Source organism: Amycolatopsis sp. NPDC104819, from assembly GCF_055583145.1.
The window spans coordinates 1-56,069 of sequence record NZ_JBVJON010000020.1 but is presented as its reverse complement, the minus strand read 5'-3'; the positions used below and the strand labels follow the sequence as shown (position 1 = coordinate 56,069).

Genomic DNA, 56,069 nt, shown 5'->3' with positions numbered 1-56,069 from the left:
GCCAGCTGGCCTCGACGATGTTCCCGTGCACGCCGACGGTGGTCCACTCGCGTTCGCCGTCGGTGCTCTCGACCAGCACGCGCGTCACCGCGTCGGTGCCGGGGTGACCCTGGAGGATGCGCACCTTGTAGTCGGCGAGCTCCACACTGTCCAACCAGGACAGGTGCGGGGAAAGCGCCTTCCGCAATGCGGCGTCGAGCGCGTGCACCGGGCCGATTCCCTCGGCGGTCGCGATGACGCGCTGGCCGCCGACGTGCACCTTGACCGTCGCCTCGGCCATGACCTCGCCGTCCGGGCGGTGGTCGAGCACCACCCGGTAGGACTCGAGCTCGAACGGCGCCTCGGCCGGAACGTCGGCCTCGGCGCGCAGCAGGAGTTCGAGGGAGGCGTCGGCGGCCTCGAAGGACCACCCCTCCGATTCGAGGCGCTTGACCTTCGTGATGGCGCTCGTCAGCGCCTCGGGCCGGCCGGCAAGGTCGACCCCGAGCTCACGTCCCTTGAGCTCGAGGCTGGCCCTGCCGGCCATCTCGGTGACCAGTACCCGCATGTCGTTGCCGACGGAAGACGGATCGATGTGGTTGTACAGCAACGGATCCACCTTGATCGCGCTCGCGTGCAGTCCCGCCTTGTGAGCGAAAGCCGACGCCCCTACGTAGGCCTGGTGGGTGTAGGGGGCGAGGTTGGCGATTTCGGCAAGGGCATGGGAGACCCGGGTGAGCTCGGCGGTCCCTCCGGTCGGGAGGACCTCCATCCCGAGCTTGGTCACCAGGTTTCCCGTCACGGCGAAGAGGTCGGCGTTGCCGGCCCGCTCCCCGTAACCGTTGGCGGTGCACTGGACGTGCGTCACGCCGGCCTGCACTGCGGCGACGGAGTTCGCCACGGCGCAGGAAGTGTCGTCCTGACAGTGGATCCCGAGCCGGAATCCGGTCTTTTCCTTGATGTCCCGCACAGTCTCGGCGAGGCCGAGCGGCAGCTGCCCGCCGTTGGTGTCGCAGAGGACGAGGACGTCGGCGCCCGCGTGTGCGGCGGCGTCGAGGACCTTGAGCGAGGTTTCGGGGGAATGCGCGTAGCCGTCGAAGAAGTGCTCGGCGTCGAGGAAGACGCGACGGCCTTCCTTGACGAGGAAGGCGACCGTGTCGCGGACCATCGCACAGGCCTCGTCGACGTCGACGCGGAGAGCGCGTTCGATGTGGCGCAGATCGGACTTCGCGACGAGGGTGATGACGGGAGCTTCGCTGTCGAGCAGCGCCCGCACCTGCGGATCGACGTCGGCCGTGGTGCCGGCCTTGCGGGTCGCGCCGAACGCGACGAGCGCCGCGTGGTTCAGCTTCAGCTCGCCCTTCGCGGCGCGGGCGAAGAACTCCGTGTCCTTGGGCAGCGCCCCCGGCCAGCCGCCCTCGATGAACCCGACGCCCAGCTCGTCCAGCAGCCGCGCGACGGCCAGCTTGTCCTGGACGGAGTAGGAGATGCCCTCACGCTGCGCACCGTCGCGCAGGGTCGTGTCGTAGAGGTGGAAGGCATCGCCGAGCGGGGTATCGGCGGGCTCCTGGCGGGTCACGGTCTTCTCCTAGCGAGTTCGGGCGTTTCGGGGCAACAAAAAAACCTCCCGCAGGGGTGCGAGAGGTTGCGCGCCGGGGGCTCTTGTGGAGCTATCGTCCGGCGCGCTCGATGATAATGATCGCGAAGCTGGTCACGGTCGCATCATGCCACAGGGTTTTGGCGAAAGTCCACAACCTGGGTCAAGCTCCCACCATCCGGGAAAGCCCCCCGGCTGCGTCGCGCCACAGACGTAATGAATGACTCATTCACTACGTCCGACGAGATGAATGAGTCATTCACAACACTGGCGGCGGACGCTCTGCCGCTCCGGCTGCTCCCACACCAGGCGAGGCGAATCAGCCGCCCACACCCCACCGACCCGTCCTGAAGGGGGTTCCTGCGGCCCGGCTTCGGTAAGGCCCCTGCTTTCCCACTTGCGCTGGACCTCCGGCGACCAGACCCCGCCCCACCGACCAGACCCCACCGCACCCTGGGGGCTGACCCCGGTCCAGTCTATCGGCGGTCCCCGACGGAACCGGCCGGAAAGCCGTCGGGCGGCCCGCTTGTCCACATCACGAAGGCACTGTGGACAAGCCACACCGGCCGAGCCGTGCCAGGACAACAAGACAAGAAAGACGCGCGAACGACTCATCCGGCACGTCGGAGGTCCCGACCGAGTCCTTCGCGACCGCTCGCCGGGTCGCATGCGTCCCGAAGGCCGGCACGAAAAAGGCCCCGCGCCGGAGCGCGGGGCCGTTCCGAAGCGAGAATCAGCCGGCAGTACGCACGTTCGACGAAACCAACGCCGCCAGCCGGTCCCCGATCGCCGTTGTCGCTCCCGGCGAAGCCTGGTCCCGCGTCGCCAGGTCGAACGCCACCGAAGCCTCGATCCGCCGCGCCGCTTCCTTCTGGCCGAGGTGGTCCAGCAGGAGCGCCACCGACAGCACCGCCGCCGTCGGGTCGGCGAGACCCTGGCCCGCGATGTCCGGCGCCGAACCGTGCACCGGCTCGAACATGCTCGGGTTGCGGCGGGTCATGTCCAGGTTGCCGCTCGCCGCCAGGCCGATGCCGCCGGTCACCGCCGCCGCGAGGTCGGTGAGGATGTCGCCGAACAGGTTGTCCGTCACGATCACGTCGAACCGGGACGGGTCGGTCACCAGGTGGATGGTCGCCGCGTCCACATGGGAGTACGCGACCGTCACCTCCGGGTGCTCCAGCGAGACCTCTTCGACGATCCGCGACCACAGCGAGCCGGCGAACGACAGCACGTTGGTCTTGTGCACCAGCGTCAGGTGCTTGCGCGGGCGGGCCTCGGCCCGGGCGAACGCGTCGGCGACCACGCGCCGGACGCCGTACGCGGTGTTGGTGCTGACCTCCGTCGCGATCTCGTGCTCGGTGTCCTTGCGGATCAGGCCACCAGTGCCCGCGTACGGGCCTTCGGTGCCTTCGCGCACCACGACCATGTCGACGTCGCCCGCGTCGGCCAGCGGCCCCCGGACACCCGGGTACAGCCGCGCCGGGCGCAGGTTGACGTGGTGGTCCATCTCGAAGCGCAGGCGCAGCAGCAGGCCGCGCTCCAGGATTCCGCTCGGCACCGTCGGGTCGCCGACCGCGCCCAGCAGGATCGCGTCGTGCTGGCGGAGTTCGCCGAGCACCGACTCCGGGAGCAGCTCACCGGTCGCGTGCCACCGCGCGGCGCCGAGGTCGTAGTTCGTGATCTCCGCCGTCGGTACTACCTCGCCGAGCACCTTCAGCGCCTCGGAGACCACCTCGGGCCCGATCCCGTCACCTGGGATCACCGCGAGCCGCATCCACACACCTCCGTCGACGAGGCCACCGGATGCACCGATGGCCCACCGCAACAAAACGCCAGCAGCCGGAAGGTTACCGGCCGTAGACAAACCGCCGTAGCCGCACCACCCTTATGCCGCATCCTCCCGCAGGGTGAGACACCCGTTCGGGTGAACAACGAGGCGGGCGCCCCCGGCGGAAAACCACCGGGGACGCCCTGTTCCTGCATCAATCGATCTTGCCGGGGACTAGCGGCGACCAGCCCCGATCGGCTGACGGGCGGTGGCCGCGGCCGCGTCCACCTTGACCACGTTCGCCCGGTTCCCCGCGGCGTTGTGGTGCTCGATGGCGAGCAGCCCGAGCGCCTTGTCCGCCGCGGCCGACTCCGCGTTGCGGGTGACGACCAGCGCCGTGCCCGGCTTCGCGACGTAGCCCAGCGCGGCGTCACCGCCGCCCTGCACCGCATAACCCGGCGCGAGCGCGTCGAACGAAAGCGGCGTGCCGACGTAGTCGATCAGCCCGTTCGTCGTGCCCGGAGCGACGTAGAAGCCGCTGACGCCCACCGTGTAGGAGATGCGGTGGCTGTCGGCGTTCGCGTCGATGCCCAAGGCGGACAGCGAAACCGGCAGCGTCAGCACGTTCGTGTCGAACACGTTCGTGTCGACGTCGCCGAGCTGCCCGTTGACGGCCTGGACGTCGACCTGCGGGAAGCCCGGGGTCAGCGCGACCGTGACGGCCAGCAGGACGTCGGTCGCCGTCGCCTTGGTCACGTAGGTCTCGAAGTCCGGCTGCCCGTCCCCGGTGGTGTCGATGTCGACGAACGGCGAGGTGTTGCTGCCGATGTTCGCCCAGTCGCCCCAGGTGGACAGGCCGAACGCGAGGACCGCGTTCTCCGGCTCGCCCTGCGCCTTCGCCAGCGGCGCGGTGGAAGCCGCGCCGACGTACCGGAGGTCGCCGCCCTTGGCCGTCTTGTTCACCGTGCAGTCGGTGACGACGTCCGCGTCGCACTCGGGCAGCTGCGGGGACTCCGCCTGCAGCTCGAGCACGCTGATCAGCGAGCGGTAGCGCTGCGCGCCGCTGCCCTGGTCGACACCCTTGCCGGTCAGGTTCAGCACGGCCTGGGTGGCGTCCGGGCCGAACTTCACCGACTGCGGCGTCGAAATCGTCGACACCGGCTTGGGCGCGGCGTACACCGAAACCCGCAGCGGCACCTTGGCCCCGCTCTTCGGGGTGAAGGCGACGCGGCCGGAAGCGTCGGCGACGAACTGCCGCGCCAGGCCGGCCTGGGTGGCCTGCATGGTCGGGTCCATGACCTTGCGCAGGGCCTTCGGGTCGGCGATCTTCAGCGTCACCTTGACCTTGGCGGTGCCGCGCGGCGAGAGCTTCACCGACGGCGTGTCCACTGTGTACTCGACACCCGGCAGCGCGTTGACCGCCTGGTACGCCACGGTGTACTCGGCGGGCGTGACACCCTTGTTGACCAGCTTGATCGTCTTCGACAGTGTCACCGGCCCGGCCGCCTCGACGGTCCCGAAGCTGACGCTCACCGCGCCCGGGTCGTCCTGGACGTAGGCGAGCACCTGGTTGTCCAGCGCCGCCTTGGCGTCGATCCGGCCGCTGCCGACGCGCTGCGGCGCGAAGGTGTGGCCTGCGCCGTCGGAGACGTCGTGGCCGGCGGTGTCGATGACCGAGGCCTTGACCTCCTCGACCGACCAGTCCGGGTGGGACTGGCGGACCAGCGCGGTGATGCCCGCGGTGTGCGGGGCGGCCATCGACGTGCCGCTCAGGACTGTCCGGCCGTTGCCGCTGCCGCGGAACGCCGAGGTGATCGTGTCACCCGGCGCGGCGACGTCCGGCTTGAGCGCCGGGCCGCGGGTGCCGCGCGAGGTGAACGAGCTCGGGGTGTCCACGATGGTCTTGTCGTAGGTCTGGATCGAGGCGCGCCCGGCGCCGTAGAGCCGGAGCTGCAGCGTGCCCGCGGTCAGCGCCGCGCGCAGCGTCTTGGTCGCGGACCCGGTGAACTGGAACATCGGGATCGCCGCGTTGCCCGCGATGCCCGCGCTGAAGTGCTCCAAAGTGGACGACAGCAGCGCGCCCTTCGCCCCGGCCGCCTGGGCGTTGTTCGCCCGGGCCGCCGAACCGCAGGCGCGGGTCGAGTCGTTGTCGTCCCACTCCAGCCAGACGAACTTGCCGGCGGCCTTGGCCTTGTCCGCCGCGGAGTACGGCGCGCAGCCGGCGTTGTTCGCCGCCGACAGCGTGACGACCGGAGCGGTCAGGTCCAGCGTGTCGTAGCCGGTGTAGTTCTGGCTGTACTGGCCGGTCTTCTGACCCGCGGCGGTCGCCGGGGCCTTCGCCTCGGCGGCGTCACGCAGGACGCCCGCGTCACGGGTGCTGGCCACGGTCAGCGCCTCGGGCGTGTTGCCCGGCGAGCCGGCGATGTCGTTGATGTCGCCGCCGTTGCCCGCGGAGATCACCGGCAGCACGTTGTTCGCGGCGAGCTTGCGCACGAACAGCGAGTCCGGGTCGTCCGGGGCGCCGAAGTCGGAGCCCAGCGAGAGGTTGACGATGTCGAGGTGGTCGGTGAAGTCGCCGTCACCGTCCGGGTCGAGGGCCCAGTCCAGGGCCTGCGAGGTGACGTTCGTCGAGCCCGCGCAGCCGAACACCTTGATGGCGTAGAGGAGCGACTTCGGCGCCGTGCCCGGGCCGATCTTCATCGCGTCGACCTTCTTGGCGTCCAGCTTCTGGTAGTCGCCCTTGAAGGTCTTGCCGTCGGCGGTGACGCCGAAGCCGCCGATGGTGCCGGCGACGTGCGTGCCGTGCTCACCGCAGGCGAGCGGGTTCGGGTCCGGCTTCGGGGTGGTCTTGCCCGGCGTCGCGGCGTCGTAGTCGTTGCCGACGAGGTCGGTGCCGCCGACCACCTTCGCGCTCGGGAAGAGCGGCGTCGGCTTGGTGCTGTCGACGCCCTTGTACGCGGCCTGCGTGCCGGGGCCGCCGAAGTCGGCGTGGGTGTAATCGATGCCGTCGTCGATGACGCCGACGCGGACGTTGTCGCCGAACTTGCCGGTCTGCTGCCAGGCCGCGAGCGTGTTCGTCAGCTGCTCGGCGCTGGCGTTGGTGCGGGTCTTCGGCACGACCGTGCGCACCGAAACGACGTCCGCGCGCTTCGCGACTTCACGCAGCTTCGCGGCGTCGGCGGTGACGACCACACCGGGGACGGCGTTGGCGGTCTGGGTGACGACCTGCGGCTGGGCGTCGGCCGAGCGCAGCTGGCCGAGCACCGAGTTCACCGCCGCCGTCGTGTCGTTCTTGGCGGCGCGGGCGGCCCGCTTCGCCTGTTCCTTGCCCTGCGGCTGCGCGGCGGTGAACGCGTCGACGGCGGGCTTCTTCGCCAGCTCGACGAACGCGGTCACGCGGCCCTGTGCGGCGCCCAGGCGCGGGGAAAGCTTGCTCTGCAGTTTCGCGTCGTCGATCTTCGCCGGTGCGACGCCGTCCGCGAGCGGCGCGTCTGCGGCGCTCGCGACCGGCGCGCCCAGCGCGGCGGCCAGCACGACGGCGAAGAACGCCGTCGTGACCCGAGCGGGTAAGCGGGATCTGCTCATGGGTCGTCCCCTTACTCGAGGTCTGGACCCGAACCTGCCTGCCGCTCCTGGCACCCCCGACGGTGAAGCACGGCAACCGCGCCGTGCCCTCGACGGCGCGTGGTTCGACCTCGCGGGGAGAACCTAATGCCCCAAATCACCTACTTACGTAGGCAAAGGACTCCGTTATGTGAATGTGATTGCCCGGTGAAGGCCCCTTCGGGGTGAAGGGGCCTTCACCGTTTCGGGTCAGTTGAAGTCGACGGCGCGGATCGTGTGCGCGCCCACCGAGGCGCCGATCGGCTCCAGCAGGTGCGCGTCGATGTGGCGGTCGACGCGCAGCAGCATGACCGCGTCGGAGCCGTCGGTGGTCTGGCTGATCTGCGCGGCCTCGATGTTGATGCCGGCCTCGCCGAGCAGCGTGCCGACGCGGCCCATCACACCCGGGCGGTCCGGGTACTCGACCAGCAGCACGGTGCCCTCGGCGCGCAGGTCGAACCCGCGGCCGTTGACCTCGACGAGCTTCTCGACCTCGTCCAGGCCGGTGCACGAACCGGAGACCGTCAGCACCTGGCCGTCGGCGTGCACCGCGCGGACGGTGACCAGGCTGCGGAACTTGGGACTCTCCGACTCGGTGGTCAGCTGCACCTGGACACCGAGCTTCTCGGCGAGCTGGGGCGCGTTCACGAACGTGACCTGGTCCTCGACCACGCCGGTGAAGACCCCGCGCAGCGCCGCGAGCTGCAGCACGCCGGTGTCCTCGGCCGAGATCTCGCCCTTGACCACGACGTCGACCGTGCTCGGCGCCTTCGGGTTCAGCGCGGTGAGCAGCATGCCGAGCTTCTGCACCAGCGACAGGTACGGCCGGACGTGCTCGCCGACGGCGCCGCCGCCGGAGACGTTCACCGCGTCCGGCACGAAGTCGCCGCGCAGGGCCAGCAGCACCGACCTCGCGACGTCGGTGCCCGCGCGGTCCTGCGCCTCGGCGGTGGACGCGCCCAGGTGCGGCGTCACGACGACGTTCTCCAGCTCGAACAGCGGGCTGGCGGTGGTCGGCTCGGTGACGAAGACGTCAACACCGGCGCCGCCGACGTGACCGGCGCGCAGCGCGTCGGCCAGGTCCTGCTCGACGATCAGCCCGCCGCGGGCGGCATTCACGATGATGACGCCCGGCTTGGTCTTCTTCAGCGCCTCGGCGTCGATGAGGCCCTTGGTCTCCGGCGTCTTCGGCAGGTGGATGGAGATGGCGTCGGCGCGGGTCAGCAGCTCGTCGAGGGTGACGAGCTCGATGCCCAGCTGCGCGGCGCGCGCGGCCGAGACGTAGGGGTCGTAGGCGATCAGCTTCGTGTCGAACGCGGCGAGGCGCTGCGCGAACAGCTGGCCGATCTTGCCCAGGCCGACCACGCCGACGGTCTTGCCCTGCAGCTCGACCCCCGAGAAGGAGCTGCGCTTCCACTCGCCACCGCGGAGGCTCTGGTCGGCGGCCGGGACCCGGCGCGCGACCGCCAGCAGCAGCGCGACAGCGTGCTCGGCGGCGGAGACGATGTTCGACGTCGGGGCGTTCACGACGAGGACACCGCGCTCGGTGGCGGCGGGGACCTCGACGTTGTCCAGGCCGACCCCGGCGCGGGCGACGACCTTGAGCTGCGTGGTGGCGCCGAGGACCTCGGCGTCGACCTTGGTGGCGGACCGGACCAGCAGCGCGTCGGCGCTCTTCACCGCCTCCAGCAGCGCGGATCGGTCCGTGCCGTCGACGTGCCGGACCTCCACCTCGTCACCGAACACACTCAGCACGGAGGGGGCGAGCTTTTCCGCGATGAGGACGACGGGCTTGCTGGGCTTGCTCACGATGCGGCTCCCACTATCTGGTCACTTCCAGGACGCTGTGTGTCGACAGACGGAATCAGCACGTCGTTGTGCCCCGGTCGAGGCGGAGTTTAACCCGCTGGACCGCCCCCTGGCTTCCCATGGTGTTAACTCGCTCGTAATCCCTCGAAAACAAGAGCCAGCAGGCGCTGCATGCCTTCCTCGCCGGGCAGGTGCGCGCCCGCCCAGGAAGCCGCGTGGAGCAACAGAAGCAGCTCGTTCGTCGTGACGTCCTCGCGCAGCTCGCCCGCCCGCTTCGCACGTTCCACTAGATGGGAACCGGCCTCGCGCATTGTGTGGCACGAAGCGTACAAGCGTGACGTTTCGTCGTTCAGCGCGTCGGCGGTCAGTTCGACCAGGCCGCGGAAGGTCCCGGTGGTGTCCCCCAGGCCGGCCAGCCAGGTCTGGAGCGCACGCAACGGCTCGGGGTGGGTGAGCAGCTCGCGCGCCCGCTCGGCCTGGCCGTCGAACCGGGCCCGCAGCAGCGTTTCGAGCAGGGCCTCGCGGGTCGGGAAGTGGCGGTAGAGCGTGCCGATGCCGACCCCGGCGCGGCGCGCGATGTCTTCCAGGGACGCCTCGACGCCGTGTTCGGCGAAGGCGCGCTGGGCCTCTTCCAGGAGGCGCTCGTAGTTGCGGCGGGCGTCCGCGCGCATCGGCTTGACTTCGGTCATCGCCCTTCCGACCCTACCGGGTAGCCAATCGGAGGCTGCCTCCGTATATTAAGCGGAGGCAGCCTCACATTACTGGAGGGACGAGGATGACCCTGGTCGAAGACACCCGCGCCCGGCTCGGCGCGATCGGCGCCTGGCTTCCGAACGCACCCCTGAACACCCCCGCGGACGTCGAGCGCGCGGCCACCCGGCGGCTGGCCGGGCTCGGCTACCGCTCGGTCTGGAGCGGCGAAGGACCGGGCGGGCGCGAAGTGTTCGCGGCGTTCGGCGACCTGCTCGCGTCGGTGCCGGACGTCGTGCTCGGCACCGGCATCGCCAACGTCTGGGCACGGCCCGGGGTGACCGCCGAAAAGGGCGGCGCCACCCTCGCCCAGGCCCACCCCGGCCGGTTCGTGCTCGGGGTCGGCGTCGGGCACGCGTTCCAGGCGGCGAAGCGCGGCGAGGAGTACCGGCCGATCGACCGGATGCGCGCCTACCTGTCCGAAATGGACACCGCCGCGGACGAAAACCCGTCCACGGTGGCGTTTCCGCGCGTGCTGGCCGCCGTCGGGCCGAAGATGCTGGAGCTGTCGCGCGACCACGCCGACGGCGCGCACCCGTTCGCCCAGCCCGTCGGGCACACGCCGTACGCCCGGGAGGTCCTCGGGCCGGACAAGCTGCTGATCCCCCAGCAGACGGTGCTGCTCGGCACCCGCGAGGACGCGCGGGAGAGCGTGCGGCGGCGGGTGGCGCAGTCGCGCGAGTACGCCGTCACGGCCTACCTCGCGGGCTGGAAACGGCTCGGTTACACCGAATCCGACATCGGCGGGCCGAGCGACCGGTTCGTCGACGACCTCGTGCTCTGGGGTGACGGCGGAACCATCGCGAAGCGCCTGGACGAGCTGCTCGACGCGGGCGCGGACCACGTGCTCCTGACGCCGTCCGCGGCCACCTTCGAGTCCACTGTGGACATCCTGGCCGAGCTCGCCCCGGCGGTGCTCCGATGAGCGTCGGGATCTGGCGGTTCTTCGACGGCGCGCCGGTCTCCGAGGTGCGCGAGACAGCCGTGGAGCTCGAAGAGCTGGGCTTCGACGCCGTCTGGTTCGGCGAGTACGCCGGCCGGGAGGCGTTCACGCAAGCGGCGCTGCTGCTCGCGGCGACGTCACGGCTCACGGTGGCGACCGGGGTCGCGCGGTTCGACCAGCGTTCGCCGCTCGCCGCGGAAGGCGCGATCCGGGCCCTGGGCGAGGCCTACCCGGGCCGGTTCGTCGCCGGGCTGGGCGGACACCGGCCGGGCGCGCGGCCGCTGACGGCGTTGCGCGAGTACCTGGCCGGGATGGACGCGGCGGAGCTGCCCGGCCTGCCACCGCCGTCCCCACGCCCGCTGAGGGTGCTCGCGGCGCTGGGCCCGAAGCTGCTGGACCTGGCGGCCGAACGCGCCGACGGCGCCCATCCGTACTTCGTCCCGCCGGAGCACACGGCGATGGCGCGCGAACGGCTCGGCCCGGGCAAGTACCTGGCCGTCGAGCAGGCGGTGCTCCTGGACGCCGCGCCGGACGTCGCCCGAGAGCACGTCGCCGGGTACGTGACGCTGGCGGAGCACCACCGCACGAACCTGCGCCGGCTCGGCTTCACCGACGACGACCTCGCCGGCGGCGGCAGCGACCGTATGGTCGACGCGATCGTCGCGACGGGCGAGCAAGCGGCGGCCGACCGGATCCGGGCCCACCTCGACGCGGGCGCCGACCACGTCTGCGTCCAGATCCTGAACCCCGCGAAGGACTCCTACCGCAGGCTGGCCGCCCTGCGGCCGTGACCGAGGTAGGCTGGCGGGGCGCGGTGAGGGCCGCGCCCCGTCCGCGGAAAGGGCCGAGCCCACCCCCGCTCCACCGCACCACCAGCTCCGCACCTTCTTTCCTGCCCGGTGCCGGCGGACCACGGGCGACGAGGGAAGGAAGGCACGATGGGCACGCTGCCCGCCCAACCCAGCCTGGACCAGCTGCGCAAACGCGCGAAGGACCTCGCACGCGCCGAAGGCGTCAAACTCTCCGAAGCACAGTTCCGGATCGCGCGGGACCACGGCTTCCCGAGCTGGCCGAAGCTGCAGGCGTACGTCCGGCGCGTCACCGAGCACGGCGAAACGCTGCAGCACCCGTACCACCAGGACGTCCACTACTACGCCGAGCGCGCGCTCGGCCTGCTCGCCTCGGCCGAGGACGAGACGCCCGGCGCTCGCGAGCCGTTCGAGCGCTGGGCGCAGCCGTTCACCCAGGCCGGCGCCTTCACGGTCGTCGCGCGTGAACACGGTTTTGGCTCCTGGCGCGCACTCCAGAACCACATCAAGTCCCTTGTGGACAGTGGGGAGCCGTTCGCCCGGGCCTACCGCGCGGTCGAAGCGCGGGATCCCGAGGCGCTGGAGGCGCTCCTGACGGAGTTCCCCGGGCTGGTCACCGCCCGCGGCACCAACGGGAACGACCTGCTCGGCATGGCCGGGGCGACCCACGACGAGCGGCTCAGCCGGATCCTGCTCGACCACGGCGCCGACCCGGCACACGGCAACGTCCACGGCTGGACGCCGCTGCACCAAGCCGCGTACGCCAACCTCCCGCTCCTGCTGGACATGCTCCTCGACGCGGGCGCTCCGGTCGACGTCTCCGCACGCGGTGACGGCGGCACTCCCCTGGTCGTCGCGCTGTTCTGGGGGCACCGCGAGGCCGCCGAAAAGCTGGCGCCCCACAGCCGGGCGCCCGGCAACCTGCGCGTCGCGGCCGGACTCGGCGACGCGGACCTCCTCGACGAGCTCCTACGACCGAACCATCCCGCCGCGGGCGCCCATCGCGGGTTCTACCGGCCCCACAGCGGCTTCCCGAAGTGGCAGCCGTCAGACGACCCCGCCGAGGCCAAGAACGAAGCCCTGGCCTGGGCCGCCCGGAACAACCGCGCCGAAGCACTCCGCACGCTCGTCGCCCGGGGTGCTGACGTGGACGCCGACGCCTACCGCGGCACGGCCCTGACCTGGGCGGCCGCGACCGGGCGGGTCGCCGCCATCCGGACTTTGCTCGAGCTCGGCGCCGCCGTGAACCACGTCGGCACCTTCGGCGGCCCGAACCACGGCGAAGGCGTCACGGCCCTGCATCTCGCCGCGCAGTCCGGGCACCTGGACGCGATCCGCGTCCTCGTCGAGCACGGCGCCGACCTGCGGGCCCGGGACGCGCTCTTCGACAGCACTCCGAAGAAGTGGGCCGAAGTGTGCGAGCAGCCGGCCGCGCACGACCTCCTGCGCACCCTGTAGACAACCGGAGTCTGTAGTCCGTATCTTCGGAGACGGACTACAGACTCCGTTTTGCCCCCTGGGAGGACCCATGACCAGCCCTCGCGACGTCTTCGACGCCCTGTCCGACGGCATCAGCGAAGGACGCTTCGCCGAGCTGTCCGCGCTCTACGCCGGGGACACCGTCGTCGAGCACCCCCAGGCCGTCCCGCGACCGACGCGCCTCGACGGCCGCGCGGCCGTCCACGAGCGGTTCGTCGGCACCCTCGCCGCGTCCGTCCGGCTCAAGCGCAAGAACGTGGTCGTCCACGAGACCACGGACCCCGAGGTGATCGTCGCGGAATACGACTACGACGCCGAGTCCGTCGAATCCGGCCGGACGACCACAACGGCCAACATCCAGGTGCTGCGCGTCCGCGACGGCCTGATCGTCCATTCCCGCGACTACCACGACTACCTGCGGCTGGCCGTGCTCAACGACGGCGTCGACCAGCTGGTGAAGGCGTACGAACAGGCGCCGCCGCGGGAGCTGTCACCGGTCACGCCGGAGAGCGCGGACACGGTGTTCGAGAAGCTGGTGCACGGCGTGGCCGGCGGCCGCTGGGACGAGCTCCCGGACCTGTACGCGGAGAAAACACACGTGACGCACCCGTTCCTGCCGGGATCGGCCGTGGTGCGGACGCGGGACGAGCTGCGCGAGCACTTCGCGGCGGGCAAGACGCTGAACCCCCGGTTCGCGGTCGCGGACCTGGTCACCTACCAGGGCGCCGATCCGGAGGTGCTGATCGGCGAGTTCGCCTACCAGGGCGAATACGCCGGGAAGCCGGTGCGGATCGCCAACATCTTCTCGATGCGCGTGCGCGACGGCCTGGTCGTCGAGTCCCGTGACTACGGCGACCACCTCGGCATCGCCGGAGACCTCGGCCAGATCCCCGGGCTGGCGGCGAAGGTCTAGGCCTCCGCGAGGTCTTCGGGCAGGTCGAACTCGCCGTCGCGGACGCCCTTCACGAACGCGTCCCACTCCCCCGGCGTGAAGACGAGGATGACGCCGTCCGGCTTCGACGACTGCCGCATCGCGGTGTAGGTGACACCGTCGGTGTGCTCGATGAAGGCGTACTCGACGCAGTCGTCGAGGGTGACCCCCTCGGGCTCGGCCCGGATCCACTCGGCCTGGGTGAAGTCCAGGTGGTGCCGGATGTGCGCCTTGTCGTCGACCGGCTGCTCACTCATGTCGCAAGCGTAGCGAAACGGCCACCGAAAGCACTGAAGGGGACGCCCGGAGCGGGCGTCCCCTTCAGCGTCTTGCGAAAAAAGACTCAGGCGGTCTCGGTGATCGGCCGGTCCACCCACGACATCAGGTCGCGCAGCTTCTTGCCGGTCGCCTCGATCGGGTGCTGGTTGCCCTGCTCCTCGAGCTTGGTGAAGTTCGGCCGGCCGGCCTCGTCCTCGGCGACCCACTCGCGGGCGAACGTGCCGTCCTGGATCTCGCCGAGAATCTTCTTCATCTCTTCCTTGACCGCCGGCGAGATGACGCGCGGGCCGCGGGTCAGGTCGCCGTACTCGGCGGTGTCGGAGATCGAGTAGCGCTGGCGCGCGATGCCGCCCTCGTACATGAGGTCGACGATCAGCTTCAGCTCGTGCAGCACCTCGAAGTAGGCGATCTCCGGGGCGTAGCCGGCCTCGGTGAGCACCTCGAACCCGGTCTGCACCAGCGCGGACGCGCCACCGCAGAGCACGGCCTGCTCGCCGAAGAGGTCGGTCTCGGTCTCTTCGGTGAAGGTCGTCTTGATGACACCCGCACGCGCGCCACCGATGGCGGCGGCGTAGGAGAGGGCGAGCGCCTGGGCGTTGCCGGAGGCGTCCTGCTCGACCGCGATGAGCGCCGGGACGCCCTTGCCGTCGACGAACTGACGGCGGACCAGGTGGCCCGGGCCCTTCGGCGCGACCATCGCGACGTCGACGTTGGCCGGCGGCTTGATCAGGTCGTAGCGGATGTTGAAGCCGTGCCCGAAGAAGATCGCGTCGCCGTCCTTGAGGTTCGGCGCGATGTCCTGCTCGTAGATGAAGCGCTGCTTCGTGTCCGGCGCCAGGATCATGATCAGGTCGGCTTCGGCCGACGCCTCGGCCGGGGTGAGCACACGCAGGCCCTGCTCCTCGGCCTTCGCCCGCGACTTGGACCCCTCGGGCAGGCCGATGCGGACGTCGACGCCGGAGTCGCGCAGGCTCAGCGAGTGGGCGTGGCCCTGGCTGCCGTAGCCGATGACAGCGACCTTGCGCCCCTGGATGATCGAGAGGTCGGCGTCGTCGTCGTAGAAGATTTCCACTGCCATGGGGGTTACTGCTTCCTTTCCTGACTTACTTCTTTAACGCGGTGATGTGGCGGTGATGGAACGGGCGCCCCGCCCCACCGCGACCATGCCTGACTGCACCAGCTCGCGGATGCCATACGGCTCCAGCATCCGCAGCAGCGCACCGATCTTGTCGGACGTCCCGGTGGCCTCGACGGTGAGTGCCTCCGGAGAGACGTCCACCACCTTGGCCCGGAAGAGCTGGACGGTTTCGAGGACCTGGCTGCGCACGGTGTTGTCGGCGCGAACCTTCACGAGCAGCAGTTCGCGCTGCACGGCGGTCGACTGCTCCAGCTCGACGATCTTGATCACGTTGACCAGCTTGTTGAGCTGTTTGGTCACCTGCTCGAGCGGTAGCTCTTCCACGGCGACCACGATCGTCATGCGGGACACCTCGGGGTTTTCCGTGGGCCCGACGGCAAGGGACTCGATGTTGAAACCGCGGCGGGAGAACAGGCCCGAGACGCGCGCGAGCACACCCGGCTTGTTCTCGACCAGGACACTCAGCGTGTGGACGCTCATCTCAGCGCTCACCTTCCCCAGCGGCTTCCGCGGCGGCCTCGGTCGTCTCGACCGAAACCTCGTCGTCGTCGAACAGCGGCCGGATGCCCCGGACCGCCATGATCTCGTCGTTGCCGGTGCCGGCGGCGACCATCGGCCACACCTGGGCATCCTTCCCGACGACGAAGTCGATCACGACGGGACGGTCGTTGATCTCCATCGCGCGGCGGATGGTGGCGTCGACGTCTTCCTTCGTCTCGCAGCGCAGGCCGGCGCAGCCCAGCGCCTCGGCCAGCAGGACGAAGTCCGGGATGCGGTGCTTGTGCGTGCCGAGGTCGGTGTTGGAGTACCGCTCCGAGTAGAAGAGGTTCTGCCACTGCCGGACCATGCCCAGGTTGCCGTTGTTGATGACGGCGACCTTGATCGGCGCGCCCTCGATGGCGCAGGTGGCCAGCTCCTGGTTGGTCATCTGGAAGCAGCCGTCACCGTCGATCGCCCACACCGGGGTGTCCGGGACGCCGAACTGCGCGCCCATCGCGGCCGGCACGGCGAAGCCCATGGTGCCGAGACCGCCGGAGTTGATCCAGGTGCGCGGGTTCTCGTACTTGACGAACTGCGCGGCCCACATCTGGTGCTGGCCGACCCCGGCGGCGTACACCGCGTCCGGCCCGACGAGCTCGCCGATCCGCTCGATGACGTACTGCGGCGACAGCGAACCGTCGTCCGGCCACTCGTAACCGGCCGGGTAGGTCTCGCGCCAGTCGTCGGCCTGGGTCCACCAGTCGGTGAGGTCCGGCTTGCCGCCGTGCTCGAACTCCGTCTTCACGGCGGTGATCAGCTCGCCGATGATCTCCTTGCAGTCGCCCACGATCGGGACGTCCGCCTTGCGGTTCTTGGAGATCTCGGCCGGGTCGATGTCGGCGTGCACGATCGCGGCGTCCGGCGCGAAGGACGACAGCTGCCCGGTGACGCGGTCGTCGAACCGGGCGCCGAGGGCGATCAGCAGGTCGGCGCGCTGCATCGCGGCGACGGCGGCGACCGAGCCGTGCATGCCCGGCATGCCGAGGTGCTGCGGGTGCGAGTCGGGGAACGCGCCGCGCGCCATCAGCGTGGTGACGACAGGGATGTTCGTCAGCTCGGCGAGCTGCTTCAGCTGCTCGTGCGCCTCCGCCTTGATGACGCCGCCGCCGACATACAGCACCGGGCGACGCGACTTCGCGACGAGCTTCGCGGCTTCGCGGACCTGCTTGCCGTGCGGGCGCAGCGTGGGGCGGTAGCCCGGCAGCCGCAGCTCGGTCGGCCAGGAGAACGACGTCATCTCCTGCAGCACGTCCTTGGGGATGTCCACCAGGACCGGGCCGGGTCGGCCCGTGGACGCCAGGTGGAACGCCTCGGCGATGGTCCGCGGGATCTCCGCGGGGTCCGTGACGAGGAAGTTGTGCTTGGTGATCGGCATGGTGATGCCGCAGATGTCGGCTTCCTGGAACGCGTCGGTGCCGATCAGCGCCCGGCTCTGCTGGCCGGTGATGGCCACGACCGGGACGGAGTCCATGTTCGCGTCGGCGAGCGGGGTGACCAGGTTGGTCGCGCCGGGGCCCGACGTCGCCATGCAGACGCCGACCTTGCCGGTGGCCTGCGCGTACCCGGTGGCCGCGTGGCCCGCGCCCTGCTCGTGGCGGACCAGGACGTGGCGGACCTTCGTCGAGTCCAGCAGCGGGTCGTAGGCCGGCAGGATCGTGCCGCCCGGAATGCCGAAGACCACCTCGGCGCCGACCGCCTCGAGCGAACGCACGAGCGACTGGGCGCCGGTGACGCGCACCGGGGTTCCCGCCGGTGGCGCCGGCTTCGGACGTGCTCCGGGAGCGCCGGGCGTGGGGCCCGGCTTCGTCGGATTTGTGGCACTGGTCATCGGGTCTGCCTCGTGGGTCTCGGTGTCACTCGTTCGGGTCGGTTTTGTGCGGTGGGGCCAGGAATCTCTTGCCTCGGGCAACAAAAAACCCTCGCCGACCGTAAGGTCGCACGAGGGTCGCGCGTCGACGCAGCGGAAAGTCTTCCCTAAGCGTCGACGCGCTTGGGAAGTACGAGGCCGGTCAGCGGTGTCACGCGGGTGACGCTAGTCCGAAGGTCTCGCGAGTGTCAACTCTGCGGGATGGTGAGTCCGCATGCTGGACACTCGGCCGGCAGACGTCACCCGGGTTCGGGCGGCCCGGAGCGGCGGTGCACCATTTCGGCGTGGCCGAAAAAGAGCAGGACGAAGGCCGGAAGGCCGTCTTCCGCATCCCCCGCACGTCGTACATGGCGATCGCCCTCCTGACGATCTGTGTGACGCCGATCGCTCTCGGGGAGATCCCGTACCTGCAGTGGCTCTACCTCTTCCCGATCGTGCTGCTCGTGTTCGTGATCCGGACGCGCACCATCGCGAACCGCGAAGGCCTGTCGACCCGGACGATGTTCGGCAAGCGCGACGTGCCGTGGTCGGCGCTGAAGGGCCTCGCGATCACCAAGTCGCGTGTCCAGGCGGTGCTGAAGGACGACACGAAGGTGCCGCTGCCGACGGTCCGCACGCGCCACCTGCCGGTGCTGTCGCTGGTCAGCGAAGGGCTGGTGGCCGACCCGAGCGGGCTGCTGGAGCCCGAGGACATCAAGCCCGCGAAGCCGGAGACCTCGCCCAGCGAGTAACTCCGGGCACCCGTGGTCTAAATTGGTAGGACCAGTTTCGCCGGAGTGTCCCGAACCTCCGCCTGGCCCACCATCCGACCTGGGAGTTCGCCGTGCCGCCTCTCCGTTCCCGGACCACCACCCACGGCCGCAACGCGGCGGGCGCCCGCTCGCTCTGGCGCGCCACCGGCATGACCGACAGCGACTTCGGCAAGCCGATCGTCGCGATCGCCAACTCCTACACGCAGTTCGTGCCCGGCCACGTGCACCTCAAGGACCTCGGCGAGATCGTCGCCGGCGCGGTCAAGGAAGCCGGCGGTGTCGCGCGCGAGTTCCACACGATCGCCGTCGACGACGGCATCGCCATGGGCCACTCCGGCATGCTCTACTCGCTGCCCTCGCGCGAGATCATCGCCGACTCGGTCGAGTACATGGTCAACGCGCACCAAGCCGACGCCCTGGTCTGCATCTCCAACTGCGACAAGATCACCCCGGGCATGCTCAACGCCGCGATGCGGCTGAACATCCCGGTCGTGTTCGTCTCCGGCGGCCCGATGGAGGCCGGCAAGGCCGTGGTCGTGGGCGGCGTCGCGCAGGCCCCGACCGACCTGATCACCGCGATCGCGGCGTCGGCCAGCCCCGACGTCGACGAGGACGGTCTGTCGATCGTCGAGCGCTCGGCGTGTCCGACGTGCGGGTCGTGCTCCGGCATGTTCACCGCGAACTCGATGAACTGCCTCACCGAGGCGCTCGGGCTTTCCCTGCCGGGCAACGGCTCCACGCTGGCGACGCACGCCGCGCGCCGCGCGCTGTTCGAGGAGGCCGGGCGCACGGTCGTCGAGCTGTGCCGCAAGTGGTACGAGCAGGACGACGACTCGGTGCTGCCGCGCTCGATCGCGTCGAAGGCGGCGTTCGAGAACGCGATGGCCCTCGACATGGCCATGGGCGGCTCGACGAACACCGTGCTGCACATCCTCGCCGCCGCGCAGGAGGGCGAGGTCGACTTCACGATCGCCGACATCGACGCGATCGGCCGCCGCGTGCCGTGCCTGTCGAAGGTGGCGCCGAACTCGGACTACCACATGGAAGACGTCCACCGGGCGGGCGGAATCCCGGCCATCCTGGGCGAGCTGTACCGCGGCGGGCTGCTGAACACCGACGTCCGCTCGGTGCACTCCCCCGACATCGACTCCTGGCTTTCCACTTGGGACATCCGGGCCGAGTCGCCTTCTGCTACTGCCCTCGAGCTGTTCCACGCGGCACCGGGCGGCGTCCGCACGACGCAGGCGTTCTCGACGGAGAACCGCTGGTCGTCGCTGGACACGGACGCGGCGGGCGGCTGCATCCGCGACGTCGAGCACGCCTACACAAAGGACGGCGGCCTGGCGATCCTGCGCGGCAACCTCGCCGAGAACGGCGCGGTGATCAAGGCCGCGGGCATCGACGAGGACCTCTGGCACTTCGAGGGCCCGGCGCGGGTGCTGGAGAGCCAGGAGGAGGCCGTGTCGGCGATCCTCAAGAAGGAGATCCAGCCGGGAGAGGTCCTGGTGATCCGCTACGAGGGTCCGGCGGGCGGCCCGGGCATGCAGGAGATGCTGCACCCGACGGCGTTCCTCAAGGGTTCGGGCCTGGGCAAGAAGTGCGCCCTGATCACGGACGGCCGCTTCTCGGGCGGCTCGTCGGGGATCTCGGTCGGCCACATCTCCCCGGAAGCCGCGGCAGGCGGCCTGATCGCCTTGGTGGAGAACGGCGACCGGATCCTGCTGGACATCCACGAGCGCCGCTTGGAGCTGCTGGTCGACCCGGAGATCCTGGCCGAGCGCCGCTCGAAGATGGAGGCCGCGGAGCGCCCGTGGCAGCCGAAGGAGCGCCAGCGCCCGGTGACGGCGGCCCTGCGCGCGTACGCCCGCATGGCAACCTCGGCCGACACGGGTGCGGTCCGCGACGTGAACAAGTAAATCCGGCCCAGGCCGCGAGGGGGACCCCCGGTTTCAACGTTACCGGCAGGCACCGACAGTTTCGGGCCGGGAAACCGGGGTTGTCCCCAGCCTCACCGCGTCAAAACGATGACCACCACCGCGGCCGCCGCGGCGAGCAGCAGCGAAACCAGCCCCAGCGGCAACGGCCGTCGTCGCCACGGGGTGTTCCGCTCCAGCGAGATCGGCCCGGCGCCGGTGAACAGCAGGCTCAGCGCCGACGCGCCCAGCAGCAGCTCGAACTCGAACCCCTGCCCCTGCTGCTCGAAGAACCCGCCGTGGAACTTCGCGTAGACGACGTTCGCCGCGACCCCCAGCAGGCCGGCCGCGGCCAGCGGCGTGAAAAGCCCGACGATCACCAGCACCCCGCCGCCGACCTCGGTGACGCCGGCGATCCACGCCAGCAGCGTCGTCTGCTTGTGGTAGCCGAACGTCTCCAGCACCCGCGCGAACCCGCCGATGCCCGGCCCGCCGAACAGGCCGAACAGGTGCTGCAGGCCGTGCGCGCCCATCGTCACGCCGAGCGCCAGCCGCAGGATCAGCAGGCCGAGCCCGAGCCCGCCCTGCCGCGGGCCGTCGTCGGCGCTGTCGTCCTCGACGCCCGACAGCAGGCTGGTGGGCTGCTGCGAAAAATCGTCTCCACTGCTCACGCGCGAAGGGTAGGGGATCCGCACCGGCGTGGCGAGCCGCCGCGCTAGTACTCCCCGTGCACGAGGTTGTCCGGCAGCTCGCCCCCGGCGTACCGCGCGATTTCGGCCGCGGCGACGGCGTACGAGCGGCCCCGGACCCCACGCACGGCCCCGCCGACGTGCGGCGTCAGCAGCAGCCCTGGCGCCGTCCACAGCGGGTGCCCGGCGGGTGGCGGCTCGGGGTCGGTGACGTCGAGGGCGGCGCGCAACCGGCCCGTGGTCAGTTCGGCGACCAAGGCGCCGGTGTCCACCACGGCGCCCCGGGCGACGTTGACCAGCACCGCGCCGTCCCGCATCTCGGCGAGGAACTCCGCGTCCACCATCCCGCGGGTGCGCGAGGTCAGCGGCACCATCAGCACGACGACGTCGTGCAGGCCGAGCAGCCCCGGCAGCTCGCGCACGCCGTGCACCCCCTCCCGCGCGGTCATCCCGACCATCGTGCAGCGCGCGTCGAACGGCTCCAGGCGTCGCCGCAGGTGTTGTCCCAGGTCACCGGCGCCGACGACCAGCACGCGCTTGCCCTGCAGCGTGTCGGCCGTCTGCCGCTCCCAGCGGCCCTCGCGCTGCGCGGCGGCGAAGACGTCCAGCTTCCGGTACATCGACAGCAGCGCGGCGACGACCCACTCGGCGGTGCTCCCGCCGTGCGCGCCGCGGCAGGTGGAGAGCAGGACCCCGTCGGGCACCTTGCCGACCCAGTCCTCGGCGCCCGCGGCCAGCAGCTGGATCAGCTTCAGGTTCGGCAGCGCGCGCCAGAGCTCGTCGCCCGGCGGGTGCTTGCCGGGGATCAGCACCTCGGCCTTCGCGGCCTCCGGCGGCACCGGCTCGCCCCACTGGTAGCGCACGGGCAGGACCCGCGGGACCTCGGCGAGCACGGTCAGGCCCTCGTCGTCGGGCACCAGCACGGTCAGCGTCATGATCCCCAACGTAATCGAGGAGTGCTCACCCATGGTTCACGCACCGGGCCCTAGGCTGGTGAATCATGCGAACCCGCTACCGGACGGCCCTGCTGGCGATCTTCGCCTGCGGCGCCCTGCTGCCCGCCGGGTGCGCGCGGTTCGACGACACCGCGGCGGGCCAGACGTTCAGCCCCGCGCCGGTCGCCAGCCCCGAGTCGCCGCCCGAGGTCCAGGGCCCCGGCGCGGACTCCGGCGGCGACGGCAAGCAGGCGCGTCCCGGCCAGCCGGCCACCCCCGTGCCGCCGCCCCAGGGCTGCAAGGACTTCGACCCCGCGGTGATCACGACCTGCCTGGACACCGTCGCCGCGGTCGCCGGGCTGCCCGGCGACGGCTCCACGCCGAGCGCGCTGGCGGGCGAGCGTAAGAGCGGCCGCGTGATGCTCGCGACGGCGGGCAAGGACGCCACCGACTTCGCGAAGCTCGACGTCCAGCCGGCCGGTGACGGCGGCCTGACCGGGCTCGCGCTCTCGCCGTCGTACGTCGAGGACCAGCTCGTGTTCGCTTATGTGACGACGGCGGCCGACAACCGCGTCGTGCGCTTCGCGAAGGGCCAGCCGGCGAAGCCGGTGCTCACCGGCATCCCGAAGGGCGCGACCGGCAACCGCGGCACCATCAGCACCGACGGCCAGGGCGCGCTGCTGGTCGCGACCGGCGACGCGGGCAACCCGAACGCCGCCGCCGACCCGAACTCCCTCGCCGGCAAGATCCTGCGGATCGACACGTCCGGCAAGGCTGCCCCGGGCAACCCGAACGGCTCGCTCGTGCTCGCGGCCGGCCTGCACGCGCCGGGCGGGCTGTGCGCGTCCGCCGACGGCGGCCGGATCTGGGTCACCGACCGGCTCGCCGACAAGGACGCCCTCTACCGGGTGCAGGCCGGGCAGCCGCTCACGGTGCCGGCGTGGACGTGGACGGAGAAACCGGGCGTCGCGGGCTGCGCGGACTTCGTCGACTCGACCGGCTACGTCGGGGTCGCCACGTCGCTGGCGGGCAACCTGCAGGACGTCCCGGTGTCGAAGGAAGGCGCGGTCACCGGGAAGCCCCTGGTCGTCATGGACGGCAAGACCGGCAAACCGCCGGTGACCTACGGACGCCTCGCCGGGATGAGCATGATCAACCCGCAGCTCGCTGTGGCGGGCACGGTCAACAAGGACGACGGCGCCCCGGTGTCGAGCGACGACCGCGTCGTGCTGATCACCCCGGCGACCTCCGGCGGCGGAAACGGCCGGGACTGACTGGGCGACCGATGCCTTCCGGTTCCAAGGCCCCGGACGACGTCGCCGGCTGGCGGGAGCTCGTCGAACAGGCACTGGCCGAGTTCACCCGGATGGGGTTCACCACGTCCGTGGTGCAGGAAAGCGGCGACCCGTACGGCGCGCACATCTGGGTGAACCACACCGAACCGTTCGACGCAGCGGCCTGTTCCCGTACGTGGTGAACGTCGGCGAGATCATCGTCCGGACGTTGAGCAGCGTTCTCCACGAGGCCGGCTACCGCGTCCTCGAAGCGCCCCGGTTCCCGCGGGTCTGACTAGGGCTTCAGCTCCACCCGCCGGCCCTCGGCCGACGACGTCAGCCCGGCTTCCGCCAGCTGCAGCCCGCGCGCGGCGGAGAAGAAGTCGTAGCGGTGTTGCCGTCCGGCGACCACGTCCCGGACGAACTCCTCCCACTGCGCCTTGAAGCCGTTGTCGAACTCGGCGTTGTCCGGCACTTCCTGCCACTGGTCGCGGAAGGGCTCGGTGGCTGGGAGGTCCGGGTTCCAGACGGGCTTCGGCGTCGCGGACCGGTGCTGGACGCGGCAGCGCCGCAGGCCCGCGACCGCGCTGCCCTCGGTGCCGTCGACCTGGAACTCGACGAGCTCGTCGCGGAAGACCCGCACGGCCCACGACGAGTTGATCTGCGCGATGGCCCCGGATTCGAGCTCGAAGATCCCGTACGCGGCGTCGTCCGCCGTCGCCGCGTAGGCGTCACCCTGCTCGTCCCACCGGCGCGGGATGTGCGTGGTCGCTTTTGCGGTCACGGCCGAAACGCGGCCGAACAGGTGCTCCAGCACGTAGTTCCAGTGGCAGAACATGTCGAGCACGATGCCGCCGCCGTCCTCGGCGCGGTAGTTCCAGCTCGGCCGCTGCGCCTCCTGCCAGTCACCCTCGAACACCCAGTAGCCGAACTCGCCGCGCACCGAGAGGATTCGTCCGAAGAACCCACCTTCGACGAGCCGCCGCAGCTTCCGCAGGCCGGGCAGGAAGAGCTTGTCGTGCACGACGCCGTGGCAGATCCCGGCGTCCCGCGCGAGCCCGGCGAGCTCCAGCGCGGACGTCAGCGTCTCGGCCAGCGGCTTCTCGGCGTAGACGTGCTTGCCCGCGGCGATCGCGGCGCGCACGGCCGGCTCACGCGCCGACGTCAGCTGGGCGTCGAAGTAGATCTGGACGTCGGCCAGCGCCGAGCCGACGTCGGTCGTCCACGCCGTGAGCCCGTGCCGGTCGGCGAGGTCCTTGAGCTTCGCGGCGTTGCGCCCGGCAAGGATCGGTTCGAGCTGCACGCGGCTGCCGTCGGGCAGCTCGACCCCGCCCTGGTCCCGGATGGCCAGCACCGACCGGAGCAGGTGCTGCCGGTAACCCATCCGGCCGGTGACCCCGTTGAGCAGCACTCCGATACTGGTCTGGTTCATGGCCGGCCTTCCTGGTCGAGGACTGTCTCAGTGGATGTCGTATTCGGCGCGCCGTCCGCACATGCCGAAGCCGTCCGGGTTCGACGGCGTCGCGACCCGCACCCCCGACTGCTCGAGGTGGCTCCCGTCGCCGTCGGCGAGCGCCTTGAGGTGGGCGCCGGTCAGCTCGGCGGCCTTGAGCGCCCCCGCCTGCCAGCGCGGAACCCAGTCGCCGATTTTCGGCGACACGAGCGCGACGGCCGCCCGGTGGAACGCCCGCAGCGCCTCGGCGTCGCCGTCCAAGAGCGCCTCCCGCAACGGCAGATAGCCACGAACTGCCAGGTCACGGCGTCGCCGGGCCGCGTCGTCGGTTTTCGGCAACACCGCCGCCTCGGCGTAGGCGACGGGATCCGCGAGCACCTCGGGCGGGAAGGTGAACACGGCGTCCCCGGCTTCGGGCAGCCCGCTGTTCTGCATGAGCACGGTTACCCGCAGGCCGCCGCCCTGCACCATCCGGTGCACGGTCCCCGGCGCGAACCACGCGATCACCCCGGCTTCCAGCGGCGTCTCGGCGTAACCGCCGACGCTCAGTGTCTGGACCGCGCCCTGGCCGCCGGTGACGACGTAGGCCTCGGTGCAGGCGAGGTGCAGGTGCGGGCTGCCGCCGCAGACGCCGTCCTCGGCTTCCCAGTCGTAGGCCCGCAGGTGCGAGACCCCGATGCCACCCGGTAGGGGGAAATCGTCCATGGCCGGCCTTTCAGAATCCGTGACTCTCGAGGTACCGCGTCACCCGGTCGCGGTCCCAAGCCCCGTCGGCGACGACGATCCGGTAGCGATAAGTGAAACTCTCCCCCGGCGGCAGGGCGAACTCTTCGAAGAACGCCCACGAGATGGCCACCGTCGGCGTGCCCTCGGAACGGACGAACCAGTGCGACTCGTGGATCGCCCGGTCGTTCTCGGGCGCGTGGGCGAAGAGCAGCGTCGAGTGCGCGTCGACGTCGTCGTGTTCACCGACAAACGCAAGCCACGGCGCCTGCGCGCCCATCATGGCATCCCCACCGAGCTCACCGGGCCCGAGGACGCGCCCACCGCTGAAGTCCCGCGGCCCGCGCCAGTGCAGCCCGGTGTACCCGGCCAGCTCCCGGCCGGCGGTGGTCGGGCTGCCGAACACGAGCGGCGCGTCGCGGACGTTGGTCAGCTCGATCGCCCAGTCGATGGCCCACGCGCCTTCGTCCGGCTCGACCGAGTGGACGACGATGTCCCGCCGTTCCCGCGCCCAGGCGTCGCCGCCGTTGGCCATCCAGGTGAGCCGTTCGGAGACGCTCAGCCGGTCCCCGTCGACGGCGAAGGCGGCAAAGTCGTCGTGCCGCATCGAGCCGATCCGGTCGGGCAGGTCCTGGTACCAGTCACCGGGGACGTAGGTGTGGCCACCCCAGAAGTTCTGGCCGGAGAGGTGGCTCGCCGTCATCTGCAGGCCCTTGTGCCAGCGGTGGTCAGCGGGCCGGTACCCGCTGACGCGCCGGCCGCGCAGGGTGCGCAGCGGGTGGGTGTAGGGCTTGCGGGACTCGTAGGCCACGGGGTCGGGCTTGTACACATAGGACATCAGCTGGACCCCGGCCGCCTCGACGCTCACGTGGTCCCCGTGCCGGTGCGTCACGGTGATGGGCGCGCTCACCGCGGGTCTCCCGCCATCGACCGGTAGAAGGCGTCCCCGGCCCCGATCGCCCCGCGTCGCACCCCGAGCCCGGTGTGCGCGGACTTGTACAGCGCCGCGACGAACTCCAGCACCCGCCGCCCATCACCCCCGCTGCAGGGCGGCCGCCGCCGTTGCCGAAAAGCGGCAAGAACTGGCACCAGGGCGGCAGCGTGCGAACTGCGCACGTCGTCAGCCGGGCGCGCGCCGACGTCGGGGGTGTAGCGCCAGTCGTCGTTGCCGTGGCCGTAGAGGTGGGTGAGCTCGGCGGTGGCCAGCTCGCAGTCGATCCGGATCCGGCTCACTTCGTCCGGCGAAACGACACTGTTGACCACGGTCGCCAGCGCCCCCGACTCGAACCGGACGAGCGCAGTGGAGACGTCCTCGGTCTCGACGTCGTGCACGAGCCGCGCGACCATGGCCCGCACCTCGGCCCAGTCGCCAAGCAGGTGGAGCAGCAGATCCATCTGGTGGATGCCGTGCCCCATGGCCGGTCCGCCGCCCTCGGTCTCCCATCGCCCCCGCCACGGCACGGAGTAGTAGCCGGCATCGCGGTACCAGGTGGTCTGGCAGTGCGCGACGAGCGGGCGCCCCAGCGCGCCCCGAGAGAGCAGCTCCCGGAAGTGTGCGGCGCCCGAGCCGGAGCGCTGCTGATAAACGAAGGAGACGTACGGCCCGCCATCCCGCTCGGCCCCGGCCATCTCGTCGTACTCGGCGAGCGACCGGCACGGCGGCTTCTCACACCAGACCCAGGCGCCGCTTTCCAGCGCCAGCTTGGTCTGCCCGACGTGCAGCCCGGGCGGCGTGCAGATCGACACGAGATCGGGTTCCTGCTCGGCGAGCAAGGTACCGAGATCGCGATAAGGCTTGGCGTGCTCGGTCCCGGCGCAGAAGGCGACGGCCCGGGTCTCGTCGATGTCGGCGACGGCCACGAGGTCGGCGTCGTCGGGATGAGCCCGGTAGGCGGCGTGATGGCTGTCGGCAATGCCTCCCGCCCCGACGATGGCAACACGTAAACGCTTTCCCTGAGCCAACTCCGGACCTCCTCCCCAGCACCTTCCCGCCGCGCCCTCACCCGGACGCCGCGTGCCGCGGATCTCGGCACCCCATCCCGCGGCGCTGTTGGCCCGCGGGGTCCGACGCTCGCGACCGCCACCTCGACCGTCTCAGAAAGCGCTTTCTCACGCAACGCCCGGGCCGAAGTGTCAACGTTGTCACCCAGGACGGTCGACCGAACGGACGACTCAGCCACCCACCGCGGCCGACATCGCGGAGCAGCGGACCCCACCGAGCTGCTCGGCTGGTTTCCGCCCGGCGGCTCGACCGGGTGGCTTGACCGGGCGGGCCAGGCCGGCATCGCGGAGCGTCGCGTCCGCGCCGCCCGGCGATCAGCGGGTCTTGCTGCGGGGCTCGCGTTTCCGCGGCTGACGGGTCTCCGCCCGCATCGCCCTCATGTCCAGGAAAGCAGCCACACCCGAGACGAGCGCGGCGAACAAACCGAGGAACCGCCCGAAGCCCGGACTGATGGCGATCCCGGCGGCCTCGAAGATGCCGCGCTGGTCGGCGTCGAACTGCCAGTCGAGCGTGACCCAGCCCAGCGCCATCAGCAGCAGCGCCGCCGCGGCGACCACCAGCCACAGGTGCGGCAGGCCGCTGACCCGCATGGTCCGGATTCGCCCGAAAAAGACCACGACCAGCCCGGCCAGCAGCAACGGCAGCGGCGGGCACCAGGCGAAGAAGCCCGAGTGCCAGGCGTCGCGGACGACGTCACTGTGCTGCAGCTGCGCGAGGACGTCTTCGATGTCGGGCCTGTTGGTGCTCAGCGTGGTCCACGGCAGGAACGTCGAGCCCAGCGCGAGCAGCCCGGCCGCCAGGCCGAGCCACTCGCGCCAGGTGACGCTTTTGACGGAAAACGACGACAACGTCAGGAGCCGACGCGCTCGATGATCAGCTCGCGGACTCGCTTGGCGTCGGCCTGCCCCTTGGTCGCCTTCATGACCGCGCCGACGATCGCGCCCGCCGCGGCCACCTTGCCGCCGCGGATCTTCTCCGCGACGTCCGGCTGCCCGGCCAGGGCCTCGTCGATCGCGGCAAGCAGCGCCGAGTCGTCCGAAACGACCTTCAGCCCACGCTTCTCGACAACCTCGCGCGGCTCGCCCTCACCGGCGAGCACACCCTGGACGACCTCTTTGGCCAGCTTGTTCGTCAGCTCGCCGGACGACACCAGCCCGATGACCTCGGCCACCTGCTTCGGCGCGATCGGCAGATCGGCCAGCTCGACCTCGCGGGCATTCGCCTCCTGGGCCAGGGTGTTGACCCACCACCCACGCGCCTCGTCCGGCGACGCGCCGGCCTCGACCGTGGCCGCGACCAGGTCGACGGCGCCGACGTTCAGCAGGTCACGCAGGGCTTCGTCGGAAAGTGACCACTCCGCCTGGATCCGCTTGCGACGCTCGGACGGCATCTCCGGAAGCGTCCCGCGCAGCTCTTCGACCCATTCCCGCGACGGCGCGATCGGGACCAGGTCGGGCTCCGGGAAGTACCGGTAGTCCTCCGCGGTCTCCTTCGTCCGGCCGGACGACGTGGAGCCGTCGGCCTCCTGGAAGTGCCGGGTCTCCTGCTTGATCGACCCGCCGTCGGCCAGGATCGCCGCCTGCCGGGTCATCTCGTAGCGAACGGCCCGTTCGACGCTGCGCAGTGAGTTGACGTTCTTCGTCTCGGTGCGCGTCCCGAACTCGGTCGCGTCCTTCGCCATGAGCGAAACGTTCGCGTCGCACCGCAGCGAGCCCTGGTCCATCCGGACGTCCGACACGTCGAGCGCGCGCAGCAGGTCACGCAGCGCGGACACGTACGCCCGCGCCACCTCGGGAGCCCGCTCGCCGGTGCCCTCGATCGTCTTGGTGACGATTTCGATCAACGGCACGCCGGCCCGGTTGTAGTCGAGCAGCGAGTGCTCGGCGCCGTGGATCCGGCCGGTGGCGCCACCGACGTGGAGCGACTTGCCGGTGTCCTCCTCCATGTGCGCGCGCTCGATCTCCACGCGCACGACCTCGCCGTCGTCGAGCGTGACGTCGAGGTAGCCGTTGAAGGCGATCGGCTCGTCGTACTGCGACGTCTGGAAGTTCTTCGGCATGTCCGGGTAGAAGTAGTTCTTCCGGGCGAACCGGCACCACTCGGCGATCTCGCAGTTCAGCGCGAGACCGATCCGGATGGCTCCCTCGACAGCCTTCCCGTTGACCGCCGGCAGCGCGCCGGGCAGCCCGAGACAGGTCGGGCAGACCTTCGTGTTGGGCTCGCCGCCGAACTCGTTCGGGCAGCCGCAGAACATTTTCGTGTTCGTGTTCAGCTCGACGTGCACTTCGAGCCCGAGCACCGGGTCGAAGCGTTCGATGACGTCGGCGTAGTCCATCAACTCGGCCACGGCAGTCACTTCGTTCCTCCCAGCTCCGGGACCTTGTGGATGAGCGCTCCCCCGGCGGCGGCGTCGCGAGCGGCCTCGTAGGCGGCGCCGACCCGGTAGAGCCGGTCGTCGGCCAGCGCCGGGGCCATGATCTGCAGGCCGACCGGCAGCCCGTCCTCGTCGGACAGCCCGCTCGGCACGCTCATCGCGGCGTTGCCGGCCAGGTTCGACGGGATCGTGCACAGGTCGGCGAGGTACATCGCCATCGGGTCGTCGACACGCTCGCCGATCTTGAACGCCGTGGTCGGCGTCGTGGGCGAAACGAGGACATCGACCTTTTCGAACGCGGCGGCGAAGTCACGCGTGATCAGCGTGCGCACCTTCTGCGCCGAGCCGTAGTAGGCGTCGTAGTAGCCGGACGACAACGCGTAGGTGCCCAGCATGATCCGCCGCTTGACCTCGGCGCCGAAGCCCTTTTCGCGAGTGAGCGACATGACCTCTTCGGCGCTGTGCGTGCCGTCGTCGGCGACGCGCAGGCCGTAGCGCATGGCGTCGAACCGCGCGAGGTTCGACGAGCACTCGCTCGGCGCGATCAGGTAGTACGCGGGCAGCGCGTAGACGAAATGAGGACAAGACACCTCGACGACCTCGGCGCCGAGCGTCCGCAGCTGTTCGACCGCGGCCTGGAACGACCGCTCCACACCGGGCTGGTAGCCGTCGCCGCCGAACTCCCTCACGACGCCGACCTTGACGCCCTTCAGGTCACCGCTCATCCCCTGCCGAGCGGCAGCGACAACGGGCGGCACCGGCACGTCGATCGAGGTCGAGTCCCGCGGGTCGTACCCGGCGATGACCTCGTGCAGCAGCGCGGCGTCAAGCACCGTCCGGGCACAGGGCCCGGCCTGGTCGAGCGAAGACGAAAAAGCGACAAGCCCGTAGCGCGAGACGCCGCCGTAGGTCGGCTTCACCCCGACGGTGCCGGTCACGGAGCCGGGCTGCCGGATCGACCCACCCGTGTCCGTCCCGATGGCGAGGGCCGCTTCGAAGGCCGCGATCGACGCCGACGAGCCACCGCCCGACCCGCCCGGGATGCGGGCGTGGTCCCACGGGTTGTGCGTCGGGCCGTACGCTGAGTTCTCGGTCGACGACCCCATGGCGAACTCGTCCATGTTCGTCTTGCCGAGAATCACGACACCGGCCTCGCGCAGCTTGCGCGTCACCGTGGCGTCGTACGGCGGGATCCAGCCTTCGAGCGTTTTCGAACCACAGGTCGTCGGCACGCCCTCGGTGGTCAGGACGTCCTTGAGCGCAAGCGGCACCCCGGCCAGCGCCGACGCGGGCGCCTGGCCCTCGGCAAGCCCCTCGTCGACCTTCTTGGCCGCGGCCAGCGCGCCCTCGGTGTCGACGTGCAGGAACGCGTGGATGTGGTCGTCGACCTCGCCGATCCGGTCCAGGTGAGCCTGGGTGACCTCGACGGCCGACACCTCGCGCGCGTAGATCTTCCCCGCCAGCTCCGCGGCGGTCAGCTTGATGAGCTCGGTCACTGCTCTTCCCCCAGAATCCGCGGCACCCGGAAGCGGCCCTCTTCGGCGGCCGGCGCCCCGGCCAGCGCCTGCTGCTGGGTGAGCCCGGGAACGACGACGTCCTGTCGGAAGACGTTCGTCAGCGGCACGGCGTGCGACGTCGGCGGCACGTCTTCGGCGGCGACCTCGCTCACCTTGGCCACCGAGTCCAGGATCTGGTCGAGCTGGCCGGCGAAGACGTCGATTTCGTCGTCAGTCACGGCCAGCCTGGCCAGCTTCGCGAGGTGCGCGACCTCGTCTCGGGAAATGTTGGGCACGCGGGTGACTCCCGGGTTGTGCTGTGCGGGTTGTCTCGGAAGCTGCAAGTCTATGGTGGCGGCGCGGGCGGACTCGACTGGGTTACGCCCGGCGCAAGCCGGGTGCCGTCCGGCGACGCTCGCATCCCGCCCGGCGGACAGCAGGTCCCGCGAGCCGGGTGGGTCTGTCACAATCGGCGACCGGCATCGAGCGTCCCACGGCAAGGCTGGGACGCCAGAGGTGAGAGGGGCGCGTGGTGTCGTTCCTGATCCGGGTCCTCCTTCCGGACAGCCCGGGGACCCTCGGCGCGGTCGCCACGGCGCTCGGCACGGTAGGCGCCGACATCCTCAGCGTGGACGTCGTCGAACGCGGCACGGGCATCGCCGTCGACGACCTCGTGGTCGAGCTCCCGTCCGGCCGGCTGCCCGATGCGTTGATCACGGCGGCCGAGAGCGTTGACGGCGTCGAAGTGGACGCGGTCCGCCCCTACGCGGGCGTGCTCGACACGCATCGTGAACTCGAACTCGTCGAAGAAATAGCCGCCCAGCCCAAAAGCGGCCTCGACATCCTGGCGGAGGGCGTCCCCCGCATCGTGCGCGCGGGCTGGGCGATGATCGTCGAACACGCGGAAACCGGCGCGATCCGGCTGGCCTCGTCGAGCGCGGCGCCCGAGACCCCGATCACCGACCTGCCCTGGCTGCCGCTCGAGCGCGCGACGGTGCTCGACGGAGAAGAAGCCTGGATCCCGGAGACGTGGAAGGAGCTCGGCACCGAGCTCGCCGCGACCCCGCTCGGGAAGCCGGGCAAGGCACTGCTTGTCGCCCGCCCGGGAGGCCCGGCGTTCCGCGCGGCCGAGGTCGCCCGGCTGGCCCATCTCGCCGGGATTGTCGCGGTCGTCCTCGACGGCTAGCTCCGCGTTGCCGAAAAAGGGACGAGTCCACGCGGGCTCGTCCCCTTTTCGACAAACGCCAGGTCAGACGTCGATCTGGTAGGCGATCAGGCTGATGTGCGGATACGGCCGCCAGTCCCGCTCGGCCAGCCGCGCAAACCCGAGACGCTCGTAGAGCCGGTGCGCGCTGTGCATCCCGGCAAGGCTGCTCAGCACCACCTTGGCGAGCCCCAGCGCCCGCGCACGGTCGAGAACGGCCCGCGTCAGCGCCTCGCCGACACCACGTCCACGCGCCGACGGCGCCACCGCGAGCATCCGGAACTCCAGCTCCCCCGGACGTGAGATCTCGGCGTACGGCGACCCCGGCCGCACGACGGTCACGGTGCCGAGCACCTCCCCCGCCGCGTCGACGGCGACGAGCACCTCGGCCAGCTCGGCCCGGCTCGCGACGTCACGCAGCTTCGCGTCGTAACCGACATCGCCGGCCAAGTGACCATCAACGTCGTAGGCCCGGACCGTGACCTCGCCCGCCGCGGCGTACTCCTCCGGCCGCGGCGGCCGGATCTCGACATCACCCATCCGTCTCCCCAGACTCGTCTGCGGCGGTTTCCTCACCGGTCGGCAGCGCCACCTCCTGCGCCGCTTCGGGCCCCCGCTCCAGCAGGACACGGAAACCGCCTTCGTCCAGCACCGGCACCTTCAACTGGACGGCCTTGTCGTATTTCGTGCCAGGCGAATCCCCGACGACGACAAACGCGGTCTTCTTCGAGACCGACCCCGCGGCCTTACCTCCGCGGGCCATGATGACCTCTTTGGCCTCGTCGCGGGAGAAGCCGTCGAGAGAGCCCGTCACCACGATCGACAGCCCTTCGAGGTTGCGCGGGATCGATTCGTCGCGCTCCTCCTCCATGCGCACGCCGGCACGTCGCCACTTTTCGACGATCTCCCGGTGCCACCCGACCTCGAACCACTCCTGCGTCGCGTGGGCGATGGTCGGGCCGACACCGTCGACGTCCGCCAGCTCCTCTTCGGTCGCCTGCTCGATGCCCTCGATCGAACCGAACTCGCGGGCCAGCGCCTGCGCCGCCGTCGGCCCCACGTGCCGGATCGACAAGGCGACCAGCACCTTCCACAGCGGCCGGTCCTTCGCCACCTCGAGGTTGGCGAGCAGCTTCCGCGCGTTCGCCGACAATTCGCCGGCCTTCGTGCGAAACAACTCGACCTCGGCGAGGCTGTCCTCGTTCAGGTCGAAGACATCGCCCTCGTCGGCGACCACCTGCGCGTCGAGTAACGCGACCGCGGCCTCGTACCCGAGGACCTCGATGTCGAAGGCGCCGCGCCCCGCCAGGCTGAAGAGGCGCTCCCGCAGCTGCGCGCGGCAGAACCGGCTGTTCGGGCAGCGGATGTCCTTGTCGCCTTCCTTCTGATAGGCGAGCTCCGTGCCGCATTCCGGGCAGTGGGTGGGCATGACGAACTCGCGCTCGTCGCCAGTGCGCGCGTCCACGACCGGCCCGAGGACCTCGGGGATGACGTCGCCGGCCTTCCGGATGACGATTCGGTCGCCGATGAGCACGCCTTTGCGCTTGACCTCCTCCTGGTTGTGGAGGGTGGCCCGCGCGACGGTCGACCCCGCGACCGTGACCGGCTCGGTGACCGCGAACGGCGTCACCCGGCCCGTCCGCCCGACGTTGACCTGGATGTCCAGCAGCGTCGTGATCGCTTCTTCCGGCGGATACTTGTAGGCGATCGCCCACCGCGGCGCGCGCGACGTCGTGCCCAGCCGCCGCTGCAGCGCCACCCGGTCCACCTTGATGACCACGCCGTCGATTTCGTGCTCGGCGTCGTGCCGGTGCTCGCCCCAGTAGGTGATGTGGCCGGTGAGCTCCTCGGCCGACGTCAGCACCTTGCTGTGCGGCGAGACCGGCAGCCCCCACGCGGCCAGCGCGTCGTACGCCTCCGACTGACGCTGCGGCTCGAAGCCTTCGCGTTTGCCGAGGCCGTGGCAGATCAGCCGCAGCCGGCGCTCGCGCGTGATCTTCGGATCCTTCTGCCGCAGCGACCCGGCCGCGGTGTTTCGCGGGTTTGCGTACGGCGGCTTGCCCGCTTCGACCATCTTCGCGTTCAGCTCGAGGAAGTCTTCGACGCGGAAGTAGACCTCGCCGCGCACCTCGACCAAGGCGGGCACCGGGAACTTGTCGGTGCCTGTGAGCGTCTCCGGCACTTGGTCGAGCGTGCGCATGTTCAGCGTCACGTCTTCGCCTGTACGGCCGTCACCCCGGGTGAGCGCCCGGGTGAGGTGACCGTTTTTGTACAGGAGGTTGATCGCCAGGCCGTCGATCTTCAGCTCGGCGAGGAACTCGGTGCGCCCGACCTCCTTCTCGACGCGCTCCACCCACGCGAGAAACTCGTCCTGGTCGAAGACGTTGTCCAGACTGAGCATGCGCTCGAGATGGTCGTACGCGGTGAACTCGGTCGAGAACGTGCCACCGACTCGCTGGGTCGGAGAATCGGGGGTGACCAGCGCCGGGTGCTGCTCCTCGATCTGCTGCAGCTCGCCGAGCAGCTCGTCGAACTGCCCGTCGGAGATGATCGGCGAGTCCAGGACGTAGTAGCGGAACTGGTGGTTGCGCAGTTCCTCCGCGAGGGCGGCGTGCCGCTCGCGCACGTCGGCCGGGACGTCGGTGACGTCCTCCGCGGTGATCGGGTCCTGAGGGGATTCGGTGCTGCTCACAGGTGGTGAGCCTAGTCGGCGACACCGACATTTTCGTCCGGTCCGCCGGCCAGTCCGCGGACCAGGTCACGGAGCTCCAGAAGGGTGATCGCGCCGGCCGGCTCGGCTTCCGCGGTCTCGACGCGCCGTAACCGTTCGGCGGCGAGACGTTCACCCAATGTCGCATCGAGGGGCAGGAAGGTCATGGTCTGCCGCGTCGCGTCGTCGAGATCGCCGAACCCCGGGTGGAAGACGGCGACGTCGACGACGTGCTCGTCCTCGTCGACCTGCGTGACCACCCGGACGTCGGCCAGCGCGATCTGGTGCGCGCCGAGGTTCACCGTGACCTCGGTCGGATCGGGCACCGGCGGGACCGAGTCGTGGTACTCCCAGATCGCGTCCTCGGGCGGCGCGGCGACGCGCCAAGCGTCCGTGAACGGCCGCACCTCCGGGTCTTCCTGGCCGGTCACGACCAGGGCGTAGATCGCCCGGCGACCACGTTCGAGCGAAAAGTGCAGCCGCGGGTGCAGCGCCTCGACAAGCTGGCAGAGCTCGTGCTCCACCCGGTGCGGCTCACCCTCGCCGAGCGCGGCGCTGACCATCGGGAGCAGCTCGAACCAACCGTGCCAGAACGCCTCCGCGGCCGCCGCGGGGTCCTCGGGCACCCGCTGCTCAGGCCACGCAGTACGCGGGTCGGGCGGATCGGCGTCGGTGTTCTTGCGGCGGAACAGGCGCATGGTTACGGGTGGTCCTCGTTCGATCGGCTACCCCGACACGCTACTTGCCGGAGTGGGCGCCCGTCGGCGAGTTCGCGGATTCCGTCACCAGCCTTCCGGCGGCTCCACGAAGGCCTTGCCGAGGTCACGCGTCAATGCGAGAACCCGGCGCATCCAGTCCGGTGTCGCGCCGGCGAGGCCGCAGGCCGGGGTCGGCACGGCGCGTTCGGCGAGGACGCTGCGGTTGAAGCCGAGCCGGTCGGCCAGCCGGAACGCCGGCTCACCGACGTCTTTCAGGCTCAGCGGGGACGCCGGCGCGGTGGTCGGGACCGCGCCCAGGAAGAGCGTCGCGCCGCCGTCCCAGACTTCGCCGATCTCGTCGAGGAAAGCCGCGGAAGCACCGTCGAGGACGGCGAGGTCGAAGGCCAGCGCGTCCGCGCCGGCCCCACGCAGCAGACCGAGGGGCGGTTTCGCGGCGCAGCAGTGCAGGATCACCGGGGCGCCGGTGATCTTCTTCGCGCCGTCGATCACCGTGGCGAGCAGGTCGCGGGCCTCGGGCTCCGGTACTGCCGAAACGTTCCCGTAGCCGGACGGCGTCGACAGTCCCCCGGCCAGCACCGTGGGCAACGACGGCTCGTCGAACTGGACGACCACCGGCGCCCCGGTCCGGGCCTGGACCTCCGCGACGTGTTCGGCGAGCCCGTCCAGCAGGGACGACGTGAAGTCCCGCAAGGCGCCGCGATCGGTGAGGACCCGGTGGCCCCGAGGCAGCTCGATCCCGGCGCCCAGCGTCCACGGGCCGGCCATCTGGACCTTGAAGGCCGGCGGTGTGGCACCGGCCGTCTCCCGCGCCTCCTGGACGGCGTCGAGATCCCAGCGCAGCAGGTCGACGGCCCGGCGGTGGTCGTGACCCGGCCGGGCAGCAACGCGGTAGCCGCTCGGCACGACCTCGATGGCCAGGTCCACCAGCAGCGCAGCGGTCCGGCCAAGCATGTCCGCACCGACACCACGGGCCGGAAGTTCCGGCAAGTGCGGGAAGTCGGGCAACTCGCCGAAGACGACCGCGGCCGCCTCCGCGGCATCCGTGCCCGGCATCGAACCGATCGCCGTCGCGGCACCCATGGGCCAAAGTCGCTCAGTCACGGCCATTGATTCTGGTCGACCACGTGTCCATGGCGCCGACCGGGCTGCCGCGATGCAGACATTCGCCGCATTTCCTTCTACGAGCACCATCGGCGGGTTCACGCGGATAGGCTGACCGGCCATGACGAGTTCGCCACCGCAGCCGGGCTGGTACCCCGACGCGCGGGACCCCCGTCTGCACCGTTGGTGGGACGGACAGACCTGGACGGCCAACACCCGACCGGCCCACCAGGCGCCGCCACCGAGCGACTCGACGCCGATCGAGCTCGACATCGAACTCGGCCACGACCCGTCCCGCATCCAAAGCCAGGTCGGCCGCGCGACGCGTGGCCGGGGCAGCGGGCGAACCGGTGGCGGGACGCTGTTCACCGAGCCGATCCTGGTGGTCAACCAGCGGGCCAAGCTGATCGAGATGGCCAACGAGTTCGGCGTCTTCGACCAGCAGGGCAACCGGCTCGGCGGAGTCGTCGAGGTCGGCCAGAGCACGTTGAAGAAGGCGATCCGCCTCCTGACCAAGTACGACCAGTTCCTGACCCACAAGTTCGAGGTCCGCGACGCCAACCACAGCACCGTGCTCAAGGTGACCCGGCCGGCGAAGGTGTTCAAGTCGCGTTTCCTCGTCACCAGGGCCGACGAAACCCCGATCGGCGAGATCGTCCAGGAGAACGTCTTCGGCAAGATCCGCTTCGGCTTCGTCGTCGACGGCCGCCCGGTCGGCGGGATCTTCGCGGAGAACTGGCGCGCCTGGAACTTCTCGATCCGCGATCACGCCGACACCGAGGTCGCCCGGGTGACCAAGACCTGGGGCGGTTTCGTCAAATCTGCCTTCACCACGGCCGACAACTACGTCGTGGAGATCCCCCACCCGCTGCCGGATCCCCTGGCCAGCATGGTGGTCGCCGCGGCCCTCACGATCGACACCGCCCTGAAGCAGGACGCCGACTGAACGAGTGACCGGCGTCTCAGCTTCTCCAGGTGGACAGGGGGCCCGGCACGGCTCAGGGTGAAGAAAGGCCGGGACGCCGAAGTCTCGCCGGGACGGAGGTCACCGTGGAACCGTTGCCGGAAAGCAGCGACAGGAACTGGACCGAGCCCGGAATCTACGAGGTCTCCGCCGGCGTCTACCGGATCCCGTTGCCGCTGCCCAACGACGGCCTGCGCGCGGTCAACGTCTACGCGGTCACTGATGGCGAGAAGCTGGTCCTTGTCGACTCGGGCTGGGCATTGGCCGAAGCGCGGCAACAGCTCGCGGACGCCCTCACCGGCATCAACGCCGAGCTCGGCGACGTCAGCGAGTTCCTCGTCACCCACGTGCACCGTGACCACTACTCCCAAGCTGTCGTCCTTCGCCGGGAGTTCGGCTCGAAGATCGCCCTCGGCCAGGACGAAGAGCCGTCACTCAAGGTTTCGGGCAATCCCGACCGGCTTCCGATGGAAGCCCAGATCGACCTCCTGTTCCAGGCCGGCGCGGGCGAAGTCGTCGACGCGTTGGCTCGCGACTTCGGAACGAATCGGCGACACACGGAGGCCGACCTCTGGGAGGCGCCCGACGAGTGGCTGACTCCGGGACCTCGCCCGATCCTGCCCGGACGTGAGTTCGACGTCGTCGCCACTCCCGGTCACACCACCGGGCATGTCGTTTTTGTCGACGAGACCGCCGGCCTGCTGTTCTCCGGTGATCACGTGCTGCCGCACATCACACCCTCGATCGGCTTCCAGCCCGTCCCGGCCGAGTTGCCGCTCAACGACTTCATCGCCTCGCTTCGCCTGGTGCGCGCCATGCCGGATCGCCGCATGCTTCCCGCGCACGGTCCCGTGTCCGAAAGCGTGCACACGCGGGTCGACGAGCTGCTGGAGCATCACCGGCAACGCCTCGAGACGATGGGCTCGCAGATCGCGGCCGGCGCAAGCACCGCATTCGAAGCCGCACACCGGATCGGCTGGACCCGCCGCAACCGCAAACTGTCCGAAATGGACTCGTTCAACCAGACGCTCGCCGTCCTGGAGACCGCGGCACACCTCGACCTGCTGGTGTCCCAGGGCAAACTGACCACGCAAGCCGTCGACGGTGTTCGGCACTACTCGATGCCCTGAGCAACTCGACCACCCCGGGTAGCCGACTCGTCGCAGTTACACCTCTCGACCGGCTTCCTGCATACTGGGCGAAATGGATGTCATCAGACGTGCCCGCGCAACGGACATCGAGGCGCTCGTGCGCCTGTTCGGCGCACCGGGTGAGCCGTTGGCAGCCGCGCTTCGAGAGCTCATCACCACGCCGCACGTCACGCTCGTCGTGGCCGAGGACGACAACGGCGTCGCGGGGACGGCCCAACTGACCGTGCTGCGAGGACTCGCCTGGGAAGGCGCCACGCGTGGCCTGCTCGAAGGCATTCGCGCTGTCCGGCGTGGCGTCACCAGCGCTCTCCTGACTTGGGGAATCGACGAAGCTCGCCGGCGAGGCTGCACGCGGCTCCATCTGGATTCGGGGCTCGCCCGCGCCGACCTGCGAGACTTCTACGCACGCTTCGGCTTCTCACACAGCTACCAAGGGTTCACCCGCGCCCTGTGATACTGACGCCGTGACCGACTACACCATCCACAGGGCGCAGCGGGACGACATCGGCGCGATCGTGCAAATGCTGGCCGACGACCAGCTCGGCGCAACCCGCGACGATCCCGCAGACCTTGCCCCCTACCTGCGAGCCTTCGAGGAGATCAACGCAGATCCGAACCAGCTTCTGATGGTCGTCGTAGCCGGCGGCGAAGCTGTCGGAACCCTTCAACTGACGATCATTCCCGGCCTGGCCAGGCGTGGGGCACTCCGCGGCCAAGTCGAGGCAGTGCGGATCCGCTCCGACCACCGAGGCTCCGGACTCGGCGGGGATCTCATGCAGTGGGCGATCGACGAGTCTCGACGCCGCGGATGTGCACTCGTGCAGCTCACCTCGGACGTCTCCAGGACGGAGGCTCACCGCTTCTACGAGCGCCTCGGTTTCGAGCCGAGCCACACCGGCTTCAAGCTCAAGCTCTGAGCAGCTGAATTCTCGATACCCCATACGTTTTCCGTCTGTCTACATCGGACATAATTCGGATCGAGCCTCCTTCGGAATCGACAGCGCACTCGCGCGCATCCGCGAACGATCCCGAATCAATTCGAGTACGTCAAGTCGCGGAGGGCGCGAAAGGGCCGTTCGCGCCCTTCCGTCACCCTTTCTTCCGAACCTCGGTGACTTTTCTTGCGAATCGCCGTACGGTCGCGCTCATGATCCCTTCACAACCAGTCCGCAAGCTCACCCCTCCTACGGCATCCCAGAATCCGCACGACATGCTTCCGGGCACACTGAGATCGGTTCGCGCCGAGCCGGATGCGTTGCAGCGCATGAAAGACGAGGAAGTCGTCGATGTCATCCGAGACACCGACGCGGAGATCTCCAAGCTGCAGGCCCTTCAGCTACGGGCGATCGCGGACCTGAGTGTGCGCAGAAGACGGGCGCCCAGCGCAGCCTCGGAAGTGGCTCTCGCGTTGTCCGTCACGGAACACCGTGCCAGCGCAATCGTTTCCGCGGCAACCGCACTGATCGCACGCCTTCCCCGCATGCTGAACCTCATGGACAGCGGGAGGCTCGACCTCTACCGCGCCATGAAGGTCACCGATGCGACGTCATGGTTGTCCGGAGATCACCTGCGCATCGTCGACGCGATGCTCGAGGACCGGGTTCCGGGACGGAACGCGACCCAAGTTCGCCGAGCCGCGGCTTATGCAGCCGCCAAAGCAGACCCGGAAGGAGCTGCGCTCCGCAACGAACGAAGGCTCAACGAGCGACGGCTCGCGTTGCATCACCAGGACACCGGCGTGACCCATGTGTCGGTCAACAACGCACCGACTGACAAAGCGACGGCCGCCTACGCCCGCATCGACCGGGCCGCGCGGGCACTGAAGACTCCGGACGAGTCCCGAACGCTGGACCAGCTCCGAGCAGACGTTGCCATCGACCTGCTGCTCAGCGGCACCGGCGGCCCGAGTGAGCGTACCGAGGTGTTCCTGCACATCGACCTGGCAACCTATCTCGGCCTGAACCAGTCGCCGGCGGCTCTGGCGGGGCGCGGACCCATCGCAGCTCCAGTGGCTCGCCGCATCATCAGCGGGCCCGACACGACGCTGCGGCGAGTTCTGACCGACCCACGCAACGGCCAGGCGCTGGAGCTTTCACCCACGCGTTACCCACTCACTCCGGCGCACGACGAGTTCATCCGGGTTCGGGACAGGGAGTGCCGGCAGCCCGGATGCACACGTCCCGCACAGAGTTGCGGGATCGAGGCGACTCGCGCGCAAGGTGAGCCAGACGAGGTCGCGGCTCAGCCCGTCACCTACTGCTCACGACACCGCAAGCTCAAGGGCCAGCCTGACTGGGACTACGCAGTCGCCCCTGACGGCACCGTGAACGTCGCGACACCAGGCGGCCGAGTGCACTCGACAACACCGCCGTCGATGCACTCCGGCCGACGGCGTGCCCACAAGGCCCGCAGGAAGCCACGGAGGTGACCAAGCGTCAGCGTGTGCTCGAGATCTTCGCGCTGCCGAGTACGACGTCCCCGTTTTCGGAGTCCGGTCGGTAGAGAACGACGACCTGGCCAGGCGCGACTCCGCGCAGTGGCTCACGTAGGTGCACCGACATCGTTTCGGAGTCGACGTCGGCAACCGCATCGACGATGCCTCCGTGCGCCCTGACCTGGACCACGCACTCGGTCGGCTCGGTCAGCGGCCGGCCACTCGGCCAGATCGCCCGATCGGCTTCGATCGCGGTGACGCCAAGCCCAGCTGCGGAGCCGACCTTGACGGAGCCGGAGACCGGTTCGAGCGAGAGAACGTAACGAGGACGGCCGTCCGGTGCCGGAGCTTCAATTCCGAGGCCCTTGCGCTGCCCGACCGTGAAGCCGTGCACCCCGGTGTGCCGACCGAGCACTGCGCCTGTTTCGGCGTCCACGAGCTCGCCCGGATGCTGTCCAAGGCGGTTCTCCAAGAACTTCTTGGTGTCGCCGTCGGGGATAAAGCAGATGTCGTGGCTGTCCGGCTTGTTGGCGACGGACAGGCCGCGTCGCTCCGCTTCGGCCCGCACCTCCGTCTTCCACGAGTCGCCCAGGGGGAACATGGCGTGGCTGAGCTGCTCCGCGGTCAGCGAGGCCAGCACGTAGGACTGGTCCTTGCCACTGTCCACGCTTCGGCGTAGCTCGGGCACGCCGTCCACGACCGAAAGGCGCGCGTAGTGGCCCGTCGCGACCGCGTCGAAGCCGAGCGCCATCGCCTTTTCGAGCAGAGCCTCGAACTTGATCTTCTCGTTGCAGGTGACACACGGATTCGGCGTGCGACCGACGGCGTATTCGCCGATGAAGGTCTCGACGACCTCTTCGGTGAACCGCTCGGCGAAATCCCAGATGTAGAAAGGGATTCCGAGAATATCGGCCGCTCGCCGTGCGTCGTGCGAGTCCTCGATGGTGCAGCACCCGCGCGATCCGGTCCGCAAGGTGCCTGGTTTGGCCGACAGCGCCAAGTGCACGCCGACAACGTCGTGTCCGGCGTCGACCGCGCGTGCCGCGGCGACCGCCGAATCCACTCCTCCGCTCATCGCGGCCAAAACCCGCATTGCCTTACACCTCTTGCTTCTGGGTCTGCTTGCGCATCCCGGCCAGGCCTGCCTGACGGGCGCGCGTGACGACTCCGCCGATCTCGGCCGCCACTGCATCAATGTCCGCGGCGGTAGACGTGTGCCCGAGAGAAAAACGGAGAGAACCACGAGCCGCCGCCGGGTCGGCACCCATGGCAAGCAACACGTGGCTTGGCTGGGCGACTCCAGCAGTACATGCCGATCCCGTCGAACATTCGATGCCCTTGGCGTCGAGCAACATCAGCAAGCTGTCGCCGGCGCACCCGGGGAACGTGAAGTGGGCATGGCTGGGTAGCCGCTCGCCGGTTCCCCCGTTGAGGACGGCGTCGGGGACTTCGCGCTGGATGGTCTCGATGAGCCCGTCTCGGAGCTCCTCAAGGCGCTTCGCGTATTCGGCTTGGGTCGTGACGCTGGCCTGGACTGCAGCCGCGAAGCCGGCGATGGCCGGGACGTCGAGAGTGCCCGAACGGACGCTTCGCTCCTGGCCTCCGCCGTGCAGCACGGGCACGCAGGTCACGTCGCGTCCGAGGAGTAGGGCTCCCACCCCGAACGGACCGCCGAGCTTGTGTCCGGTCAGCGTGAGGGCCGCCGTACCGCTCGCCGCGAAGTCGACTGGAACCGCGCCAACAGCCTGGACCGCGTCGGTGTGGAGCGGAATGTCGAATTCGGCGCAGACCGCGGCGAGTTCGGCGATCGGATTGATCGTTCCGACTTCGTTGTTGGCCCACATCACGGTTGCCAGCGCCACGGTTTCGGGGTCCGCGGCGATCGCGGCGCGGAGCACCTCGGGTGAGACTCGGCCCTGGCTGTCCACTTCCAGCAGCGTGACCTCGGCGCCGGAGTGGGATTCGAGCCATTCGACGGTGTCGAGCACCGCGTGGTGCTCCGCGGCACCGCACAGGATGCGACGGCGCTGCTCCTGCTCGTCGTGGCGGGCCCAGTAGATGCCCTTGACCGCGAGGTTGTCGCTTTCGGTGCCGCCGCCGGTGAAGATCACCTCGGAGGGGCGGGCGCCGAGCGCCTCAGCGATCGTTTCGCGGGCTTCTTCGACCAGGCGGCGGGCTCGGCGGCCCGAAGAATGCAGCGCCGAGGCGTTGCCCACGGTGGACAGCGCCTCAGTCATCGCCGCTATGGCGTCGGGCAACATCGGAGTGGTCGCCGCGTGGTCGAGATAGGTCATCGCCCCTTCAGGGTAGTCCGCTCCAGCGCGTGACGAAGCCCACCCTGACCCGAGAAGTGGGCTGTCACACCTTTGACGGCCACCGCCCCGTCAGCCGGACGCCCAGCAGCGCGAGTGCCACCAAGGCCGTCGTGAGCAGGGCCATCGCCGGGGACGGGGCAAAGACCGAGCCCACGACACCCAGCAGGACGCCGCCCAGGCCGATGAGCAGCGCCGAGCCCACCCAGTCGGCGAGCTGCATCGCCGAGGTGTTGAAGCCTCGCTCACCTTCGGGTGAGTAGCGGAGCAGAAGAACCGAGATCGCCGGCATCGCGATGCCCATGCCTGCGCCGCCGACGGCGCAGGCCACGAACGCGGTCCAGCCGGGGAACCAGGGCTGCGATACCAGCCCGAAAAGCACCAGCCCGGCCGCGACCAGCCAGAACCCCGTTCGCAAGGACGCCTCGCGCGACCAGTTGAGGAACCGGCCCTGGGCCGCCGATGCCGCGGACCAGCCCAACGCTGTGATCGTCAGCGGCAGGCCGGCGAGGGCCGGGCTGTAGCCGTGGACCGCGCTCATCGTCAGGGGCAAATACGCCTCCATCCCGGCGTACGCGCCGGCGATCAGTGCGCGCGAGGCGACGACCGTCGGCAGGCCGGGGCGTGAAGACAGCGTCCCGACCGGCAGGAGCTTCCGGAGCGCGTAGCCCAAGGCCACGAGGCTGACGAGGCCGTAGCCGAGCGCGAGCAGCGACTGGTGCTGGGCCGCCCAGGTCAGGGCCGCCACGCCGAGTGCGGCGATGATCGCCTGGGGCACGCTCGCGCGGGGACCGTCGGTGGCGGGCGTGTGCGTCGGCAGCCGGCGGACGACCACCACCAGCATGACCACACCGGCGACCACGAGCGGGACCAGGCCGAGGAAGACCCAGCGCCAGCCGACGCTCACCGTCAGGACTCCCGCCACCGAGGGGCCGATGACCGCCGGCAGGACCCAGGCCGCGGCGTTCGCCGCGTAGATCACCGGGCGCTCGTGGTCGGTGAACGTCAATGCGATCAGGAGTGAGACCGAGACCAGGAGCAGACCCGAGCCGAAGCCCTGCAGCGCGCGGCCGAGGAGGAACGTCGGCATCCCGGTCGCCGTTCCCGCGACGACCAGGCCGGCCGCGAACAGCACCGGACCCGCAAGCAACGCCGGGGACGGGCCGCGGCGGTCGCCGATCCGGCCCGAAAGCACCGTGGCCACGACGCTCGAGATCAGGAAGATCGTGAACGGCCACGAATACAGCGACAGGCCATGGAGCTCGGCGACCAGCGTCGGCATCGCCGTCGCGACGCCCATGTTCTCGAATGCGACCAAAGTGACCACGAGCAGCAGCGCGATCGTCGTCAGCCGGTGTTCCGCGCTCCACAGCACACTTCGGCGACCAGGGGCCGAGTCGATCGTCGAGGTCATGATCCGAAGCGTGCAACCTCCAGCCCGCTGGAGGTCAAGCCGGTTCAGGCGGAGCGGTGCGTCACCGGTTCCAGCCGCAGGTCACGGGCGAGCGCGGCGGCCTCGCCGCGAGAGCTGACGTCGAGCTTGTCGAGGATGTTGCGCACGTGGAACTTGACCGTGTGCTCGCTGAGCTGCAGTTGTTCGGCGATCTGCCGGTTGCGCAGGCCCTGCGAGATTCCGGACAGCACCTCGAGCTCGCGCGGGTTGAGCCGGTCGAGGGGTCGCAGCTCCGGCGGCTCCGCGACGCCGAGCGGGAGGACCGCGGTGACCGTCGTGCCCCAGCCGGGCACGGCGTCGACCTCCCAATGGCCGCCGAGGGTCGTGAGGCGCTCGGTCAGGCCCCGGGCCGGGACCGCGTCGGCGATCTCGGGACCGTCGTCGCGGACGGTGATCCGGAGCACCGATCCGTCCGGCCGCCAGGACGCTCGGAGGCGCGTGGTCGCGGAACGGTCCAAAGCCGCGAGCACCAGGCCGCGGGTCAGGGTCCGCGCCGTGTGGGCGATGTCCTGCGGGAGGGATGCGTCGCCGATCGGGTCCACGAGGTCGACGTCGACGTCGGTGTGGCGCACGAGGTCGGCGAGCTGGGTCTTGAGCACCGCGAAGGCCGCGCCCGCCTGTTCCGCGGACAGGGCCTGGTCGCGATCGACGACACCCTTCAGCTCCAGCAACGCGTCGGCAGCGAGGTCGACAGCGGTGCGACGGGCGACGGTGTCGGAGAGCCGTCCCGAGCGGAGGACCGCCAGGAGCGTGGTCAGGGTGGCCGCGTGGGTCTGGCCCAGGTCGGTGATCGCCTGGGCTCGTGCGGTGGCCGCGGCGAGGTTGCTGGCCAGGATGTCCGGGCCCGGGTCGGTCGCGCGCTGGCCCGCGTCGGTGCTGAGGATGTGCCACAGCTGCCCGGCCAGCTCCAGCTCCGCGGGCGGCAGCTCCGAGCTCTCCGGCACGACCGCGAGCACGGCGCCCTTGCCGACAGGCGGCGTCGAAGAGAGCAGGACGAGACGCCGTTCGACGCCTCCGAGGACGCCGTCCAGCACCAGCGCCCGGCCCGGCTCACTGCGCTCGACCAGCCGCTGCAGTTCCACGCTCGTCACCGCGCGGGCGATCGTCTCGTCGCCGACGACCTTGATCGGGCTGCGGGGACAGTCCCCGGTCTGCATGGCGGCCGCGTGGTGCGGGATCAGCTTGCCCAGCTCGGCGGAGAACCGGTGGAGCAGCTGAGGCCGTGGAGCCGACAGCAGCCGCTCGACGATGCCCAAGACGTGTCGCGGATCCGACCAGGAAGCATCCATGCCGTCAAAGGTAGGCGGACTCCGCTCGGGACGGCCTGCTCGTCCGGCTAGTGAACACTGCTCGTCCGGGTGGTTCGGCGGGCCCGTCCGGCGGGTTGACTCGCTGAGGAGGACATTCGAACACCGAAGATCACCGAACGAGGAGCACCGAAACACCATGCGAGCGATCACCTTCTCCGCCTACGGCGGGCCGGACGTCCTGCAGCTGTCCGAGGTGCCGGTGCCGGAGCCCGGTCCGGGCCAGGTTCGGCTGGCCATCCGGGCCGCCGGCATCAACCCAATCGACTGGAAGATCCGCAGCGGCGCCATGCAGCAGAACTTCGGCGTCTCCTTCCCGCACACCCCCGGTCTCGAGGTGGCCGGAGTCGTCGACGCCGCGGGCGAGGGCGCGGAGTTCGCCGTCGGTGACGAGGTCTTCGGCTGGTCCGAGACCGGTGCCTACGCCGAGTACGCGCTGGCGAAGACGCTCGCGCCGAAGCCCGCGAGCCTGTCGTGGGCGGACGCGGCCGCGCTGCCGGTCGCCGGCGAGACCGCGCTTCGCGTCCTCGGACTGCTTGAGGTCCGCGAAGGCGACACTCTGCTGATCCACGGCGCCAGCGGCACGGTGGGCCGGTTCGCCGCGCAGGTGGCCGTCGCCCAAGGGGCAACTGTCATCGGCACCGGCGGAAGCCGAAGCCTCGACGACCTGAAGTCGCTCGGCGTCGTGCCGGTGCTGTACGGCGACGGCTGGGTCGAGCGGGTCCGCGAAGCCGGGGCCGGACCGGTGGACGCCGTTTTCGACGCCGCCGGGCACGGGGTGCTGCCCGGGTCCGTCGAGCTGCGGGGCACCAAAGATCGGATCATCACCATCGCCGACGCCGCCGCGTTCGAGCTGGGCGTCACCTTCTCTAGCGGCGGAGAGCAGTCGCGCGAGGTGCTCACCGGGATCGCCGGCTGGGTGACCGACCGCGGCGTCAGCATCGCGCAGGGCAAGAGCTACCCGCTGGCGGAAGCGGCGGCCGCGCAGACCGAGAGCCAGGGCGGGCACCCCGGCGGGAAGCTCACGCTCACCGTGAGCTGAGCGTTCGCCGGATTTCGGCAACACGCGCGAACGGGCCTGTCATCCCACGATGACAGGCCCGTCGTCGGAAGAACCGCAACCCGGGCCCGTCGCCGGATCGCGGCGACCGGGCCCGGATCACTTCGCGGGAGGCGAAGCCAGAGGTGCGGGCCGCGGGGCCCGGCGGCGCTGCTGGGCCGGGATCTGGACCGTGCCCAGCGCGGAATGGACGGCCGATTCGGCGAGAGCCGCCAGTTCGCGGCGGGTCTCCGCCCGGCCCGGGGCGATCTCCGGGCAGATATGGACCTCCAGCACCAGGCCGCGCAGGGACGCGACCCGCCGCAGCGACGCGATCAACGACTCAGGACCGATGAACGCCGGACGGCTCGTCTCGCGGCCGTCGGCCAGGCGGTAGCGCAGCGCGATCGGACGGACCGGGACACCGCCGTCGATGGCCGCCTGGAACGTCGCGGTTGTAAATCGACCAGAGGCCAGGCCGCACCACGTCGTCCCCTCCGGGGTGACGCTCACCAGCGAGCCCGACCGCAGCGCCTCGGCCAGCTCGGTCATCGTCGCGGGCAGCGTCTTCAACCGCTCGCGGTCGAGAAAGATGCTGCCGCCGCGACGGACCAGGACGCCCAGCACCGGCCAGCTCGCGATCTCCTTCTTGGCCAGCGCGCGCATCGGCCGCAGCGCGTTGATCGCGACGATGTCCAGCCACGAGATGTGGTTGTTGACCACCAGCGCGCCACGCCCGGCCGGCGCGGTGCGGAAGTCGGCGCCGCCCCGGATGTCCAGGCGGACGCCGAACGCCCGCAGCACGCTCTGGAAGATCAACCGAACCCGGTACTCGCGGCCCCACGAGACCAGCAGCAGCGGCGCCGTCGCCAGCGCCGCGAGCACGACGAGGATCGCCGCGGTGAAGCGCAGCACCCGTCGCGGGAAGCCGACGACCGGGTCGCCTTCGGTCAGGCAGCCGTCGCCGCAGGGCGACGTCGGCATCCAGGCGTGGCTCATACCTGGACCCCGAGGAAGAACTTCAGGTACCGCTCGTCGACGTTGTGCAGGTCGAGCACGACGAAGAAGTCCGCGACCCCGAAGTCGGCGTCGAGCGCGGGCGGACCGTAGGCCTTGGCGCCCAGGCGGACGTAGCCCTTGATCAGCGGCGGCAGGATCGAGCGAGCGGGGCGTTCGATCCCCGACGCGTCCCACGGGATCAGCGGCGAGACGCGCGTGGCCTCGTCCGAGTAGTGCTTGGTGCGCAGGACGTCCCAGACGCCGGCGGCGAACGAACCGCCGTCCACCAGCGGGACCGACGCGCAGCCGGCGAGGTAGCGGTGGCCGGAAAGCAGCATGTAGCGGGCGATGCCGGCCCAGACCAGGCTGACGACGGCGCCGCTGCGGTGGTCCGGGTGCACGCACGACCGGCCGGTCTCGACCAGGTGCGGCCGCAGGCTGTCGAGCGCGCTCAGGTCGAACTCGCTGTCGGCGTACAGCTTCCCCGCCTGGGCGGCGCGTTCCGGTGGGAGCATCCGGTAGCAGCCGACGATCTCGCCCGTGTTGTCGTCGCGGACCACGAGGTGGTCGCAGAACTGGTCGAACTCGTCGACATCGAGCCCGGGCTGCGGGGAGTGCAGGCGCGCGCCCATTTCCTCGGCGAAAACCTGGTGACGCAGCTTCTGCGCCGCGACCACTTCTTCGTTCGCGTGAGCGACGAGGAGGGAGTACCGGGGGGCGTCCGCGGGGAGCTCGGCACCCGCCTGATCAGTGCTGACGAGAAGCTGTGACGTCGTCATGGTCAAGGTTTACCTGCGCGGAGGAAACCGCGGAGAGTGCCATCCGATGACCGATTAGTGCACGTTCAGTTAATTGCGGGTTCTCAGGCTTCTCTCAGGTCACAGAGACGCGCGAAGGGCCTTCCGGGCGTACCCGGAAGGCCCTTCGGACGTACAGTCAGCCCTTGCGCTTCTCGACCGCTTCGGTCAGCTGCGGCGCCACGTTGAACAGGTCGCCGACGATGCCGAAGTCGGCGATCTCGAAGATCGGCGCCTCCGCGTCCTTGTTGACGGCGATGATCGTCTTCGACGTCTGCATGCCGGCGCGGTGCTGGATCGCCCCGGAGATGCCGAGCGCGATGTACAGCTGCGGCGACACGGTCTTGCCGGTCTGGCCCACCTGGAACTGCGCCGGGTAGTAACCGGAGTCGACGGCGGCACGCGACGCGCCGACGGCCGCGCCGAGCGAGTCGGCCAGCTTCTCGACGACGTCGAACTTCTCCGCCGAGCCGACACCACGGCCACCGGAGACCACGATCGAGGCCTCGGTCAGCTCCGGCCGGTCACCGCCGGTCACCGGCTCGACGCCGGTGATCTTGGTGGACTTGGCCGCATCGACCGCGGGGACCTCGACGGTCTCCTCGGCCGCCGCGCCCTCGGCGGGCTCGGCCTCGACCGCGCCCGGGCGGATCGAAACGACCGGAGCGCCCTTCGCGGCCTTCGACTTGACCGAGAACGCGCCACCGAAGATGGACTGGTCGATGACGCCGTCGCCGTTGACGCCCACGGCGTCGTAGATCAGGCCGGAGCCCAGGCGGACGGCCAGCCGCGCGGCGACCTCCTTGCCCTCACCGCTGGCGGTGACGAGCACCGCGGCCGGGGACGCCTGCTGCGCCAGCGCGGCGAGCACGTCCACCTTGGGCGTGACCAGGTAGTTCGCGGCGTCGTCGCCTTCCGCGACATACACCTTCGCGGCGCCGTGCGACGCCAGCGCCTGCTTCGCCTTGGCGGCGGTCCCGGTCGGGCCGACGACGACGGCCGACGGCTCACCGAGCGCGCGGGCGGCGGTCAGCAGCTCGAGCGTGACCTTCTTGACCTCACCGTCGACGTGGTCGACGAGGACGAGTACTTCAGCCATGTTCTTGGATCCTCCTCGAAGAGCCGTTGTCAGATGAGCTTCTGGCCGACCAGGTACTCGGCGACCTTCGTGCCGCCGTCACCCTCGTCCTCGACCTTCTCGCCGGCGGTGCGCGGCGGCTTCGGCGAGGACTCGGTCACCGTGGACCACGCGTTGGCCAGGCCGACCTCACCCGCGTCGACACCCAGGTCGGCGATGGTGAACGTCTCGACCGGCTTCTTCTTCGCGGCCATGATGCCCTTGAAGGACGGGTAGCGCGGCTCGTTGATCTTCTCGCCGACGCTGACCACCGCGGGCAGGTTCGCCTCGAGGTGGGTGAGGCCGTCCTCGGTCTCGCGGGTCGCCTTGATGGTCGAGCCGTCGACCGTGACCTCGCGGGCGTAGGTGACCTGCGGCAGGCCCAGCAGCTCGGCGAGGATCGCCGGGACGGCGCCACCGCGGCCGTCGGAGGACTCGTTGCCGGCGATGATCAGGTCGTAGCCCTCGACCTTGGAGATCGCGGCCGCGATGACCTTCGCGGTGGCGATGGCGTCGGAGCCGTGCAGCGCCTCGTCGGAGACGTGGATGGCCTTGTCGGCGCCCATGGACAGCGCCTTGCGGATGGCGTCGGTCGCGCGGTCCGGGCCCACCGAGATCACGGTGACCTCGCCCTCGCCGGCTTCTTTGATCTTCAGCGCTTCTTCGACGGCCTTCTCGTTGATCTCATCGAGGACGGCGTCGGCGGATTCGCGGTCAAGGGTGTGGTCGGACCCGTTGAGCTTCCGCTCCGAGTAGGTGTCCGGTACCTGCTTGACCAGGACGACGATGTTGGTCATGGGTCTTCTTCGACCTCCCGGTTGTGGCCCGCGGAAGCACCACGGGTCAGTGCTCTACTGGCCGGTAGATTAGGGGCATTCGGCCGCCAGGACCCGCCGAGGTGACGCCATTCACCTGGATGCGCAATCTAGTGGGACCATCGTCCCGGTAGTCGACCGGTTACCCCACCCGAACCGCCGTTCGTCCGATCGGACCAACTACGGCCTACTCGCAGTAGGTCGTTAGGGGTTAACCTCCCGCACCATGCCCGCGCGCATCGCCGTCATCACCGACTCGAGCTCCTGCCTTCCCGACCTCGTCGCCTCCCGCTGGGCCATCGGGGTCGTCCAGATCCAGCTGAACATGGGTGGTCATTTCGACGACGAAAACCGCTTCGAACGCGGCGAGGTGATCGACGCGATGAGAGCCGGGCAGATGATCACCACCTCGCCCCCGGACCCGGGGGCGTTCTTCTGGACCTACCAGGAAGCGGCCGCCTCGGGCGCGACCGCGATCGTCAGCGTCCACATCTCCGGCCGCATGTCCGACACCGTCCGCGCGGCCCGGGAGGCCGCCCAGCAGGTCCGCATCCCCGTGCACGTCCTCGACAGCCGCACCACCGGCATGAGCCTCGGCTTCGCCGCCGTGTCGGCGGCCCGGGCGGCCGCGGCCGGCGCGGACGCCGACCGCGTCATCGAAGCCGCCGAACGCCGGTGCTTCACCAGCACCGAGTTCATCTACGTCGACACGCTGGAGTACCTCCGCCGGGGCGGGCGGATCGGCGCCGCGCAGGCCATGGTCGGCACGGCGCTCTCGATCAAGCCGCTGCTCACGGTCAAGGACGGCGAGGTCGCGCCGCTGGCCCGCGTCCCCGGCACGCGACGGGCCCTGGCCAAGATGGTCGACCTCGCGGTCAAGAAGTCCGGCGGCTTCCGCGCCGACATCGCCGTGACCCGGTTCGGCGCGAGCGACCACGAGCTCGAGATCGGCCGGCAGATCGAACGCCGGGTGCCCGCGATGGCCGAGAGCATGGTCGTCGAAGCGAGCACGGTCATCGGCGCGCACCTCGGCCCGGGCGCGCTCGGCATCACGGTGTCGCCGGTGTACTGACCCGGCGTCCGGGCACCACCAGGAGGACGAGCGGCACCAGCACGGTCAGCCCCGTCAACGCGATGATGAGCACCTGGTCGATCGTCTCGAAATGCGACACGTGCCCGAGGTGGTAGAAGAAGTGCGGCACGCCGTAGAGCAGTGCCGCGACCGAAGCCAGCCGGGCCGCGGCTGTGGTGCCGATCACGGCGGCGCCGATCAGCGTCGCCGCGAGCGCCAGGTTGAGCCCGCCGAAGTCGCGCAGCAGGTGCTCGTTGAAGGGGCCGTCCATCGAGACCCAGCCCGTCCGGACGCCGGGAAAGTCCTGGTAGAAGCCGGTTGGTGTGATCAATGGCCACAGCCCGATCGGGACCTCGATCAGGCCGAAGAGGACGAGCAGAACGCGGGTGATTGTCCGTTGCATGACCACGGAACGACACGGCCGGGCCGGACGTGACAACCGCTAGGGTCGCGGAGGTGACCACCCCAGCCACCCGGGCCGAGGCGCTGCACCTGACCGGCGAACGGACCGTCCCCGGCATCCCCGAGGAAAATTACTGGTTCAGGCGCCACGAAGCCGCGTACGCCGCTCTCGTCCCTTTTTGCGCGAACGCGACGGTGCTCGAAGCCGGCTGTGGTGAGGGTTACGGCGCCGGGCTCATCGCCGCGACGGCCCGCCGGGTGCTCGCGCTGGACTACGACGTGCCGACCACCGAGCACGTCGCCCGCCGCTACCCCGAGGTCGGCGTCGCGCGGGCGAACCTGGCGTTCCTGCCGGTGCGCGACGCCGCGGTCGACGTCGTGGCCAATTTTCAGGTCATCGAGCACCTGTGGGACCAGGCCGGGTTCCTCGCCGAATGCCGGCGCGTGCTCAAACCGGGCGGAAAACTGCTGGTCACGACCCCGAACCGGCTGACGTTCACCCCGGACAGCGACACGCCGCTGAACCCCTTCCACACCCGCGAGCTCGCGCCGGCGGAGCTGGCCGGGCTCCTCACCGACGCGGGTTTCGAGGTCGAGACCCTGCACGGCCTGCACCACGGCGAGGCTGTGCGCACGCTCGACGAGCGGTACGGCGGTTCGATCATCGAAGCCCAGCTCGACGTGGTCATGGGCTCCCTGCCGGGTCAGGCCGTCTGGCCGCCGGCGCTGCTCGCCGACGTCGCCGCGATCGAGGCGACAGGCTTCACCATTCACGGCGAACACCTCGACGCGAGCCTCGACCTGGTCGCCCTGGCGGTGCGCCGATGAGCGAAGGCACCTTTTGCCTGGTCGTGCACAGCCACCTGCCGTGGCTGCCGCACCACGGGAGCTGGCCGGTCGGCGAGGAATGGCTGTACCAGGCCTGGGCGCACTCCTATCTGCCGATGGTCGACCTGCTGGAGCGCTTCGCCGCCGAAGGCCGCCGCGAGGTGCTGACCCTGGGCGTGACGCCGGTGCTCGCCGCGCAGCTCGACGACCCGTACAGCATCCGCGCCTGCCATGACTGGCTCGGCAACTGGCAGCTGCGCGCCCAGCACGCGTCGACGCTGTGGCGAGGCGACCCGCTGTTGCGCGAGCTCGCGGCGGCCGAGTACCGGACCGCGGTCCGTGCGGCCGACGAGCTCGGCACGCGCTGGCGCCACGGCTTCTCCCCCATCTTGCGGTCGTTGGTCGAAAATTCGACGATCGAACTCCTCGGCGGGCCGCTGGCCCACCCGTTCCAGCCCCTGCTCGACCCGCGGGTCCGCGAGTTCGCGCTGAACGCCGGTCTCGCCGACACGGCGCTGCGGCTCGGGTCGCGGCCCGAGGGAATCTGGGCGCCGGAGTGCGGCTACGCGCCTGGTATGGAAAACGACTACGCGGCCGCGGGCGTCCGGCGCTTCCTGGTCGACGGCCCCTCGCTGCGCGGCGAGACCTTCGCCGCGCGGCCGGTCGGCGACACCGATGTCCTCGCGTTCGGCCGGGACCTCGAAGTCACCTACCGGGTCTGGTCACCGAAGGCCGGCTACCCCGGCCACGCCGCATACCGCGACTTCCACACCTGGGCGCACGAGGTCGGGCTCAAGGCGTCGCGGGTCACCGGCAAGTCGGTCGAGCCCGCGGACAAGGCGCCGTACGACCCGTCGCTGGCCGCGGACATCCTGGGGCTGCACGTCAAGGACTTCGTCGACACCGTGGTGACGCGGCTCCGTTCGCTCAAAAAACAACACGGGCGCGAGGCGCTCGTGGTCGCCGCTTACGACACGGAACTGTTCGGACACTGGTGGCACGAAGGACCGGCATGGCTGGAAGGCGTGCTGCGCGCGCTGCCCGAGGCCGGGGTCCAGGTGACGACGCTGAAGGGCGCGGCCGAAGCCGGGCACGTCGGCGAGCCCATTGACCTCCCGGCGTCGTCGTGGGGGTCGGGCAAGGACTGGCGCGTCTGGGACGGCGAGCAGGTCAAGGACATGGTGGCCGCGAACACAGCGTTGCAGCGGCGACTGCTCGACCTTGTTGCCGGTTTGGCGACCACGGCCCGCGACACCGTCGCCGACCAGGCCGCCGCCGAGGCGATGCTGGCGCTCGAGAGCGACTGGGCGTTCATGGTCACCAAGGACTCCGCCGCCGACTACGCGCGGCGCCGCGCGGCGGTGCACACCGAGCGCTTCGACGCCTTGGCCAATTTGCTGCGACGCGGCGACCGCGCACGAGCCGAGGAGCTGGCGGCCGCCTACCGCTCCGACGACGGACCGTTCGGGCACCTCGACGCCCGGGCGCTGAAGCACGATTGAAAGGGACTCACCGGATGGGGATCCACGAAATTCCGCTCAAGACCCTCGACGGCCAGGACAGCTCGCTGGGCGCGCTGACCGGCAAGGCGCTGCTCGTGGTCAACGTCGCCTCGAAGTGCGGCCTGACCCCGCAGTACTCGGGCTTGGAACGGCTCCAGGAACGCTTCGGCGGCCAGGGCTTCTCCGTGGTCGGTTTTCCGTGCAACCAGTTCGCCGGCCAGGAGCCGGGCAGCGCGGAGGAGATCCAGACGTTCTGCTCGACGACCTACGGCGTCACGTTCCCGCTGTTCGAGAAGATCGACGTCAACGGCGAGGACCGGCACCCGCTCTACGCGGAGCTGACCAAGACCTCGGACGCCGACGGCGAGTCCGGCGACGTCCAGTGGAACTTCGAGAAGTTCCTGATCGGCGCCGACGGTGCGGTTCTGGCCCGGTTCCGGCCGCGCACCGAGCCGGAGGACGACGCGGTCGTCAAGGCCATCGAAGCCGCGCTGCCGGCGTGACACGGGGCGGGGGACCTCGTGTCCCCCGCCTTTCCCGGAATTCACCGGATCGGCGGGTTCCTGCGGCCATCCGGGTACCACGGAAACAGTACCGAAAATGATTTCCATGATCCGGTCGGGCGGATCACGGGTGATCAGCCTGCCGTTTTCCCCGCTCCGCACCGAATACTTTTCACGACGCCATTCCGGCGCCGAAGTGCGGAGAAGGGATCATGGGATGACTATCTCCAGGCGACGGGCCGCGCTGGCCGCGTTCCCGGTGGCACTCGGGCTGCTGCTGGCCGGCCCCGCGGTGGGCACCGCGTCGGCCGCGCCGTCCTCCGACGCGGCGAGCCAGGCTCGCCACTGCTTGCTGTGCGTCGGCCACCACCATCACCACGGGCACATCCACATCCTGGGCCTGCACCTCGGCCTCTGGCTGCACCTCTAGGTCCCGGTCGTGGGGGGGGGGGGGGGGGGGGGGGGGGGGGGGGGGGGGGGGGGGGGGGGGGGGGGGGGGGGGGGGGGGGGGGGGGGGGGGGGGGGGGGGGGGGGGGG

The 56,069-nt window shown here is 70.3% G+C and carries 52 protein-coding genes (1 of these 52 running past the window's edge); 20 read left to right on the top strand and 32 right to left on the bottom strand.

Translation table 11 applies throughout. From position 1 onward, the window contains the following. The 5 genes from cimA to ACZ63E_RS42335 form a co-directional block, all read right to left on the bottom strand. Nucleotides 1-1,558: the 5' portion of a citramalate synthase gene (gene cimA / locus ACZ63E_RS42355; protein WP_465341968.1), read on the bottom strand. Its footprint begins 47 nt before the window's first position; 1,558 of the gene's 1,605 nt are visible here — the first part of the coding sequence; its start codon is at nt 1,556-1,558; its stop codon lies off the left edge, out of view. Nucleotides 1,559-2,309: 751 nt separating this feature from the next. Further along, the gene (locus ACZ63E_RS42350) at nt 2,310-3,350 is read right to left on the bottom strand and encodes a 3-isopropylmalate dehydrogenase (protein WP_285484547.1); all 1,041 of its coding nucleotides are present in this window, start codon (nt 3,348-3,350) and stop codon (nt 2,310-2,312) included. Between the two features lie 228 nt (nt 3,351-3,578). Further along, nucleotides 3,579-6,929 carry a S8 family serine peptidase gene (locus tag ACZ63E_RS42345; protein WP_465341967.1) on the bottom strand — a complete coding sequence of 1,117 codons (3,351 nt, stop codon included), beginning with the start codon at nt 6,927-6,929 and terminating at the stop codon, nt 3,579-3,581. Between the two features lie 228 nt (nt 6,930-7,157). After that, nucleotides 7,158-8,756 carry a phosphoglycerate dehydrogenase gene (gene serA / locus ACZ63E_RS42340; protein ID WP_465341966.1) on the bottom strand — a complete coding sequence of 533 codons (1,599 nt, stop codon included), beginning with the start codon at nt 8,754-8,756 and terminating at the stop codon, nt 7,158-7,160. Between the two features lie 125 nt (nt 8,757-8,881). Continuing rightward, the gene (locus tag ACZ63E_RS42335; RefSeq protein WP_465341965.1) at nt 8,882-9,445 is read right to left on the bottom strand and encodes a TetR/AcrR family transcriptional regulator; all 564 of its coding nucleotides are present in this window, start codon (nt 9,443-9,445) and stop codon (nt 8,882-8,884) included. 86 nt (nt 9,446-9,531) lie between these two features. Between ACZ63E_RS42335 and ACZ63E_RS42330 the strand changes: the two genes are divergently transcribed. The 4 genes from ACZ63E_RS42330 to ACZ63E_RS42315 all read left to right on the top strand — a co-directional run bounded on the left by ACZ63E_RS42330 (nt 9,532) and on the right by ACZ63E_RS42315 (nt 13,650). Next, the gene (locus ACZ63E_RS42330) at nt 9,532-10,431 is read left to right on the top strand and encodes a TIGR03620 family F420-dependent LLM class oxidoreductase (protein ID WP_465341964.1); all 900 of its coding nucleotides are present in this window, start codon (nt 9,532-9,534) and stop codon (nt 10,429-10,431) included. After that, complete coding sequence (locus ACZ63E_RS42325) at nt 10,428-11,240, top strand: TIGR03620 family F420-dependent LLM class oxidoreductase (RefSeq protein ID WP_465341963.1); 813 nt, start codon at nt 10,428-10,430, stop codon at nt 11,238-11,240. The genes ACZ63E_RS42330 and ACZ63E_RS42325 overlap by 4 nt, the downstream gene beginning before the upstream one ends. Before the next feature lie 147 nt (nt 11,241-11,387). Then, entirely contained in the window at nt 11,388-12,716 is a 1,329-nt protein-coding gene (locus tag ACZ63E_RS42320; RefSeq protein WP_465341962.1) for an ankyrin repeat domain-containing protein, read from the top strand. 70 nt (nt 12,717-12,786) lie between these two features. Then, nucleotides 12,787-13,650 carry a nuclear transport factor 2 family protein gene (locus ACZ63E_RS42315; protein ID WP_465341961.1) on the top strand — a complete coding sequence of 288 codons (864 nt, stop codon included), beginning with the start codon at nt 12,787-12,789 and terminating at the stop codon, nt 13,648-13,650. Here ACZ63E_RS42315 and ACZ63E_RS42310 read toward each other — a convergent pair. From ACZ63E_RS42310 to ACZ63E_RS42295, 4 genes are all read right to left on the bottom strand, one after another. Further along, a complete protein-coding gene (locus ACZ63E_RS42310; RefSeq protein WP_410671181.1) occupies nt 13,647-13,925 on the bottom strand; it encodes a DUF397 domain-containing protein in 279 nt (92 codons plus the stop codon). The genes ACZ63E_RS42315 and ACZ63E_RS42310 overlap by 4 nt on opposite strands. Before the next feature lie 86 nt (nt 13,926-14,011). After that, on the bottom strand, nt 14,012-15,025 hold the full coding sequence (ilvC, locus tag ACZ63E_RS42305; RefSeq protein ID WP_013223583.1) for a ketol-acid reductoisomerase: 1,014 nt from the start codon (nt 15,023-15,025) through the stop codon (nt 14,012-14,014). Between the two features lie 33 nt (nt 15,026-15,058). After that, nucleotides 15,059-15,565: an acetolactate synthase small subunit gene (gene ilvN, locus ACZ63E_RS42300; RefSeq protein ID WP_003080760.1), complete on the bottom strand. Its 507-nt coding sequence runs from the start codon at nt 15,563-15,565 to the stop codon at nt 15,059-15,061. Nucleotide 15,566: 1 nt separating this feature from the next. Then, nucleotides 15,567-17,363 (bottom strand): acetolactate synthase large subunit, encoded by a 1,797-nt coding sequence (locus ACZ63E_RS42295; protein WP_465341960.1) that lies wholly within the window; start codon nt 17,361-17,363, stop codon nt 15,567-15,569. Nucleotides 17,364-17,776: 413 nt separating this feature from the next. Here ACZ63E_RS42295 and ACZ63E_RS42290 point away from each other — a divergent pair, with 413 nt between their 5' ends. Next, complete coding sequence (locus ACZ63E_RS42290; protein ID WP_465341958.1) at nt 17,777-18,223, top strand: PH domain-containing protein; 447 nt, start codon at nt 17,777-17,779, stop codon at nt 18,221-18,223. A 92-nt stretch (nt 18,224-18,315) separates the two neighbouring features. Beyond that, a complete protein-coding gene (gene ilvD, locus ACZ63E_RS42285) occupies nt 18,316-20,160 on the top strand; it encodes a dihydroxy-acid dehydratase (RefSeq protein ID WP_465341957.1) in 1,845 nt (614 codons plus the stop codon). Between the two features lie 92 nt (nt 20,161-20,252). On the opposite strand, the gene ACZ63E_RS42280 is transcribed toward ilvD, so the two are convergent. Continuing rightward, entirely contained in the window at nt 20,253-20,828 is a 576-nt protein-coding gene (locus ACZ63E_RS42280; protein WP_465310259.1) for a DoxX family membrane protein, read from the bottom strand. A 44-nt stretch (nt 20,829-20,872) separates the two neighbouring features. After that, nucleotides 20,873-21,781 (bottom strand): 2-hydroxyacid dehydrogenase, encoded by a 909-nt coding sequence (locus ACZ63E_RS42275; RefSeq protein WP_465310258.1) that lies wholly within the window; start codon nt 21,779-21,781, stop codon nt 20,873-20,875. Between the two features lie 65 nt (nt 21,782-21,846). Here ACZ63E_RS42275 and ACZ63E_RS42270 point away from each other — a divergent pair, with 65 nt between their 5' ends. Further along, nucleotides 21,847-23,055, top strand: a complete 1,209-nt coding sequence (locus ACZ63E_RS42270; protein WP_465341956.1) for a PQQ-dependent sugar dehydrogenase — start codon at nt 21,847-21,849, stop codon at nt 23,053-23,055. Between the two features lie 11 nt (nt 23,056-23,066). Beyond that, a complete protein-coding gene (locus ACZ63E_RS42265; RefSeq protein ID WP_465341955.1) occupies nt 23,067-23,258 on the top strand; it encodes a hypothetical protein in 192 nt (63 codons plus the stop codon). Between the two features lie 92 nt (nt 23,259-23,350). Here ACZ63E_RS42265 and ACZ63E_RS42260 read toward each other — a convergent pair whose 3' ends face one another. The 8 genes from ACZ63E_RS42260 to gatC form a co-directional block, all read right to left on the bottom strand. Beyond that, the gene (locus ACZ63E_RS42260) at nt 23,351-24,487 is read right to left on the bottom strand and encodes a Gfo/Idh/MocA family protein (RefSeq protein ID WP_465310256.1); all 1,137 of its coding nucleotides are present in this window, start codon (nt 24,485-24,487) and stop codon (nt 23,351-23,353) included. A 27-nt stretch (nt 24,488-24,514) separates the two neighbouring features. Then, nucleotides 24,515-25,213 carry a cupin gene (locus ACZ63E_RS42255; RefSeq protein WP_465341954.1) on the bottom strand — a complete coding sequence of 233 codons (699 nt, stop codon included), beginning with the start codon at nt 25,211-25,213 and terminating at the stop codon, nt 24,515-24,517. A 10-nt stretch (nt 25,214-25,223) separates the two neighbouring features. Then, nucleotides 25,224-26,141: a DUF6807 domain-containing protein gene (locus ACZ63E_RS42250; RefSeq protein WP_465341953.1), complete on the bottom strand. Its 918-nt coding sequence runs from the start codon at nt 26,139-26,141 to the stop codon at nt 25,224-25,226. Beyond that, the gene (locus tag ACZ63E_RS42245; protein WP_465341952.1) at nt 26,138-27,193 is read right to left on the bottom strand and encodes a Gfo/Idh/MocA family protein; all 1,056 of its coding nucleotides are present in this window, start codon (nt 27,191-27,193) and stop codon (nt 26,138-26,140) included. Before ACZ63E_RS42245 ends, ACZ63E_RS42250 begins: the two co-directional genes overlap by 4 nt. A gap of 354 nt (nt 27,194-27,547) precedes the next feature. Then, entirely contained in the window at nt 27,548-28,081 is a 534-nt protein-coding gene (locus tag ACZ63E_RS42240; protein ID WP_465341951.1) for a hypothetical protein, read from the bottom strand. Between the two features lie 2 nt (nt 28,082-28,083). Beyond that, nucleotides 28,084-29,589, bottom strand: coding sequence for an Asp-tRNA(Asn)/Glu-tRNA(Gln) amidotransferase subunit GatB (gatB, locus tag ACZ63E_RS42235; RefSeq protein WP_465341950.1), 1,506 nt, complete (start codon nt 29,587-29,589; stop codon nt 28,084-28,086). After that, nucleotides 29,586-31,103 carry an Asp-tRNA(Asn)/Glu-tRNA(Gln) amidotransferase subunit GatA gene (gatA, locus tag ACZ63E_RS42230; protein ID WP_465341949.1) on the bottom strand — a complete coding sequence of 506 codons (1,518 nt, stop codon included), beginning with the start codon at nt 31,101-31,103 and terminating at the stop codon, nt 29,586-29,588. Before gatA ends, gatB begins: the two co-directional genes overlap by 4 nt. Continuing rightward, nucleotides 31,100-31,399: an Asp-tRNA(Asn)/Glu-tRNA(Gln) amidotransferase subunit GatC gene (gene gatC / locus ACZ63E_RS42225; protein WP_465341948.1), complete on the bottom strand. Its 300-nt coding sequence runs from the start codon at nt 31,397-31,399 to the stop codon at nt 31,100-31,102. Before gatC ends, gatA begins: the two co-directional genes overlap by 4 nt. 236 nt (nt 31,400-31,635) lie before the next feature. Here gatC and ACZ63E_RS42220 point away from each other — a divergent pair, with 236 nt between their 5' ends. Further along, nucleotides 31,636-32,289 carry an ACT domain-containing protein gene (locus ACZ63E_RS42220; RefSeq protein WP_465310722.1) on the top strand — a complete coding sequence of 218 codons (654 nt, stop codon included), beginning with the start codon at nt 31,636-31,638 and terminating at the stop codon, nt 32,287-32,289. A gap of 63 nt (nt 32,290-32,352) precedes the next feature. Here the strand turns inward: ACZ63E_RS42220 and ACZ63E_RS42215 are convergent, their stop codons facing one another. The 4 genes from ACZ63E_RS42215 to ACZ63E_RS42200 all read right to left on the bottom strand — a co-directional run bounded on the left by ACZ63E_RS42215 (nt 32,353) and on the right by ACZ63E_RS42200 (nt 36,837). Further along, nucleotides 32,353-32,847, bottom strand: a complete 495-nt coding sequence (locus ACZ63E_RS42215; RefSeq protein WP_465341947.1) for a GNAT family N-acetyltransferase — start codon at nt 32,845-32,847, stop codon at nt 32,353-32,355. Next, entirely contained in the window at nt 32,840-34,999 is a 2,160-nt protein-coding gene (gene ligA, locus ACZ63E_RS42210) for an NAD-dependent DNA ligase LigA (RefSeq protein WP_465341946.1), read from the bottom strand. The genes ACZ63E_RS42215 and ligA overlap by 8 nt, the downstream gene beginning before the upstream one ends. Nucleotides 35,000-35,010: 11 nt before the next feature. Beyond that, nucleotides 35,011-35,715, bottom strand: coding sequence for a hypothetical protein (locus tag ACZ63E_RS42205; RefSeq protein WP_465341945.1), 705 nt, complete (start codon nt 35,713-35,715; stop codon nt 35,011-35,013). 84 nt (nt 35,716-35,799) lie between these two features. Continuing rightward, a complete protein-coding gene (locus ACZ63E_RS42200; RefSeq protein ID WP_465341944.1) occupies nt 35,800-36,837 on the bottom strand; it encodes a methionine synthase in 1,038 nt (345 codons plus the stop codon). Nucleotides 36,838-36,958: 121 nt separating this feature from the next. On the opposite strand from ACZ63E_RS42200, the gene ACZ63E_RS42195 reads away from it, so the two are divergent. From ACZ63E_RS42195 to ACZ63E_RS42175, 5 genes are all read left to right on the top strand, one after another. Further along, the gene (locus ACZ63E_RS42195; RefSeq protein ID WP_465341943.1) at nt 36,959-37,783 is read left to right on the top strand and encodes an LURP-one-related family protein; all 825 of its coding nucleotides are present in this window, start codon (nt 36,959-36,961) and stop codon (nt 37,781-37,783) included. 104 nt (nt 37,784-37,887) lie between these two features. After that, nucleotides 37,888-38,931 (top strand): MBL fold metallo-hydrolase, encoded by a 1,044-nt coding sequence (locus ACZ63E_RS42190; RefSeq protein ID WP_465341942.1) that lies wholly within the window; start codon nt 37,888-37,890, stop codon nt 38,929-38,931. A 73-nt stretch (nt 38,932-39,004) separates the two neighbouring features. Then, nucleotides 39,005-39,406, top strand: a complete 402-nt coding sequence (locus ACZ63E_RS42185) for a GNAT family N-acetyltransferase (RefSeq protein ID WP_465341941.1) — start codon at nt 39,005-39,007, stop codon at nt 39,404-39,406. A gap of 10 nt (nt 39,407-39,416) precedes the next feature. Then, on the top strand, nt 39,417-39,869 hold the full coding sequence (locus ACZ63E_RS42180; RefSeq protein WP_465341940.1) for a GNAT family N-acetyltransferase: 453 nt from the start codon (nt 39,417-39,419) through the stop codon (nt 39,867-39,869). Between the two features lie 230 nt (nt 39,870-40,099). Beyond that, on the top strand, nt 40,100-41,380 hold the full coding sequence (locus ACZ63E_RS42175) for a DUF222 domain-containing protein (RefSeq protein ID WP_465341939.1): 1,281 nt from the start codon (nt 40,100-40,102) through the stop codon (nt 41,378-41,380). A gap of 7 nt (nt 41,381-41,387) precedes the next feature. Here the strand turns inward: ACZ63E_RS42175 and mnmA are convergent, their stop codons facing one another. The 4 genes from mnmA to ACZ63E_RS42155 all read right to left on the bottom strand — a co-directional run bounded on the left by mnmA (nt 41,388) and on the right by ACZ63E_RS42155 (nt 46,440). Next, the gene (mnmA, locus tag ACZ63E_RS42170) at nt 41,388-42,479 is read right to left on the bottom strand and encodes a tRNA 2-thiouridine(34) synthase MnmA (RefSeq protein WP_465341938.1); all 1,092 of its coding nucleotides are present in this window, start codon (nt 42,477-42,479) and stop codon (nt 41,388-41,390) included. A 4-nt stretch (nt 42,480-42,483) separates the two neighbouring features. Then, nucleotides 42,484-43,680, bottom strand: a complete 1,197-nt coding sequence (locus ACZ63E_RS42165) for a cysteine desulfurase family protein (RefSeq protein WP_465341937.1) — start codon at nt 43,678-43,680, stop codon at nt 42,484-42,486. A 64-nt stretch (nt 43,681-43,744) separates the two neighbouring features. Continuing rightward, on the bottom strand, nt 43,745-45,112 hold the full coding sequence (locus ACZ63E_RS42160; RefSeq protein WP_465341936.1) for an MFS transporter: 1,368 nt from the start codon (nt 45,110-45,112) through the stop codon (nt 43,745-43,747). A 44-nt stretch (nt 45,113-45,156) separates the two neighbouring features. Then, on the bottom strand, nt 45,157-46,440 hold the full coding sequence (locus tag ACZ63E_RS42155) for a helix-turn-helix transcriptional regulator (RefSeq protein ID WP_465341935.1): 1,284 nt from the start codon (nt 46,438-46,440) through the stop codon (nt 45,157-45,159). Between the two features lie 157 nt (nt 46,441-46,597). On the opposite strand from ACZ63E_RS42155, the gene ACZ63E_RS42150 reads away from it, so the two are divergent. Further along, the gene (locus ACZ63E_RS42150) at nt 46,598-47,500 is read left to right on the top strand and encodes an NADP-dependent oxidoreductase (RefSeq protein WP_465341934.1); all 903 of its coding nucleotides are present in this window, start codon (nt 46,598-46,600) and stop codon (nt 47,498-47,500) included. Between the two features lie 117 nt (nt 47,501-47,617). Here ACZ63E_RS42150 and ACZ63E_RS42145 read toward each other — a convergent pair whose 3' ends face one another. From ACZ63E_RS42145 to ACZ63E_RS42130, 4 genes are all read right to left on the bottom strand, one after another. Next, nucleotides 47,618-48,496 (bottom strand): lysophospholipid acyltransferase family protein, encoded by an 879-nt coding sequence (locus tag ACZ63E_RS42145; protein WP_465341933.1) that lies wholly within the window; start codon nt 48,494-48,496, stop codon nt 47,618-47,620. Next, a complete protein-coding gene (locus ACZ63E_RS42140) occupies nt 48,493-49,275 on the bottom strand; it encodes a GNAT family N-acetyltransferase (RefSeq protein ID WP_465341932.1) in 783 nt (260 codons plus the stop codon). The genes ACZ63E_RS42145 and ACZ63E_RS42140 overlap by 4 nt, the downstream gene beginning before the upstream one ends. A 157-nt stretch (nt 49,276-49,432) precedes the next feature. Next, entirely contained in the window at nt 49,433-50,392 is a 960-nt protein-coding gene (locus tag ACZ63E_RS42135) for an electron transfer flavoprotein subunit alpha/FixB family protein (RefSeq protein WP_465341931.1), read from the bottom strand. Nucleotides 50,393-50,421: 29 nt separating this feature from the next. Further along, the gene (locus tag ACZ63E_RS42130) at nt 50,422-51,207 is read right to left on the bottom strand and encodes an electron transfer flavoprotein subunit beta/FixA family protein (RefSeq protein ID WP_465341930.1); all 786 of its coding nucleotides are present in this window, start codon (nt 51,205-51,207) and stop codon (nt 50,422-50,424) included. Nucleotides 51,208-51,451: 244 nt separating this feature from the next. Between ACZ63E_RS42130 and ACZ63E_RS42125 the strand changes: the two genes are divergently transcribed. Next, nucleotides 51,452-52,297, top strand: coding sequence for a DegV family protein (locus ACZ63E_RS42125; protein WP_465341929.1), 846 nt, complete (start codon nt 51,452-51,454; stop codon nt 52,295-52,297). Here the strand turns inward: ACZ63E_RS42125 and ACZ63E_RS42120 are convergent. Then, nucleotides 52,275-52,700, bottom strand: coding sequence for a hypothetical protein (locus ACZ63E_RS42120; protein WP_465341928.1), 426 nt, complete (start codon nt 52,698-52,700; stop codon nt 52,275-52,277). The two genes, ACZ63E_RS42125 and ACZ63E_RS42120, sit on opposite strands and share 23 nt — an antisense overlap. Nucleotides 52,701-52,753: 53 nt before the next feature. Between ACZ63E_RS42120 and ACZ63E_RS42115 the strand changes: the two genes are divergently transcribed. The 4 genes from ACZ63E_RS42115 to ACZ63E_RS42100 all read left to right on the top strand — a co-directional run bounded on the left by ACZ63E_RS42115 (nt 52,754) and on the right by ACZ63E_RS42100 (nt 55,962). Then, entirely contained in the window at nt 52,754-53,527 is a 774-nt protein-coding gene (locus ACZ63E_RS42115; protein WP_465341926.1) for a class I SAM-dependent methyltransferase, read from the top strand. Further along, a complete protein-coding gene (locus ACZ63E_RS42110; protein WP_465341925.1) occupies nt 53,524-55,029 on the top strand; it encodes a 1,4-alpha-glucan branching protein domain-containing protein in 1,506 nt (501 codons plus the stop codon). The genes ACZ63E_RS42115 and ACZ63E_RS42110 overlap by 4 nt, the downstream gene beginning before the upstream one ends. Nucleotides 55,030-55,043: 14 nt before the next feature. After that, a complete protein-coding gene (locus ACZ63E_RS42105) occupies nt 55,044-55,532 on the top strand; it encodes a glutathione peroxidase (protein WP_465341923.1) in 489 nt (162 codons plus the stop codon). Nucleotides 55,533-55,749: 217 nt separating this feature from the next. Then, entirely contained in the window at nt 55,750-55,962 is a 213-nt protein-coding gene (locus tag ACZ63E_RS42100; RefSeq protein WP_465341922.1) for a hypothetical protein, read from the top strand. Nucleotides 55,963-56,069: the final 107 nt, after the last annotated feature.

What these genes read in the sequence shown, in the direction of transcription:
- ACZ63E_RS42350 (WP_285484547.1), bottom strand. Translation starts at nt 3,350, where the DNA reads ATGCGGCTCGCGGTGATCCCAGGTGACGGGATCGGGCCCGAGGTGGTC.
- ACZ63E_RS42345 (WP_465341967.1), bottom strand. Translation starts at nt 6,929, where the DNA reads ATGAGCAGATCCCGCTTACCCGCTCGGGTCACGACGGCGTTCTTCGCC.
- ACZ63E_RS42335 (WP_465341965.1), bottom strand. Translation starts at nt 9,445, where the DNA reads ATGACCGAAGTCAAGCCGATGCGCGCGGACGCCCGCCGCAACTACGAG.
- ACZ63E_RS42330 (WP_465341964.1), top strand. Translation starts at nt 9,532, where the DNA reads ATGACCCTGGTCGAAGACACCCGCGCCCGGCTCGGCGCGATCGGCGCC.
- ACZ63E_RS42325 (WP_465341963.1), top strand. Translation starts at nt 10,428, where the DNA reads ATGAGCGTCGGGATCTGGCGGTTCTTCGACGGCGCGCCGGTCTCCGAG.
- ACZ63E_RS42320 (WP_465341962.1), top strand. Translation starts at nt 11,388, where the DNA reads ATGGGCACGCTGCCCGCCCAACCCAGCCTGGACCAGCTGCGCAAACGC.
- ACZ63E_RS42315 (WP_465341961.1), top strand. Translation starts at nt 12,787, where the DNA reads ATGACCAGCCCTCGCGACGTCTTCGACGCCCTGTCCGACGGCATCAGC.
- ACZ63E_RS42310 (WP_410671181.1), bottom strand. Translation starts at nt 13,925, where the DNA reads ATGAGTGAGCAGCCGGTCGACGACAAGGCGCACATCCGGCACCACCTG.
- ilvC (WP_013223583.1), bottom strand. Translation starts at nt 15,025, where the DNA reads ATGGCAGTGGAAATCTTCTACGACGACGACGCCGACCTCTCGATCATC.
- ilvN (WP_003080760.1), bottom strand. Translation starts at nt 15,565, where the DNA reads ATGAGCGTCCACACGCTGAGTGTCCTGGTCGAGAACAAGCCGGGTGTG.
- ACZ63E_RS42275 (WP_465310258.1), bottom strand. Translation starts at nt 21,781, where the DNA reads ATGACGCTGACCGTGCTGGTGCCCGACGACGAGGGCCTGACCGTGCTC.
- ACZ63E_RS42270 (WP_465341956.1), top strand. Translation starts at nt 21,847, where the DNA reads ATGCGAACCCGCTACCGGACGGCCCTGCTGGCGATCTTCGCCTGCGGC.
- ACZ63E_RS42265 (WP_465341955.1), top strand. Translation starts at nt 23,067, where the DNA reads ATGCCTTCCGGTTCCAAGGCCCCGGACGACGTCGCCGGCTGGCGGGAG.
- ACZ63E_RS42260 (WP_465310256.1), bottom strand. Translation starts at nt 24,487, where the DNA reads ATGAACCAGACCAGTATCGGAGTGCTGCTCAACGGGGTCACCGGCCGG.
- ACZ63E_RS42255 (WP_465341954.1), bottom strand. Translation starts at nt 25,213, where the DNA reads ATGGACGATTTCCCCCTACCGGGTGGCATCGGGGTCTCGCACCTGCGG.
- ACZ63E_RS42215 (WP_465341947.1), bottom strand. Translation starts at nt 32,847, where the DNA reads ATGGGTGATGTCGAGATCCGGCCGCCGCGGCCGGAGGAGTACGCCGCG.
- ACZ63E_RS42205 (WP_465341945.1), bottom strand. Translation starts at nt 35,715, where the DNA reads ATGCGCCTGTTCCGCCGCAAGAACACCGACGCCGATCCGCCCGACCCG.
- ACZ63E_RS42195 (WP_465341943.1), top strand. Translation starts at nt 36,959, where the DNA reads ATGACGAGTTCGCCACCGCAGCCGGGCTGGTACCCCGACGCGCGGGAC.
- ACZ63E_RS42185 (WP_465341941.1), top strand. Translation starts at nt 39,005, where the DNA reads ATGGATGTCATCAGACGTGCCCGCGCAACGGACATCGAGGCGCTCGTG.
- ACZ63E_RS42175 (WP_465341939.1), top strand. Translation starts at nt 40,100, where the DNA reads ATGATCCCTTCACAACCAGTCCGCAAGCTCACCCCTCCTACGGCATCC.
- mnmA (WP_465341938.1), bottom strand. Translation starts at nt 42,479, where the DNA reads ATGCGGGTTTTGGCCGCGATGAGCGGAGGAGTGGATTCGGCGGTCGCC.
- ACZ63E_RS42165 (WP_465341937.1), bottom strand. Translation starts at nt 43,680, where the DNA reads ATGACCTATCTCGACCACGCGGCGACCACTCCGATGTTGCCCGACGCC.
- ACZ63E_RS42160 (WP_465341936.1), bottom strand. Translation starts at nt 45,112, where the DNA reads ATGACCTCGACGATCGACTCGGCCCCTGGTCGCCGAAGTGTGCTGTGG.
- ACZ63E_RS42155 (WP_465341935.1), bottom strand. Translation starts at nt 46,440, where the DNA reads ATGGATGCTTCCTGGTCGGATCCGCGACACGTCTTGGGCATCGTCGAG.
- ACZ63E_RS42150 (WP_465341934.1), top strand. Translation starts at nt 46,598, where the DNA reads ATGCGAGCGATCACCTTCTCCGCCTACGGCGGGCCGGACGTCCTGCAG.
- ACZ63E_RS42145 (WP_465341933.1), bottom strand. Translation starts at nt 48,496, where the DNA reads ATGAGCCACGCCTGGATGCCGACGTCGCCCTGCGGCGACGGCTGCCTG.
- ACZ63E_RS42140 (WP_465341932.1), bottom strand. Translation starts at nt 49,275, where the DNA reads ATGACGACGTCACAGCTTCTCGTCAGCACTGATCAGGCGGGTGCCGAG.
- ACZ63E_RS42135 (WP_465341931.1), bottom strand. Translation starts at nt 50,392, where the DNA reads ATGGCTGAAGTACTCGTCCTCGTCGACCACGTCGACGGTGAGGTCAAG.
- ACZ63E_RS42130 (WP_465341930.1), bottom strand. Translation starts at nt 51,207, where the DNA reads ATGACCAACATCGTCGTCCTGGTCAAGCAGGTACCGGACACCTACTCG.
- ACZ63E_RS42125 (WP_465341929.1), top strand. Translation starts at nt 51,452, where the DNA reads ATGCCCGCGCGCATCGCCGTCATCACCGACTCGAGCTCCTGCCTTCCC.
- ACZ63E_RS42120 (WP_465341928.1), bottom strand. Translation starts at nt 52,700, where the DNA reads ATGCAACGGACAATCACCCGCGTTCTGCTCGTCCTCTTCGGCCTGATC.
- ACZ63E_RS42110 (WP_465341925.1), top strand. Translation starts at nt 53,524, where the DNA reads ATGAGCGAAGGCACCTTTTGCCTGGTCGTGCACAGCCACCTGCCGTGG.
- ACZ63E_RS42105 (WP_465341923.1), top strand. Translation starts at nt 55,044, where the DNA reads ATGGGGATCCACGAAATTCCGCTCAAGACCCTCGACGGCCAGGACAGC.
- ACZ63E_RS42100 (WP_465341922.1), top strand. Translation starts at nt 55,750, where the DNA reads ATGACTATCTCCAGGCGACGGGCCGCGCTGGCCGCGTTCCCGGTGGCA.